The 56,149-nt window shown below is 60.0% G+C and carries 53 protein-coding genes (2 of these 53 cut by a window edge); 23 read left to right on the top strand and 30 right to left on the bottom strand.

The window, feature by feature from the left end; genetic code table 11:
• Positions 1 to 515, bottom strand: the 5' portion of a protein-coding gene (locus IEX36_RS04480) for a hypothetical protein (protein WP_188758094.1). Its footprint begins 271 nt before the window's first position; 515 of the gene's 786 nt are visible here — the first part of the coding sequence; the start codon lies at positions 513 to 515; the stop codon falls past the left edge of the window.
• 185 nt (positions 516 to 700) lie between these two features.
• Here IEX36_RS04480 and IEX36_RS04475 point away from each other — a divergent pair, with 185 nt between their 5' ends.
• From IEX36_RS04475 to IEX36_RS04465, 3 genes are all read left to right on the top strand, one after another.
• On the top strand, positions 701 to 4,006 hold the full coding sequence (locus IEX36_RS04475) for a TonB-dependent receptor (protein ID WP_229668707.1): 3,306 nt from the start codon (positions 701 to 703) through the stop codon (positions 4,004 to 4,006).
• A gap of 228 nt (positions 4,007 to 4,234) precedes the next feature.
• Complete coding sequence (locus IEX36_RS04470) at positions 4,235 to 7,054, top strand: protease pro-enzyme activation domain-containing protein (protein WP_188758093.1); 2,820 nt, start codon at positions 4,235 to 4,237, stop codon at positions 7,052 to 7,054.
• A 153-nt stretch (positions 7,055 to 7,207) separates the two neighbouring features.
• Positions 7,208 to 8,548, top strand: coding sequence for a sugar MFS transporter (locus IEX36_RS04465; protein ID WP_188758092.1), 1,341 nt, complete (start codon positions 7,208 to 7,210; stop codon positions 8,546 to 8,548).
• On the opposite strand, the gene IEX36_RS17455 is transcribed toward IEX36_RS04465, so the two are convergent.
• From IEX36_RS17455 to IEX36_RS04430, 8 genes are all read right to left on the bottom strand, one after another.
• Positions 8,545 to 8,823, bottom strand: a complete 279-nt coding sequence (locus IEX36_RS17455; RefSeq protein WP_229668706.1) for a hypothetical protein — start codon at positions 8,821 to 8,823, stop codon at positions 8,545 to 8,547. The genes IEX36_RS04465 and IEX36_RS17455 overlap by 4 nt on opposite strands.
• 13 nt (positions 8,824 to 8,836) lie before the next feature.
• Positions 8,837 to 9,823, bottom strand: coding sequence for a tetratricopeptide repeat protein (locus IEX36_RS04460; protein WP_188758091.1), 987 nt, complete (start codon positions 9,821 to 9,823; stop codon positions 8,837 to 8,839).
• A gap of 257 nt (positions 9,824 to 10,080) precedes the next feature.
• Complete coding sequence (pal, locus tag IEX36_RS04455) at positions 10,081 to 10,842, bottom strand: peptidoglycan-associated lipoprotein Pal (protein WP_188758090.1); 762 nt, start codon at positions 10,840 to 10,842, stop codon at positions 10,081 to 10,083.
• A gap of 89 nt (positions 10,843 to 10,931) precedes the next feature.
• Positions 10,932 to 12,299, bottom strand: a complete 1,368-nt coding sequence (gene tolB, locus IEX36_RS04450; protein WP_188758089.1) for a Tol-Pal system beta propeller repeat protein TolB — start codon at positions 12,297 to 12,299, stop codon at positions 10,932 to 10,934.
• 115 nt (positions 12,300 to 12,414) lie between these two features.
• Positions 12,415 to 13,026 (bottom strand): energy transducer TonB family protein, encoded by a 612-nt coding sequence (locus IEX36_RS04445; RefSeq protein ID WP_229668705.1) that lies wholly within the window; start codon positions 13,024 to 13,026, stop codon positions 12,415 to 12,417.
• A gap of 187 nt (positions 13,027 to 13,213) precedes the next feature.
• Positions 13,214 to 13,630, bottom strand: a complete 417-nt coding sequence (locus IEX36_RS04440) for an ExbD/TolR family protein (protein WP_188758088.1) — start codon at positions 13,628 to 13,630, stop codon at positions 13,214 to 13,216.
• A 3-nt stretch (positions 13,631 to 13,633) separates the two neighbouring features.
• Positions 13,634 to 14,419 (bottom strand): MotA/TolQ/ExbB proton channel family protein, encoded by a 786-nt coding sequence (locus IEX36_RS04435; RefSeq protein WP_188758087.1) that lies wholly within the window; start codon positions 14,417 to 14,419, stop codon positions 13,634 to 13,636.
• A 78-nt stretch (positions 14,420 to 14,497) separates the two neighbouring features.
• Entirely contained in the window at positions 14,498 to 15,460 is a 963-nt protein-coding gene (locus tag IEX36_RS04430; RefSeq protein WP_188758086.1) for an AraC family transcriptional regulator, read from the bottom strand.
• 165 nt (positions 15,461 to 15,625) lie between these two features.
• Between IEX36_RS04430 and IEX36_RS04425 the strand changes: the two genes are divergently transcribed.
• From IEX36_RS04425 to IEX36_RS04410, 4 genes are all read left to right on the top strand, one after another.
• On the top strand, positions 15,626 to 16,621 hold the full coding sequence (locus IEX36_RS04425) for an aldo/keto reductase (RefSeq protein ID WP_188758085.1): 996 nt from the start codon (positions 15,626 to 15,628) through the stop codon (positions 16,619 to 16,621).
• A 214-nt stretch (positions 16,622 to 16,835) separates the two neighbouring features.
• Entirely contained in the window at positions 16,836 to 17,894 is a 1,059-nt protein-coding gene (locus tag IEX36_RS04420; protein WP_188758084.1) for an NAD(P)-dependent alcohol dehydrogenase, read from the top strand.
• 9 nt (positions 17,895 to 17,903) lie between these two features.
• The gene (locus IEX36_RS04415) at positions 17,904 to 18,140 is read left to right on the top strand and encodes a tautomerase family protein (RefSeq protein WP_188758083.1); all 237 of its coding nucleotides are present in this window, start codon (positions 17,904 to 17,906) and stop codon (positions 18,138 to 18,140) included.
• 31 nt (positions 18,141 to 18,171) lie between these two features.
• On the top strand, positions 18,172 to 18,570 hold the full coding sequence (locus tag IEX36_RS04410) for a (R)-mandelonitrile lyase (RefSeq protein WP_188758082.1): 399 nt from the start codon (positions 18,172 to 18,174) through the stop codon (positions 18,568 to 18,570).
• Between the two features lie 197 nt (positions 18,571 to 18,767).
• On the opposite strand, the gene IEX36_RS04405 is transcribed toward IEX36_RS04410, so the two are convergent.
• The 5 genes from IEX36_RS04405 to lpxB all read right to left on the bottom strand — a co-directional run bounded on the left by IEX36_RS04405 (position 18,768) and on the right by lpxB (position 24,602).
• Positions 18,768 to 19,205 (bottom strand): CYCXC family (seleno)protein, encoded by a 438-nt coding sequence (locus tag IEX36_RS04405; RefSeq protein ID WP_188758081.1) that lies wholly within the window; start codon positions 19,203 to 19,205, stop codon positions 18,768 to 18,770.
• A 465-nt stretch (positions 19,206 to 19,670) separates the two neighbouring features.
• The gene (locus IEX36_RS04400) at positions 19,671 to 19,955 is read right to left on the bottom strand and encodes a 4a-hydroxytetrahydrobiopterin dehydratase (protein WP_188758080.1); all 285 of its coding nucleotides are present in this window, start codon (positions 19,953 to 19,955) and stop codon (positions 19,671 to 19,673) included.
• A 33-nt stretch (positions 19,956 to 19,988) separates the two neighbouring features.
• Positions 19,989 to 21,107 (bottom strand): HD domain-containing phosphohydrolase, encoded by a 1,119-nt coding sequence (locus tag IEX36_RS04395; protein ID WP_188758079.1) that lies wholly within the window; start codon positions 21,105 to 21,107, stop codon positions 19,989 to 19,991.
• A 180-nt stretch (positions 21,108 to 21,287) separates the two neighbouring features.
• The gene (locus IEX36_RS04390) at positions 21,288 to 23,276 is read right to left on the bottom strand and encodes a M1 family aminopeptidase (protein ID WP_188758078.1); all 1,989 of its coding nucleotides are present in this window, start codon (positions 23,274 to 23,276) and stop codon (positions 21,288 to 21,290) included.
• 63 nt (positions 23,277 to 23,339) lie between these two features.
• Positions 23,340 to 24,602: a lipid-A-disaccharide synthase gene (gene lpxB, locus IEX36_RS04385; RefSeq protein ID WP_188758077.1), complete on the bottom strand. Its 1,263-nt coding sequence runs from the start codon at positions 24,600 to 24,602 to the stop codon at positions 23,340 to 23,342.
• Here lpxB and IEX36_RS04380 point away from each other — a divergent pair.
• The 5 genes from IEX36_RS04380 (at position 24,601) to mdh (ending at position 29,201) form a co-directional block, all read left to right on the top strand.
• On the top strand, positions 24,601 to 25,266 hold the full coding sequence (locus IEX36_RS04380) for a YdeI/OmpD-associated family protein (RefSeq protein ID WP_188758076.1): 666 nt from the start codon (positions 24,601 to 24,603) through the stop codon (positions 25,264 to 25,266). The genes lpxB and IEX36_RS04380 overlap by 2 nt on opposite strands.
• Before the next feature lie 62 nt (positions 25,267 to 25,328).
• Positions 25,329 to 25,883: a hypothetical protein gene (locus tag IEX36_RS04375; protein ID WP_188758075.1), complete on the top strand. Its 555-nt coding sequence runs from the start codon at positions 25,329 to 25,331 to the stop codon at positions 25,881 to 25,883.
• Positions 25,884 to 25,926: 43 nt separating this feature from the next.
• The gene (locus IEX36_RS04370; protein ID WP_229668704.1) at positions 25,927 to 26,706 is read left to right on the top strand and encodes an SIMPL domain-containing protein; all 780 of its coding nucleotides are present in this window, start codon (positions 25,927 to 25,929) and stop codon (positions 26,704 to 26,706) included.
• Positions 26,707 to 26,800: 94 nt separating this feature from the next.
• A complete protein-coding gene (locus tag IEX36_RS04365; protein ID WP_188758074.1) occupies positions 26,801 to 28,204 on the top strand; it encodes an NADP-dependent isocitrate dehydrogenase in 1,404 nt (467 codons plus the stop codon).
• A 64-nt stretch (positions 28,205 to 28,268) separates the two neighbouring features.
• Positions 28,269 to 29,201 (top strand): malate dehydrogenase, encoded by a 933-nt coding sequence (gene mdh, locus IEX36_RS04360; protein ID WP_188758073.1) that lies wholly within the window; start codon positions 28,269 to 28,271, stop codon positions 29,199 to 29,201.
• An 83-nt stretch (positions 29,202 to 29,284) separates the two neighbouring features.
• On the opposite strand, the gene IEX36_RS04355 is transcribed toward mdh, so the two are convergent.
• From IEX36_RS04355 to IEX36_RS04340, 4 genes are all read right to left on the bottom strand, one after another.
• Positions 29,285 to 29,662 (bottom strand): type II toxin-antitoxin system VapC family toxin, encoded by a 378-nt coding sequence (locus tag IEX36_RS04355; protein ID WP_188758072.1) that lies wholly within the window; start codon positions 29,660 to 29,662, stop codon positions 29,285 to 29,287.
• Positions 29,663 to 30,027: 365 nt separating this feature from the next.
• A complete protein-coding gene (locus IEX36_RS04350; RefSeq protein WP_188758071.1) occupies positions 30,028 to 30,549 on the bottom strand; it encodes a peptidylprolyl isomerase in 522 nt (173 codons plus the stop codon).
• A 51-nt stretch (positions 30,550 to 30,600) separates the two neighbouring features.
• Complete coding sequence (locus IEX36_RS04345) at positions 30,601 to 31,371, bottom strand: peptidylprolyl isomerase (RefSeq protein WP_188758070.1); 771 nt, start codon at positions 31,369 to 31,371, stop codon at positions 30,601 to 30,603.
• 612 nt (positions 31,372 to 31,983) lie between these two features.
• Positions 31,984 to 33,240, bottom strand: coding sequence for a dipeptidase (locus IEX36_RS04340; protein WP_308422276.1), 1,257 nt, complete (start codon positions 33,238 to 33,240; stop codon positions 31,984 to 31,986).
• 221 nt (positions 33,241 to 33,461) lie between these two features.
• On the opposite strand from IEX36_RS04340, the gene IEX36_RS04335 reads away from it, so the two are divergent.
• Complete coding sequence (locus tag IEX36_RS04335; protein WP_188758069.1) at positions 33,462 to 33,662, top strand: hypothetical protein; 201 nt, start codon at positions 33,462 to 33,464, stop codon at positions 33,660 to 33,662.
• Positions 33,663 to 33,778: 116 nt separating this feature from the next.
• On the opposite strand, the gene sdhB is transcribed toward IEX36_RS04335, so the two are convergent.
• The 3 genes from sdhB to IEX36_RS04320 form a co-directional block, all read right to left on the bottom strand.
• A complete protein-coding gene (sdhB, locus tag IEX36_RS04330) occupies positions 33,779 to 34,540 on the bottom strand; it encodes a succinate dehydrogenase iron-sulfur subunit (RefSeq protein ID WP_188758068.1) in 762 nt (253 codons plus the stop codon).
• Between the two features lie 471 nt (positions 34,541 to 35,011).
• On the bottom strand, positions 35,012 to 36,787 hold the full coding sequence (gene sdhA, locus IEX36_RS04325; protein ID WP_188758067.1) for a succinate dehydrogenase flavoprotein subunit: 1,776 nt from the start codon (positions 36,785 to 36,787) through the stop codon (positions 35,012 to 35,014).
• A 322-nt stretch (positions 36,788 to 37,109) separates the two neighbouring features.
• Positions 37,110 to 37,919, bottom strand: a complete 810-nt coding sequence (locus IEX36_RS04320; protein ID WP_188758066.1) for a succinate dehydrogenase/fumarate reductase transmembrane subunit — start codon at positions 37,917 to 37,919, stop codon at positions 37,110 to 37,112.
• On the opposite strand from IEX36_RS04320, the gene IEX36_RS04315 reads away from it, so the two are divergent.
• Positions 37,912 to 38,130 carry a hypothetical protein gene (locus tag IEX36_RS04315; protein ID WP_229668703.1) on the top strand — a complete coding sequence of 73 codons (219 nt, stop codon included), beginning with the start codon at positions 37,912 to 37,914 and terminating at the stop codon, positions 38,128 to 38,130. The genes IEX36_RS04320 and IEX36_RS04315 overlap by 8 nt on opposite strands.
• Here IEX36_RS04315 and IEX36_RS17450 read toward each other — a convergent pair.
• From IEX36_RS17450 to IEX36_RS04290, 6 genes are all read right to left on the bottom strand, one after another.
• Entirely contained in the window at positions 38,116 to 38,517 is a 402-nt protein-coding gene (locus IEX36_RS17450) for a hypothetical protein (RefSeq protein ID WP_229668702.1), read from the bottom strand. The genes IEX36_RS04315 and IEX36_RS17450 overlap by 15 nt on opposite strands.
• Positions 38,518 to 38,567: 50 nt before the next feature.
• Positions 38,568 to 39,176 carry a non-canonical purine NTP pyrophosphatase gene (locus IEX36_RS04310; RefSeq protein WP_188758064.1) on the bottom strand — a complete coding sequence of 203 codons (609 nt, stop codon included), beginning with the start codon at positions 39,174 to 39,176 and terminating at the stop codon, positions 38,568 to 38,570.
• A gap of 104 nt (positions 39,177 to 39,280) precedes the next feature.
• Complete coding sequence (locus tag IEX36_RS04305) at positions 39,281 to 40,663, bottom strand: hypothetical protein (RefSeq protein WP_229668701.1); 1,383 nt, start codon at positions 40,661 to 40,663, stop codon at positions 39,281 to 39,283.
• Positions 40,664 to 41,220: 557 nt separating this feature from the next.
• Entirely contained in the window at positions 41,221 to 41,979 is a 759-nt protein-coding gene (locus IEX36_RS04300) for a flagellar motor protein MotB (protein WP_188758063.1), read from the bottom strand.
• Complete coding sequence (locus tag IEX36_RS04295) at positions 41,976 to 42,752, bottom strand: flagellar motor protein (protein ID WP_188758062.1); 777 nt, start codon at positions 42,750 to 42,752, stop codon at positions 41,976 to 41,978. The genes IEX36_RS04300 and IEX36_RS04295 overlap by 4 nt, the downstream gene beginning before the upstream one ends.
• A 27-nt stretch (positions 42,753 to 42,779) precedes the next feature.
• A complete protein-coding gene (locus tag IEX36_RS04290) occupies positions 42,780 to 43,058 on the bottom strand; it encodes a flagellar FlbD family protein (protein WP_188758061.1) in 279 nt (92 codons plus the stop codon).
• A gap of 255 nt (positions 43,059 to 43,313) precedes the next feature.
• Between IEX36_RS04290 and IEX36_RS04285 the strand changes: the two genes are divergently transcribed.
• The 3 genes from IEX36_RS04285 (at position 43,314) to fliS (ending at position 46,504) form a co-directional block, all read left to right on the top strand.
• Positions 43,314 to 44,519 carry a flagellin N-terminal helical domain-containing protein gene (locus tag IEX36_RS04285; RefSeq protein WP_188758060.1) on the top strand — a complete coding sequence of 402 codons (1,206 nt, stop codon included), beginning with the start codon at positions 43,314 to 43,316 and terminating at the stop codon, positions 44,517 to 44,519.
• Positions 44,520 to 44,669: 150 nt separating this feature from the next.
• Positions 44,670 to 46,028: a flagellar filament capping protein FliD gene (fliD, locus tag IEX36_RS04280; RefSeq protein WP_188758059.1), complete on the top strand. Its 1,359-nt coding sequence runs from the start codon at positions 44,670 to 44,672 to the stop codon at positions 46,026 to 46,028.
• 2 nt (positions 46,029 to 46,030) lie between these two features.
• Positions 46,031 to 46,504 carry a flagellar export chaperone FliS gene (fliS, locus tag IEX36_RS04275; RefSeq protein ID WP_188758058.1) on the top strand — a complete coding sequence of 158 codons (474 nt, stop codon included), beginning with the start codon at positions 46,031 to 46,033 and terminating at the stop codon, positions 46,502 to 46,504.
• Between the two features lie 18 nt (positions 46,505 to 46,522).
• On the opposite strand, the gene IEX36_RS04270 is transcribed toward fliS, so the two are convergent.
• From IEX36_RS04270 to IEX36_RS04260, 3 genes are all read right to left on the bottom strand, one after another.
• Positions 46,523 to 48,265 (bottom strand): ABC transporter ATP-binding protein, encoded by a 1,743-nt coding sequence (locus IEX36_RS04270; protein WP_188758057.1) that lies wholly within the window; start codon positions 48,263 to 48,265, stop codon positions 46,523 to 46,525.
• A gap of 48 nt (positions 48,266 to 48,313) precedes the next feature.
• Positions 48,314 to 48,952, bottom strand: a complete 639-nt coding sequence (locus tag IEX36_RS04265; RefSeq protein ID WP_188758056.1) for an FKBP-type peptidyl-prolyl cis-trans isomerase — start codon at positions 48,950 to 48,952, stop codon at positions 48,314 to 48,316.
• Positions 48,953 to 49,088: 136 nt separating this feature from the next.
• Positions 49,089 to 49,961: a hypothetical protein gene (locus IEX36_RS04260; protein WP_188758055.1), complete on the bottom strand. Its 873-nt coding sequence runs from the start codon at positions 49,959 to 49,961 to the stop codon at positions 49,089 to 49,091.
• 201 nt (positions 49,962 to 50,162) lie between these two features.
• Between IEX36_RS04260 and larC the strand changes: the two genes are divergently transcribed.
• The 6 genes from larC to IEX36_RS04230 all read left to right on the top strand — a co-directional run.
• Positions 50,163 to 51,377, top strand: coding sequence for a nickel pincer cofactor biosynthesis protein LarC (gene larC / locus IEX36_RS04255; RefSeq protein ID WP_188758054.1), 1,215 nt, complete (start codon positions 50,163 to 50,165; stop codon positions 51,375 to 51,377).
• Positions 51,374 to 52,138, top strand: coding sequence for a nickel pincer cofactor biosynthesis protein LarB (larB, locus tag IEX36_RS04250; protein ID WP_188758053.1), 765 nt, complete (start codon positions 51,374 to 51,376; stop codon positions 52,136 to 52,138). The genes larC and larB overlap by 4 nt, the downstream gene beginning before the upstream one ends.
• A gap of 76 nt (positions 52,139 to 52,214) precedes the next feature.
• Entirely contained in the window at positions 52,215 to 53,000 is a 786-nt protein-coding gene (locus tag IEX36_RS04245) for a dienelactone hydrolase family protein (protein ID WP_229668700.1), read from the top strand.
• Positions 53,001 to 53,177: 177 nt separating this feature from the next.
• Positions 53,178 to 54,263: a GDP-mannose 4,6-dehydratase gene (gmd, locus tag IEX36_RS04240; protein WP_188758051.1), complete on the top strand. Its 1,086-nt coding sequence runs from the start codon at positions 53,178 to 53,180 to the stop codon at positions 54,261 to 54,263.
• A 17-nt stretch (positions 54,264 to 54,280) separates the two neighbouring features.
• Positions 54,281 to 55,246: a GDP-L-fucose synthase family protein gene (locus tag IEX36_RS04235; RefSeq protein WP_188758050.1), complete on the top strand. Its 966-nt coding sequence runs from the start codon at positions 54,281 to 54,283 to the stop codon at positions 55,244 to 55,246.
• A 119-nt stretch (positions 55,247 to 55,365) separates the two neighbouring features.
• A protein-coding gene (locus IEX36_RS04230) for a CAP domain-containing protein (RefSeq protein WP_188758049.1) crosses the window boundary here: on the top strand, positions 55,366 to 56,149 show its 5' portion. It continues 77 nt past the right edge of the window; 784 of the gene's 861 nt are visible here — the first part of the coding sequence; it begins with the start codon at positions 55,366 to 55,368; its stop codon lies off the right edge, out of view.

Raw genomic sequence — 56,149 nt, 5'->3', positions numbered from 1 at the left:
TCGAGCGCGGCCGCTATGGCCTGCGCGATTTCAGGCTTCGATTTTCCTGCAAGCACGAGCCTGGTCTTCATCAGATAGATGAGCGCAAAGCTTCTGGCGGCTTGCGCGTTGAAGCAATGGGGCGCACGCATCTTCGCATTCCAGAACTCGGCCTCGTCGGTGCTCTGGCCCCACGATCTTTCGACGAGGCAGAGAAAGCCGTTGGTGCCCTTCACGGCGGTCTTGTATCCGTCGCTGCCGAGCACCATCACTTCGGCTGCGTCGGAGATGGAAGCGGGCGCGGCGCTGCGGGCCAGCGCGATCTCGGATTCGGCGGGCATCAAATATTGATTGAGGGGAGCCATTGCGGGATAGAGCGCAGTGGGCGTCTGCGCGAAGGACTGCGGGGTTGTGCCGGGGAAGACGATCAGCAGCGTGAATGCAAGAGCGAGGACCTTGACGTGATTCTTGCGCATCGAGGCTTCCAGTCCGCACATGTTTGTGCCGGGAAAGATGTCCTGAGTTCGATGCGCCATTGTAAATCGCGCGAAATGGGCGGCGTCAAGCCGGTGGGGTGCGGGAGGATGGGCTGTGGAGATGGTATGATAAGGCCGTTCCTCTTTTATCGATTCAAAGCGTATTGAATCGCATATCGCCAATCGCTCGTTCGACCTGCCGTGACGCAGCCCGCAGAAGAGCTGAATCCCCCTTGGAGGCTGTCTTGATTTCTAAGTTGTCGCGCCATCTTTGGATGGCATCGAAGATTTCTTTTGGCGTTGTTCTCGCTGTTGCTCTGATCTTTGGTTCGGCGCGTTCGGTTCGGGCGCAGGCTTCGTCGAGCTTGTCGGGTGTGGTGACCGATCCGTCGGGCGCTACGGTTAGCGGTGCGGAGATTACGGTTCACGATGCTCATACGGGTGTCGATCGCAGCACGGTCAGCGGTGATGATGGTCGATACCAGGTGCTGGCGCTGCCGGTTGGCGACTACTCGATTACGGTGCGCAAGGATGGTTTTACGGCGGAGATGCGTACAGGTGTTTTGCTGGCTGTGGGGCAGGGAGCGACGGCTAATATTCGTTTGCAGGTTGCCGGTATTCAGCAGCAGGTGACGGTGGATGCGGATGCGTCGATTCTGAATGCGAGCACGGCGGACATCTCGGGGCTGGTGGGCACGGAGCAGGTGCGGAACCTGCCGCTGAATGGCCGCAGCTATGACGAGTTGATGACGCTTGATCCGGGTGTGGTGAACTTTACGGCGGAGAAGACGGGCGGTGTTGGCGTTTCGAACTCGACGGTGGGGAATAACTTTTCGGTCTCGGGCAATCGTCCGCAACAGAATCTTTACCTGCTGAATGGGATTGAGTTCACGGGCGCGGCGGAGAACAATATGCAGCCGGGCGGAACGAGCCAGGAGCTGCTTGGCGTGGATGCAGTGCGCGAGTTCAATTTGCTGCGCGATAACTATGGCGCGGAGTATGGCAAGCGTCCGGGTGGGCAGGTGTTGATTGTGACGCAGAACGGCACGAATGAGCTGCATGGGTCGGCTTATGAATTTTTGCGCAACAGCGCGTTCGATGCGCGGAATTACTTCAATAAGAGCTCGGTGCCGCCGTTTCAGCGGAACCAGTTTGGCGGCTCGCTGGGTGGGCCGATTCAGAAGGACAAGACGTTTGCGTTTGGCAACTACGAAGGGTTTCGGCAGCATCTGCATCAGGCTGGGGTTGCGCTGGTGCCGGACCTGAATGCTCGTGCGGGATATCTGCCGTGCAAGCTGGTTTCGCCTGCGCCGAATCCTTGCCCGGGTTCGGGGCTGGTGAATGTGGGCGTGGCTCCGGCGGTTGTGCCGCTCTTGAATCTGTGGCCTGTGCCGGAGGCGAGCTCGCCTGACTTTGGCGGGATTGCGGAGGTGTTCAATAGTCCGCTGCAGATTATTCGTGATGACTTTGGAACGGTGCGGGTGGATCGCAACTTTGGGCGGAATGATTTGCTGACGGGTGTTTACACGATTGACGATAGCAACGATGTGACGCCGACGGCGGCTAATTTGTATAGCACGGACCTGGAGAGTCTGCGCGAGCAGGTGGTGAGTTTGGAAGAGACGCATGTGTTTTCGCCTGCGCTGCTGAACGTGGCGCGTGTGGGCTATTCGCGTGCGGCTTATTTCTTTACGGGTGAACCTACTCCGGGGACTCCGGCTGCGGGTGTGGGTGGATTTGTTGCGGGCAAGCCGGTGGGCGCGGTGGTTGTGGGTGGGAGCGCGGCGGCGAATCCTTCGGCGCAGGTGAGTCTTGCGGGAAGCAATGTGGGGAGTGATCTGCGCATTGCGCGCAATCTTTATACGTATGAGGACCGTGTGACTTTGACGCATGGGCATCACAACATCAGCGCGGGCGTGTGGATGCAGCCTTTGCAGGCGAATGAGGATTTGGCGCTGACTCAATTTGGTCAGTCGACGTTTACCGGGTTGCAGCAGTTTCTTCAGGGGACAGTGGGGAGCTTTCTCTACGACCCGACGCCGACGGAGATGAACTGGCGCTCGCTGATGGGCGCTTGGTATGTGCAGGATGTTGTGCACCTGTTTCCGGAGCTGACGCTGTCGGTGGGCTTTCGCGATGAGTTTACGAATGGATGGAACGAGGCCCATGGGCGGGCCGCTAATTTTGTGTTTGTGAACGGAGTGATTCAGACTGCGCCGCGTATTGGCGGGTCGGCATTTACGGAGAACAAGGCGAAGTTTCTGCCGCAGCCACGTGTGGGGCTGGCGTGGAACCCTTTGAGTGGGACGGTGGTTCATGCGGGCTTTGGCATGTACAACGACCTGCAGGATGCGCTGGGGTATCGCATGGACCAGAATGCGCCGTTCAATCCTTCGTACAGCATTGCGAATTTGCAGGTTGCGGATTTTCCGCTGCCGATCAGCCCTGTGCCTGCGAATGCGAAGGTTGCGCCGGCGGGTGTACAGCCGGATATGAATACGCCGACGCTGGTCTCGTGGTCGCTGCGCGTGGAGCAGAGGTTGACGCCGAATACGGAGTTCACGGTGGGGTATGTGGGCTCGCATGGTTATCACGAGATTGTGAGTCTGGATGACAATGAGCCGACTCCTACTGTTTGTCCTGGTTCGCCTTGCCCTGCTGTGTACCCGGCGAACTTTCCGGCACCGCTGTCGGGAGCGGCGGTGCCGGTGGGTTCTTATTACATTGCGAGCGGGACGCCGGTGGCGAATCCGGCGCTGGGCTCGGCGTGGGCGTGGTTTTCGCGGGGCGATAGCTCGTACAACGCGCTTCAGTTGGACCTGAATCATCGTCTGAGCCGCGGGCTGATGCTGCGTGCGACCTATACGTGGTCGAAGGCGCTGGATGATGGCGACTCGCTGAATGCGACGGCTGCGGGCAATGCTCCGGGGCTTGTCTCGAATCCGTTTGACCTGAGTGCGGACTGGGGCCCGGCGACTTATGATGTGCGGAATGTAGGGGTGATCTCGGCGGTTTATCATCTGCCGTTCGGGCACGATCAGAGCTTTCTCAATCGTGGGGGCGTGTTGAATGCGCTGGTTGGTGGATGGACGGCGAACTCGGTCGTGACGCTGCAATCGGGCTTTCCGTTCACGCCTCAGCTGAGCTATAACCCGTCGAATAATGGAGACACGAAGAACCCGGTGCGGCCGTTTGCCAATCCGAATTTTCATGGCAGCCCGATTGTCGGCAAGGTGACGGAGTGGTTCGATCCTTCTGCGTTTCTTGCGCCGCCGAACGGTAGCGGCTTCTACGGGAACCTGGGACGCAACACGCTGACGGGGCCGGGAGTGGAGGAGTGGGATTACTCGATGTTCAAGGACACTCCGCTGCATGAGCGTGCGCGGCTGGAGCTGCGGGCGGAGTTCTTCAATCTGCTGAACCACACGAACTTCAACACGCCGAACCTGGTGGTGTTCACGCCTTCGGGTGTGTCGCCGACGGCCGGGGTGATTACGAGCACTTCGACGACTTCGCGGCAGATTCAGCTTGCGGCGAAGGTGCTTTGGTGATTTGCGACTGAATATGACACTGTTGGGCTGCCAGGCCCTCCCGGACGACGACGACGAAGGGGTGGACGAAGGCGCGGTTCGTCCTATAAGGTATTTTCCGTAATCCATACTCCATCAGTGCATTAGCTTGATACCGCAAGATGCATGGCGCAGATTGAATGGCGCGGACTTTCTCAGAATTGTCCTGCTGATGGTGCGCGTCGAGTTTGGAAGAGTGAAGGGCCCGTGATGAAGCGGATTGGACGAATCGTTGTTTTGCTTTTTCTGCCTGTGACGTTGATAGCCGCGACTGCTTTGGCACAGAAACCGGAGCCGCGCATTCGCGGAACGATTATGGATGCGAACCGAGAGGTGCTTGCCGGGTCGCGCGCGCGGGTGGCGCAGCAAGGCACCGATGTAGGCGCGGTAGCTCCGGAGACGACCATCCCGGGCATTACGCTGGTCTTCAAGCGTTCTCCGGAGCAGGAGAGCGCGCTTGAGGCGCTGTTGGCGGCCCAGCAGAATGCGAGATCTCCGCTGTATCACCAATGGCTGTCGCCCGATGCGTTCCGGGCGCGCTTTGGGGTTGCCGATGAGGACATTGCGGCGACGGAAGCGTGGCTCCAGTCACATGGGTTCAGGATCGATGGAGCGGGTGCGGACCGCATTACTTTCTCCGGTACGGCGACCGAGGTGCAGGATGCCTTCGGCACGGAGTTGCGCTATTACCAGGTGGACGGCGAGAGGCATTTCGCCCCTGAAGCAGACCTGACGTTACCCGCGAAGGTTGCGGCGATGACGGCCGCGGTGCTTCACCTTTCTGACCTTCGCCCGAAGCCGGAGGTCAGAGTACAGACGCATCCGCGATCTGACTTTACTTCAGTCTCGACGCAGACCCATTACCTGACGCCGAAGGACCTCTTCACGATGTATGACTTTCCCGCTGCGCTGCAGCAGAAGTTTGGCGGTGCCGGGCAGGGGATTGCTGTGGTGGGGCAGTCGTACGTCAATACATCGAACTCGTCGAAGGTCGCGGTGTTCCAGGATAATCTGACCGAACTCGACGCGATCACGCCGGTGCTGGTGCCGGGTTCGGGGATTGAGGCCGTCTCGCCCGGCGCAGAGGAAGAGGCGAACGTTGACCTTGAATACACCTCCGGGATCGCGCCGAATGCGAACATCTTCTACGTTTTCGTAGGGAACAACCAGAACTATGACGTTCTGGATGCGTTGGCGTTTGCCATCACGCAGGACATCGCGCCGGTGGTGAGCGTCAGTTATGGCTTTTGCGAGACATCGATGAGCGCGACAGAACTGGACCAGGGGAATGCGCTGCTGGAGCAGGCCGCGGCGCAGGGCCAGACGGTTGTTGCAGCGGCGGGCGATGGGGGTTCTACAGGGTGCGGCTCTCCCGGGGCTGGGCAGTGGCCGCTTGCAGTTAGTTATCCGGCTTCGAGCCCGTATGTCACAGCGGTTGGCGGGACCCAAATGGCGGCAGGGACATTTGCCTCTGGAGCAAGCCAGTATTGGGCAGGGGCCGTGACCTTTGACACCAAAACTTCGTTGTTGTCCTACGCGCCCGAGGTGGTCTGGAATGAGGATTCCCAGTTGAACGGCCTTGCGGCGGGCGGTGGTGGTGTAAGCACACACTTTGCGCGTCCAGCGTGGCAGAGTGGGGTCCCGGGAATTGCGTCGGGAGCGTTTCGACTGCTACCCGATATTGCGCTTCAGGCTTCGATCGAAAGCCCGGGGTTTCTGGTGTGTCTGGATAATCCTTATCTGCTCGATTCGGCGGGGCAGCCTATCAGTTGTTCGAATGGATTGACGAGTGGAGGCAACAATTACACGACCAGTGGCGGCACCAGCTTTGCCGCTCCCGTCTTTGCGGGTTTCATAGCGGTGCTGAATCAGATGAAGCAGGCGAGCGGACAGGGGAACATCAATCCGGCGCTGTATCAACTGGCATCGACGCCGGCGTCTTACAGTTCGGTGTTTCATGACATCACGTCGGGAACGAATGCGTGCGTGACGGGAGTTGGAGGATGTGTGGCCCCTGGCAACTCGGCCTACGCGGCGGGGCTGGGGTATGACGAAGCGACCGGGCTGGGCAGTATCGATTTCGCGCATCTGGCCGGGGCGTGGCCACTGAGCGCGCCGGCGAACATGCTGGTCACGACAACACAGATTGTTTCGCCAGGATATACGGCTTTGCCGGGGGCGAGCATTCGACTGCAGATTAATGTGCAGACGTCCGACTGGACTGTCGATGACACGCCAGTGCCGACGGGCAGCGTTTCGATTGCCGTGGATGGAGCGGTAGTGGAACCGGCACTGACGTTCTCGCAAACGAGTTCATACAACTCGCTGGCAACGGCAAACTTCAGCTTCACCGCGCCGTCCAGCGCTGGTTCTCACCTGGTGAGGGTCGCTTACTCGGGAGACGCAATGCACTCGCCTTCGGTTGCGATCTACTCGGTGATGGTGGGCAACGTGACGGCGAGCGGGGGATTCACTTTGTCGGCCGGCAACGTGACGGTTGCGAACGGAGGGACGGGAAGCACACAGATTCTTGTGACGCCGAGCGGAGGATATACGGGGAGCATTCTCTGGTCGATCAGCGCGACGAGCAGTACGGGTGGTCCGGACTATTGCTATAACATCGGCTCCGAGCCGGTGAACGGTCCGACGACGATCAAACTCAGCCTGGGCGTAGGAACGGGATGCAACTCGAGCCTGCCGTCTCCGGATGCGCGCGCGTCGGTGGGCGCGGCTGGGAACGGCAGAGGACGTTCTGTGTGGGGCGGGACATCGAAGATTGCAATTTGCATGGGGCTTCTCCTGTTCGGGTTGGGCGGGAGGCGGAGGATGCGGCTGCGTGCTCGTCTGCTGGCTGTTGTGCTATTGGCGGTGATGGGCGTGGGACTGAATGGCTGCGGCGGCAATGGCGGAGGCGGTGATGGAGGAGGCGGTTCCAACTCGAAGTATCTCTACACCTTCACGGTGACGGGAGCGGATTCGGTGAACCAGTCGATCACAACTTCGACGACTTTCATGATGACGATTGATTAGCAATGTCAAGATACCGGAGGTCGTGCCTGATCGAGGTGAGGTGGTTAGGCCAATATAGCTGCGTCGGCGCGTGTGCGTTGCGTATAGGATGGGAGCGGCGGCAAAAGATAAAATACCCGTTCAATTCTCTTCTGGAAGGCTATTCAACCGATTATGGCGATTGGCGTCAGCGCACCCTCGGGCACGCAGCATAGCGGCTCGCAGCATACCGACTACAGGGCGATGAGCATTGCAACCACCCTGTTCTTCATGTGGGGGTTTCTGACATGTCTGAACGACATTCTGATTCCACACCTGAAGAGCATCTTTGACCTGAACTATGCGCAGGCGATGCTGGTGCAGTTCTGCTTCTTCTCGGCGTATTTTGTGTTTGCGCTTCCTTCGGGGAAGCTGGTGGAGTGGCGCGGGTATGCGCAGTCGATGGTGATTGGCGTGCTCGTGATGGCTGCGGGCGCGTTTCTGTTTCTGCCTGCTGCTGCTGCGGCTTCGTTCGGGCTGTTTCTGGCAGCGCTGGTGATTCTGGCGGCCGGGATTACGTTGTTGCAGGTGGCGGCGAATCCTTATGTGGCGCACCTGGGGCCTCCGGAGACGGCGTCGGCGCGGCTGAATTTGGCGCAGGCGTTTAATTCGTTTGGCACATTTATTGCGCCGTTCTTTGGGAGCGCGCTGATTTTGACGGCTACGCAGGTTTCGCCCCAGACGATGAAGTCGTTTTCGGCGGCGGCGCTTGAAACCTACCGCACGGCTCAGGCTTCGTCGGTGCGGCTGCCTTATCTGGGGATCGGGCTGGCGCTGGTGCTGCTGGCGATTGCGCTGGCCCTGGTGAAGCTGCCGCCGATGGACTTCACGCGCGACATTCGGCCGGGTGAGCTGGTGGAGAATGTTGCGCATGAGAGCATCTGGAAGCATCCGGTGCTGATTGCGGCGGCTGTTGGGATCTTTGTGTATGTGGGGGCGGAGGTTTCGATTGGAAGCTTCCTGGTGAATTACTTTGCGCTGCCGGATATTGCGAACTTTACGGAGAAGACTGCGGCGAAGTATGTGTCGTTGTACTGGGGCGGCGCGATGGTGGGTCGGTTTGTCGGGTCGTGGCTGTTGACGAAGGTGCGGACGAGCACGGTGCTGGCGCTGGCTGCGGTGGTGGCTGGGCTGCTGGTGGTGGTTTCGATCCTGACGCATGGACCGACGGCGATGTGGGCGATTCTGGCGGTGGGGCTGTTCAACTCGGTGATGTTTCCGAGCATCTTTACGGTTGGGCTGGCCGGGCTGGGGCCGCTGACCAGCAAGGGATCGAGCCTGATGGTGCAGGCGATTGTGGGTGGAGCGCTGATTCCGCTGGGCGAGGGGCATCTGGCGGACAAGATTGGCGTGCATCACGCGTTTGTGATTCCCGTCGTCTGCTACGTGTACATTGCGCTGTTTGGGTACTTCGGGGGGCGGCGTGCTGAGCGCGAGGTGGAAGAGATTGAGGCGGCTCAGGCTGCGGCGCATTAGGATTGCGGCGCTGTCCATGCGGTGGTTTGATCGCGGCGTGAGTGCACCTGAATCTGTGGCTGAAAGGGTGAAGCGATATCGGTAGCTGGTGCGGTCGCGGGGTCCTTCGACTCCGCCCCATTCGACTCGCCTGCGGCTCGCTCAGGGGCTTCGCTCAGGATGACGTGCGGTGGTAGAGGCTCTGGCCTGTAGGGAAGATGCGTGCTGACATCAGCAAGATACGGGGGTTCTTCGCTGCGCTCAGAATGACGCCATCGAGAGGGAAGCCGGAACAACGATGAATATGCTCTAGCGGCGGGCGGTGACGGTGACGCCCATGCCGCTGAGACGGCTGCGTGCCTGCATAGCTTCGGGTGAGTTGGGGAAGCGCTGGATGAGTGTGCGGAGCTCGCGGATGCCTGCGTCACGCTGCTTGAGCGCGAGCAGGGCCTGGCCCTTGTGCAGGCGCGAGACGGGGACCTTGTTGCTGGCGGGGTAGTTGTTGATGACGGCGTCGTAGCTTTTGACGGCGTCGGCGTAGTGGCCGGCGCGGTAGTCGATCTCGGCGCGGTAGTAGTAGGAGTTGCCGGAGAGCGGGTTGTCTGGGTAGCTCTTGATGACTTCGCTGAACTCGGAGGCGGCGAGCTTGTACTTGGCGGCCATGTAGTCGCCGAGCGCGGAGCGGTAGAGGTCGTCGGCCGGCGGGGCGGAGGGCGATGGGGCGGCGCTGGCAGTGTTGCCGGGCTGGCCCATGGGGGCGGCTGTCGAGGGCTGGCCGGAGGTCAACGGGCTTTCGGAGCCGGGAGGCAAGGCGGATTGGTTGCCGCCGCCTGCATCGGGCTGGCCTGCGCCTGCCGCGGGTGCGCTCTGCATGTTGGCGCTCATGGATTGCTGCTGGCTCTGGACGTCCTGGAGGGTCTTCTGGATCTTGTCGAGGCGGGCCTTGAGCTCGTCGAGCGAGTCGTTGAGGGACTGGATCTGGCCGGAGAGCTGGTCGATCTTGCCGTTCTCGGCGCCCTGCTCGTTCTTGATCTGGAGCTGGATGTCGCCGACGCTGGAGGACATCTTGTTGACGGAGTCGGCGCTCTGCTGGACGAGGTCTTTGAGGACGCCCATGCGCTCGTCGTTGGACTGCTGGAGGCGCGCGACGGCGTCCTGGAGCTGCTGGACCTGCACCTGGAGCTGGATGATCTCCTTGCTGACGGCGAAGGCGCGCGGCGTGGAGAGGGTGGCGGCGGCGAACAGGATGGCAGCGGCGATAGCGAGGGTCTTCGACGGTTTTGTGAATTGTGGCATAGTACGCTCGTTGTCTGGTGCGGGCTTTGGTGGCGGCCCGCTTATTTAATGGACGTAAAACAGGGTATCAGGTGTGCGGAAGCATTGTTTTGCTGCCTGTGGGTGAGAGTGCGGCGAAGAAGACAATACAGGGGTCTCTCCACTCCGCTTCGCTCCGGTCGAGATGACGTGCGTTGTTGTGGCATCAAGGAGTGGCGCCCAGAGGCGAGGCGGGACCGGAGTCCCGCCTCTGTTGGTGGTTGCTTGCGTCCGCCGGTTTAGCGGTCGAGGACGAACTGCGCGCGGCGGTTCTGCTGCCAGCAGCTCTCGGTCTCTTCGGTGCAGAACTGCTTCTCTTTGCCGTAGCTGACGACGCGCATGCGGTTCGCGGCGACGCCGGCGTTGACCAGCGCGGTACGGGCTGCGTTGGCGCGGTTTTCGCCGAGGGCCAGGTTGTACTCGGCTGAGCCGCGATCGTCGCAGTAGCCGCCGATGACGATCTTGATGGCGGGGTGCGCGTTCAGGTAGGACGCGGCCTGGGTGATGCCGTTCTGGGCGTCGGGCCGGATGGAGTAGCTGTCGTAGTCGAAGAAGACGTCAGGGACGTGGGCGTGGAACTCGGCGTCGGAGCCCATGTCGCTCTCGTTCGGGCCGGGCGCGGTGGGCGCAACGGCGACGCGGACGGTGACACGGACGTCGGCGGTGGTGCTGCCGCCATCGCCGGTGGCGGTGAGGTGGAAGTTGGTGGAGCTGGCGGGCGAGACGGTCTGGGTGCCGTTGGCCGGGACGTTGCCGATGCCGTCGATGGTGACGGAGTTGGCGTTGGTCGTGCGCCAGTTGAGGACGACGGACTGGCCCTGGTCAATGGCGGTGGGGTCGGCCGTGATGCTTGCGGTGGGAGCGGGCGCGGATTCAGTGGGCGCGAGGCTCGCGGGATTTACCGCTGCTTTCTTGTGGTGGCAACCGGTGACGGCCAGCATGGCGACGGCGCTGGCTGCCACAGCAACGCTCATGCGGAGACGGGATGGTAACGCAATCATTGAATGTTCTCCTACCAAGGATCATCTTATTCGTTCAGAACTGCACCAAGGGTTGACTGCGATTGAAAGCCCGCAGGGAAGACGAGAACCTATTTCCAACTCCAGTTGGGCATGTCAGCGCCGGAACCGGTGATCGGATGCATCTGGGTGCCGTCGGCGAGCATGGTCCAGATGCGCATGTGGGCCTGCCTTCCGTCGGGGGTGTTGGCAAAGACGATGTGACGGCCATCGGGCGACCAGGATGGGAAGTCGCATTGTCCCATGCCGTGCGTGACCTGAATCCAGCGCTTGGTGGCGATCTCCATCACATAGATGTCCTGGCCGCCGGGAGCGCCGGGACCGTACTTGCGGTTCCAGGCGAAGGCGACGAAGTGGCCGTCAGGAGACCAGGAGGGTGAGGAGACGTAGCCGCCGTCGGTGAGGCGGGTGACGTTGGATCCGTCGGCGCCCATGATGTAGAGCTGGGGCAGGCCAGTGCGTCCGCTGATCCATGCGATCTGGTCGCCGGTTTTGGGATTGAAGACGGGCGAGACGTCAGGACCGCGGAAGCTGGTGATGCGGCGGGCGAGCGAGCCGTTCGCGTCGGCGATCCATATCTCGGGGTCGCCGGTGCGCGAGGAGGAGTAGGCGATCTGGTTGCCGTCGGGCGACCATGCCGGGGAGAGATTGGTTCCGCCGGAGTTGGGGAAGCTGACCATGCGTCCGAGGAGCATCGAGTAGACGCGAATCTCGAAGCCGTATTTTCCGAGCGAGGAGAAGGCGAGACGGGAGTTGTCCGGCGAGATGCGCGGCGAGATGGAGATGGAGCCGAGGTGGGTGATGGGATGCTGGTTGGCACCGTCGTAGTCCATGGCCCAGATGTCTTTGGTCCCGCCGCTCTGCTTGACGTAGTAGATCTTGGTCTCAGCGATGCCGGGGAGTCCGCCGCCGAGGCGGAAGATAATCTCGTCGGCGAAGCGATGGGCTATCTGGCGGGGAGCGTCGTCGCTGACGGCTTCGGTGTACTGCTTGGCGAGGACCTGCGGGTACTGCGTGTTCTTGGCGTCGAAGAGATAGCCGTTGACGACGACGTTTGAGCCCTGGATGTTGAAGGCGCCGAAGGCGACCATGGCGGCAGAGGCCGGCGCTGCGGACCATTGCGAGAGATTGATCTCAGAAGGCGCGCCGGGCGTGGTCTGCGGCTGGAGGCTCTTCGATACGAGGTCGAAGATGCCGGCGTTGGCGAGGTCGCTATAGAGCGTGGTGTCGAAGGTGCGCTTGAGCTCGGCGGCGTGCGGGTCTGGGGAGAGCTGCTTGAAATCTGCTGCGGCGATGCGGATGTTGGGTGCGCCGGAGGATGTTTCGGTCTTGAACCAGTCCTGTGCGTGGATTGGGATGGTGGCGAGAAAGATAAGGAGGAAGACTCCGAGATAAAAGCGACCGCGTTGGATCGAATACTTATTTTCCTGGCTGTTCATTCTCACTCCTCATGGTAGACGCAAAAAGTTTGAGTTTGGTGGGTTTCTGAACAGCGCGGGCGGTATTCGCGCAGATACCCGGGATTTGGCCGAAAGATAGGTTTGATGCAGAAAGTCATGGAAGTTTGAGGTTGAAGGTGTATTCGACGGTGATGTGGTCGCCGGCGGGCAGGGGACCGAAGGTGTCGACGCGCTGCACGGCACGGAGCGCGGACTGATCGAGCGTCGGAGAGCCGCTGGGAACTTCGACGCGCGCGTTGGAGGGTTCGCCGTTGCGGTCGATGTCGAAGACGATGGTTACGGATTTGCCATTCGATGTGCGCGGGTCGGCTTCGCCGGTGTACCAGTTCTGCGCGGTGCGTGTGTTGACGATGCGGATGTAGTAGGCGAAGCGCGCGCCGAAGGTGCGGTCGGTGACGGAGACGCTGGCGGTGCCGTTCTTGAGCTGCGTGGTGGCTTCGGGGATGCGGACGCCGGAGGTCTCGCCGGTTTGCGCTTTGGTGGGCGGCGGCGGTGTGGGCTGAATGTGTTTGGGCGGCGTTGGCTCGGTGCGCTCGGCTACTTTAGGCTGCTTCTTAATTTTGTCGGGGATGGCGACTTCGTCGGGCTTGGGCGGCGGCTGGGTCTGCTCTTTTGTGGTGACGGGCGCGGGGCTTGGCGTCTGGGAGGTGAGGACGTTCTGGTCGTTCTCGGGCTGCTTGGGCGGGAGCGGCAGCGCGTTGACCATGGTGGCCTGGATGGCCCCGGCTTCCGAGGCGCTCTCGCCCCACTTGGTGCCGTGGTTGAAGACGAACGCGGAGGCGAGAAGGAGCCCGGCTACGGCTGCGTGCAGGATGAGCGAGCCGAAGAAGTTGGTGCGGAGGTTCTCTCCGTTGGAGCGTGCGTATTGGGGAGCAGTAGAGATGACGTGCTCCTTACTGCTTGATGGGGCGGGTGACGATGCTGATGTTGGTGATGCCGGCTTGCTTCACGGCATCCATGACGGAGGCGAATGCGCCGAAGGGAACGCGCTCGTCGGCGCGGAGATAGATGATGCGCTTGGCTGGGGTGGCGTTGGCGGTCGCGTTCTTCAGCAGATTGGGAAGGTCGTGGACGTTGACGGGCTTGTCCTGGAGGAAGACGTTCTGGTCTTTGTCGATGGTGACGACCATGCGGACTTCGGTGAGCTGGTTGACGGTGCGGGTACGCGGGATGGCCACGTCGACGCCGGATTGCAGCACAGGCGCGGTGAGCATGAAGATGAGCAGCAGCACGAGGACGACGTCGACCAGCGGCGTGATGTTGATCTCGGCCAGCGCTGTTTGTGTGCGGCCTTTGACGGAGAACGCCATGGATTAGAAGCCCCTCCTGCGCTGCTCCTCTGCCTGGGACTGCTGCTGTGATGGCGGTGTGAGCATGGCGGCGTTTTCGATGGCGTTGAGCAGCTCGCGGCCGAAGTCGTCCATGCGCGAGCCGAACTCGCGGAGGCGCGCGGTGAGCTGGTTGTAGCCGATGACGGCGGGGATGGCGACGACGAGGCCGGCGGCAGTGGTGATGAGGGCTTCGGAGATGCCGGGCGCGACGGCGCGGAGCGTGGCCGCACCTTCGGTGCCGAGGCCGTGGAAGGCGTCGATGATGCCCCAGACGGTACCGAAGAGCCCGATGAAGGGCGCGATGGCGGCGATGGTGGCGAGCCAGGTCATGTGGCTTTCCATCGTGGTGAGGGATTCGGATGAGGCGGTCTGCGCGGCGCGCTCGAGGGCGACGGGGTTGCGCGGGAGACCGCGGCCGCCGTTCTGGCGCTGGTACTCGTCGTGGATCTCGCTGAAGACCGAGACGAGCGGGCTGGGCTTGAACTGCTCGGCCACGGCGGCGATTTCGCTGAGGCGCGAGGATTTGCGGAAGGCGCGGATGAAGCGCTGGCCCTGCGTCTGCGCTCGGTTGAAGCTCTTCCACTTGGTGAGCATGATGGCCCAGGAGAAGATGCTCGCGATTAACAGGATGACGAGCACGGTGAAGGCTACGGGGCCGCTGTTGTGGACCATCTCGACGATTGCGCTCGAAGAGCTGGGCGGAGGAGTGGCGGCGGAGGTGTCCTGCTGGAAGAGAAAGAGTGCCAGAGAGAGCGTGGATGCCATCATGTCGTGTACCAGTTTAACTTTATAACGTTCATGACGGTTGGACGAGATGGGGCATCTTCCGTGGTGCGGGGTGGGAAACTATATCGTTAAGCTCTGCGTGAGTGGGTTTGCGATGGGTGTGAGGCGGCGGGATTTAATGTCGCGCATGGGTGGCTGTCCGAAGAAGCGGCTGTACTCGCGGTTGAACTGGCTGGCGCTTTCGTAGCCGACTTCGAAGGCTGCGCTGGATGCGTCGAGGCCTTCATTGAGCATGCGCTCGCGCGCGATGTGCAGGCGGAGATGCTTCTGATATTGCAGCGGGCTCATGGCGGTGAGTGAACGGAAGTGGTGATGCAGGGTCGAGACGCCCATCTGCGCCATGGAGGCGAGGTCTTCGATGCGGAGGGGTTTGGCGAAGTTGGTGCGGAGCCAGGCGACGGCTTTGGCGGTGCGGTGGCTCTGCTCGCCGAGTGTGGCGATGGCGCGGAGATGCGCGCCTTGCGGGCTGCGCAGGAGACGATAGATGATCTCGCGCTGGATGAGCGTGCTGAGGAAGGGGATGTCTTCGGGCGTGTCGAGCAGGTCGATGAGGCGCAGGCAGGCGTCGAGCAACTCGGGCGTGGTTTTGCCGATGGCCATGCCTTGCGTGCCGGAGGGCTGTGCCGCGGCGGGAAGCTCGTCGGAGCTGAGGAGGCTGCGGACTTCGGGCATCGAGAGGCTGAGCGCAAGGCCGAGGTTTGGCGACTCTTTGGTGGCGGCGACGACCTGGCTGACGACGGGAAGGTCGATCGAGGTGAGCAGGAATGTGGTGCTGTCGCAGAGGTAAGTTGAGCGGCCGACGTTGATGCGCTTTTTTCCCTGCACGAAGACGATCAGGCTGGGCTCGTAAGTGGCCGATGTGCAGGCTGAGGGCACGGAGCGGCGAAAGAGTCCCATGCCGGGGACTGCCGTGGGCTGCAGGCCTTCTGTGGTGCTGCGGATGGCGATTTGGCGCGCCAGCTCTGTGCGCAGCTCGGTGACTCTTGATGGCTGATACGACGTGGTTGCGACTGTCTTTTTCATCGGGATGGTTTCCTTGTCGTTAATGTCAGCGTACTGCGAAATTGGAGTGCGGGTGTGCAAAATCTCCGGCGGGCAAGAGAATCAGGCAAGAAATAGGAAGGATCGGGATACCGCATTGGGCGCGAGAGTTTGTAGTCTGTGACTGGCAGATCACGAGGTGAATGAATGCAGAAACGCAGGCTTGGGCAGAGCAATCTGCAGGTGTCGGCGCTGGGGTTGGGGTGCATGGGGATGAGCTTCAGCTATGGCGCTCCGAAGGACAAGGGCGAGATGATTGCGCTGATACGGGCGGCTGTGGAGCGCGGGGTTACGTTCTTCGATACGGCTGAGGTGTATGGGCCGTATACGAATGAGGAGCTTGTGGGTGAAGCGCTCGCTCCGCTGCGCGGCAAGGTGGCGATTGCGACCAAGTTCGGGTTCAGAATGAAGCCGGATGGGAGTCCGGGCTGGGCAGGCGTGGACAGCAGGCCGGAACACATTAAGCAGGTTGTGGAGGGTTCGCTGAAGCGGCTGAGGGTCGATGCGATTGATCTGTATTACCAGCATCGCGTGGATCCGGAGGTGCCGATTGAGGATGTTGCCGGTGCGGTGAAGGAGCTGATCGAGCAGGGCAAGGTGAAGCACTTCGGGCTTTCGGAGGCGGGTGCGCAGACGATTCGGCGTGCTCATGCGGTGCAGCCGGTGACGGCGTTGCAGAACGAGTATTCGCTTTGGTGGCGGCGGCCCGAGGCGGAGATTATCCCTCTGTTGGAGGAGTTGGGGATTGGGCTGGTGCCTTATAGCCCGCTGGGCAAGGGGTTTTTGACCGGGGCGATGAACGAAAACACGAAGCTCGCCAGCAATGACTTTCGCAGCACGCTGCCGCGCTTTCAGGCGGAGGCGATGAAGGCGAACCAGGCTGTCGTCGATCTGCTGAGTGCGATTGCAAAGCGCAAGAACGCGACGCCCGCGCAGGTGGCGCTGGCGTGGCTGCTGGCGCAGAAGCCGTGGATTGTGCCGATTCCGGGGACGACGAAGCTGGCGCGGCTGGAGGAGAATATCGGCGCGGCTGATGTGGAGTTGTCGGCTGCTGAGCTGAGCGAGATTGATAGCGCGGCGCGGAAGATTCAGGTGCAGGGTGATCGGTATCCGGAGAGTCTGGAGAAGATGACTGGGATTTGAGAGTGATTCGGAATGAAATGCAAAGCGGGTTCTCCGGCTGCTGATAGCTTTTCGACGCGCGGAGAAAATACAGGGGTCTCTCCACTTCGCTTCGCTTCGGTCGAGATGACGTGCGTTGTGGTTGGGGGCAAACATCAGATTCCTTCGCTGCACTGCGGAATGGAAATGCAAAAAGGGTGCGGGATGGAAATGCAAAAAGCTAAGGAGCAGGACTATGTATAACGCGAAGGCTTATTCGGCCGCTGGGGCGGCTTCACCGTTTGTTGCTTCGACGATTCAGCGACGCGATCCGGGGGAACGGGATGTGCAGATGGAGATTCTCTTCTGCGGCATCTGTCACTCGGACCTGCACTATGCGCGCAATGAGTGGGCCGATGTGATGCCGACGGTTTATCCGTGCGTGCCAGGGCACGAGATTGTTGGGCGGGTGACGAAGGTGGGCTCGGCGGTGAAGAAGTTGAAGGTGGGCGATCTGGCTGCGGTGGGATGCCTGGTGGATTCGGACCGCACCTGTCCGGAATGCCGTGCGGGGCTGGAGCAGTTCTGCCCGAACATGACGCTGACCTATGGCTCTGTAGACAAGCACACTGGCGGGCCTACATATGGCGGGTATTCGGACAGCATTGTTGTCGATGAGCACTTTGTGCTGCATGTTCCTGAAAATCTTGACCTGGCCGGGACTGCGCCGCTGCTGTGCGCGGGGATTACGACGTATTCGCCGATGCGCCACTGGAACGTGACGAAGGGCAAGAAGGTTGGTGTGGTCGGCCTGGGTGGGCTTGGACATATGGCCGTGAAGTTTGCTCATGCGTTTGGCGCGCACGTTGTCGTGTTTACGACTTCGCCGAGTAAGAAGGACGATGCGCTGCGGTTGGGCGCGGACGAGGTGGTGATCTCGCGCAATGCGGATGAGATGAAGGAGCATGTGGGCAGCTTCGACTTCATTCTCGATGCGGTGGCCGCGGACCATGACATCAATGCGTATATTCAACTGCTGCGGCGCGATGGAAACATTACGCTAGTTGGCGCGCCGGAGAAGCCGCTGCCTGTTTCTGCGTTCGGTTTGATCTTCGGGCGGCGGAGCTTGTCGGGTTCTCCGATTGGCGGGCTCGCGGAGACGCAGGAGATGCTTGATTTCTGCGGGAAGCACAACATCACGGCGGATGTGGAGGTGATTCCGATTCAGAAGGTGAATGAGGCTTATGAGCGGATGCTCAGGTCGGATGTGAAGTATCGGTTCTCGATCGATATGAGTTCTCTGAGAGATCGATAGGAGAGAAATATGCCTCATGTGATTGTGAAGTTGTGGCCGGGGAAATCGGAAGAGCAGAAGAAGCGCCTTGCGGCAGCCATTACGAAGGATGTGATGGATATTCTGCGCTATGGAGAAGAGTCGGTCTCAGTGGCCATGGAAGAAGTCGGTCCGAAGGATTGGCTGGAGAAGGTGTACAAGCCCGATATTCAAAACAAACGGGACAGTCTCTATCAGCGCCCCGGATACGATGAGAGTGATTTATGAGTGAGTCGCAATGTAGGAAGGAGTTCAGAAGATGGAGATAAGAAGAGTTGGCTCGCAGGCTTCGGCGGTGGGACCGTCGGATTGGTTTACCGGCACGGTGCGGATTGATCCGCTGGCGAGCGCGCCTGACCCGGCGCGGGTGGTTTGTGCCAGTGTGACGTTTGAGCCTGGGGCGCGGACGGCGTGGCATACGCATCCGCTGGGACAGACGCTGATTGTTACGGCGGGGTGCGGGTGGGTTCAGCGTGAGGGTGGGCCGGTTGAGGAGATTCGGCCGGGCGATGTCGTCTGGTTTTCACCTGGGGAGAAGCATTGGCATGGCGCTGCGCCGACTACGGCGATGACGCATCTTGCTGTTCAGGAGAAACTGAATGGCAAGACTGTGGACTGGATGGAGAAGGTGAGTGATGGGCAGTATAGGCGAGGGTGAGCGGTTGCTTTCTTTGGTCGTTGGTGACCGCGAAGGAAAATACAGGGGTCTCTCCACTCCGCGCTGCGCGCTCCGGTCGAGATGACGTGAATTTGTGGTGCGAGAAGCAGGGATAAGAACAACCGCAACTGCAAATGCGGGGGTTCTTCGCTTCGCTCAGAATGACGAGGATGAGACGTTTGACGGCAAGTACGCTTCTATAGCTTGGCGTTGAGCAGGTCGAGGGTTTGCCAGTCGCCACGCTCGATGCCGGCGCGGATCTGGGCGGGAGTCTGGCCCTTCCTGGTCTGCTCATAGGTGTACATGGCTTCCTTCATGCAGGTGGAGCAGGCGGCGCCGTGTGTGCCCTCGAAGCAGCTGTGCAGACTGTTGTGGCCGAGGACGCGGTCGCAGTGGCAGTAGCAGGGTTCCTGATAGAGGACGGAAGGAACTTTGGCTGCCATCTCATAGACGACCACCTGATAGTGATGCGTGAAGTAGAGGCCGGTGAGCTGGTTGCCGCTGAGGATGGGCGGCAGGGCTTTGCGCGGCGCGGCGGCGTTGTAGGCTGGAACGTCGTCGGAGGGATTCGTCCACTGGGCCGATGCCACGATGGTGATGAGACCCAATGCTAAACAGCCCAGAAATCGCTTCATAGCTGACCATCATAAATGGAGCAGGAACGGAACACCATGGATGTGCTGCGGGAGCTGGGCTGAGATTTTTTTGGGGGTAAGAAAAAAAGACGGCACGAACAGTTTCTGTCCGTGCCGGGAGGCCAGTGACGCAACTTGTGTCAGCCCTTGGTTCGGCTGAGAACCTTCTCGGGAGGAGCACTCACTCTCACCGATGAATTCAATATACCACAATGTGGAGAGATAACAAGAAAAATATGTTCTGTCATAGAAAATGTCACGAAAAGCTGGTTTTAAGTCATCGTTTGCCTGAAGCGCTTACTGGATATAATCTGCTTATTATCATAAATTTACAGTGACAAAATTGAAGGCAGATTGGTGATTGTGGAAGTGCTTCCGTCGGCAATTCTTTTTCTTGTAGAGGTCTATCCACGAGCGGTTTTGATGGCTGGCTGTGGAAAACTTTTGGTCGTAGCGGACTAGTTCTCAGGAGAATTCTTCGCTGATCTCGGCGGCCATGGAGGCGTCGCGTTCGGTGATGCCTCCAGCGTCATGCGAGACGAGGCTGAGGAGGACGCGGTTGTAGCGGATGTCGATGTCGGGGTGGTGACCGGCGGCTTCGGCGAGTGGTGCGATTTTGTTGACGAAGGCGATGGCTTCGACGAAGTTTTTGAAGGTCCATTCGCGGGTGAGTTTGCCGTCGTGGAGCGTCCAGCCAGGATGCAGTTTGAGGAGGGCGTTGATTTCGGCGGTGGTGAGGGTCTTCTTCATAGCATCTGCCTCGCGGCTTAATAAGATGGGATGCTAGACGGGTTGGTTGGCGAGCGCAACTGAGGGTTCGCGCAGAAGCTCGCGCAGAGCGGAGATGGAGAGGTCTCCGACGCGCGTGCGGAGCTCGATCCAGGACTCGTGCGGAATGGAGCGGAAGACGACGACGATCTCGGGATCGAACTGCGTGCCGGCATGGAGTGTGATCTCTTCGATTGCGGCGACGAAGGTGGTTGCGCGGCGGTAGGGACGGTCGGAGGTCATGGCGTCGAGCGTGTCGGCGATGGCGAAGATGCGTGCGCCGAGCGGGATGTCTTCGCCGCTGAGGCCGCGTGGGTAGCCTTTGCCGTCGAATTGTTCCTGGTGGGCGTAGACGATCTCGGCGGCCTCGCGGAGGAAGGGGATTTTGCGGACCATCTCGTAGCCGACCTGGCAGTGCTGGCGCATGATGGCGGTCTCTTCGGGGGTGAGGCGGCCGGGTTTGAGGAGGATGGCGTCGGGGGTGGCAATCTTGCCGATGTCGTGGAGGAAGGCTCCGCGGGCGATGGTGCGAACCTCGTCGGGGTCGATGCCCATGGCGCGGGCGATGGTGACGGTGTAGGCGGTGACGCGGCGGGAGTGGCCTTCGGTCTCCTGGTCGCGGAGGTCGAGTGCGTCGCCCATGGCTTCGAGGGTGATGTCGTAGCTGCGCTCGAGGTCCTGCATGGTGGAGCGGAGACGACCGGTGCGGGCCTGCACGATGGCTTCGAGGTTCTGGCGGTAGGTGGTGTTCTGGCGGCGGAGGCGATGGTGCTCGACGCCGCGGGAGACGACGTCTTCAAGCTGTGCGCGGTCGAAGGGCTTGAGGAGGTAGTCGAAGGCGCCGCGGCGAAAGGCCATGGTGGCGATATGGACATCGTTGATGGCTGAGCAGATGACGACGGGGATGGAGGGGTGGTCGGAGCCGATGCGGTCGAGCAGGGTGAGGCCGTCGGGGCCAGGCATCATGATGTCGGAGACGATGAGGTTGTAGTCGGGGTCTTGCTGGAGGCGGGCGATGGCTGTGTCGGCGTCGGACGCGACCGTGGTGTCGTAGCCGCTGTGGGTGAGCATGGCGGCGATGAGCTCGCACACTGACGGCTCGTCGTCGACGACGAGGATGCGTTCCTGCGGCATGGGATGAGCGCTCCTGTTGGGGACGCCGTCGCCCGTTCGGTACAACTGCGGCGGTATGCAGGATGTATCGGCTGGTGGAGGGAAGTCTTTATGCGGGTCGAGGTGTATGGATCGCGCTGCGCGCGATGCCCACCTTAGGCGCTTCGCGCCGAAGATGGGCACCCGGCATCTGTCGTGAATTTAGTTGTCGCCGTTCTCGCGTTTGTAGGGTTTTTGCATGAGGGCGCGGGCTTCGTTGATGGCGCCTTGCGTGTTGTCGTTGGTCTGGATGGCGAGGCGGTACTCGTTGACGGCGCGCTCGCGCTGGCCGGTCACATCGAAGATGCGGCCCAGCTCGATGTGGCTCCAGACTTCGACCCAGCGCGGGTCGAGGTCGCCACGGAGGGCGTCGCGGAAGCTGTTGGCGGCGGACTGGTAGTTGCGCTGCATGAAGAAGACTTCGCCGATGCGGTAGTTGGCCAGCGAGCTGTTCTTGTTGGCGTCGAGGGCCTTCTGGTACTCGATGAGCGCCTGGGTGAGGTCGCCTTGTGCGATCTGCTCCTGCCCGCGCAGCACGGCTACGCGGACGGCGAGGTCGGGCGTGCTCTTGAGGACCCAGTCTTCGGGGTCGATGCTGATCTTGCGCGGACGGCCGAAGGTTTCGACGGAGAAGGGCGAGTTGGTGCCTTGTACGTCGACGCGGCGGATCTCGGTCTTGCCGTCGGTGTCGATGCGCAGCTCGACGGGCATGTTGAAGAGGTCGAGGTCCTGCGAGATGGAACCGGTGGTGCGGAAGCCCTTGTTATTGCTGAGGCGGAAGACGGTGTAGTTGTTGTTGAAGCTGGGCGCGCCGGTGCCGTCGCACCACTGGGAAAAGAAGGGCACGAGGTTGAGGTTGGAGTCCTTGGCGGCGAGGTCTTCAAGCTGCGAGGAGCGGATGGATTTTCCGGAGTACTGGCTGAGGGTGTCGCGAAGAAATTTGTTGAAGACGTCGTCACCCATCTCCCAACGGAGCATGTGGAAGACCATGGCGCCTTTTTCGAGCGTCATGGACTGGAACTGAGGTGAGAAGGGATCGACCTGCGCGAGCGTGGTGAGGGGCTGGGTGTCGTAGGCGAGCGCGCCGGCGGAGCTGTCCTGTATGGCGGATTGGAAGGCATTTTTGCCGGCGGAGTCTTCGAGGTACATGAGCTCGGCGTAGCGGGACATGCCGTTGGTGATCCAGGCGTCGTTCATGGTTTGAGGCGAGACCATCTCTCCCCACCAGAGGTGCGCGATGGTGTTGGAGATGAGGCGCTGGGCGTTGCGGGCGGAGATGCGGCTGCCGCCGATGGCGACGATCTCGGGGGCCCAGGCGGCGGAGACGGCGTCGTCGGGCAGCTCGACGAGGTTGAGTGCGGAGGATTCAGGCTGGCCGAAGGTGCCGGACATGTAGAGGAGCTCGCGCTGGGCGGTGCGGGCGAAGTCAATGGCTGCGTCTTTGCGCTTGGAGGTGACGAAGACGCGGATGTTGCCGGTGGAGAGCGTGGCGGGGTCGAGGAACTGACCGGCGATGATGGTGCCGGGGAAGCCGGGCTTGGTCCAGTTGTAGGCGTACTCGGTGCGGTTTCCGGGCAGGCTGTGGGGCGCGGCGATGCCTCCGCCGGAGCCGACAACGCGCATGTCGCTGGGCACGGTGATGTGCATCTCGGCGGTGAAGCGGTCGGTGTAGAGGCCGGTCATGGGGAACCATGCTCCGGGGTAGAGGAGGATGGTGATGGGGTCGTCGATGGAGGCGAACTTGATGCCGGAGACGGGGCTGGTGTCGGAGCCTTCGAGCGTGCCTTCGTACTGAAAGGTGTAGGTGTTGGTTGCGCCCTTCGCCATGGGCGACGCGAGGTTGATGCGGACGGTACTGGTGGCGGCGAGACGGTCGGAGTCGAGCGCGGTGTTGGACGCGTCGGTGAGTTTGGTGATCTTGAGGCCGTTGTTCAGCTCGAAGGTGGGGCTGGTGACGTCTTCAAGTGCGGTGAAGGTGACGGCGGCGGTTGCGGTGAGGTGGTGTGTCGCGGGGTCAAGGTCGGCGTGGATGACGTAGCCGGTGATGTTGATCTGCGGACGAAGCGGTGCGGCCACGGCAGCGGCGGCGAGGAAGCAGACGGAGAAAAGGATCGCTGCTGAAGTGCGAAGACGTCGAACGAGAGAGTCCATGCAGGCTAAGGTCCTCAAAAGTGATGGTACAGCCGCAGGTGCGACCCTAGTGTAACCGCTGTATTAGACGCGCGAAGTGTGGATTTGGCCACTTGAGGTTGCAGGATGGCCGAGAAGCGATTCGATGGCGTCGGCTACGCGCTGGATGGGTGTGTGGGTGGTGTCGGGGATGAGGCGGGTGCGGACTTCGGTGAGGTCGGCGATCATGCGGGCGCGTTCGGGGGTGTCTTCGAGCAGTGGCTTGAGAGAAGCGGCTAGGTTGGCGGCGGTGAATTGGTGCTGGAGGAACTCGGGGATGATGGGGCGTCCGGCGATGAGGTTGACCATGCCGATGGGAAGGTTGCCGTGGGCGTCGGGCTGGCCGGACCAGATCTCGGGTGGGTAGTGGACGAGGCGTTTTGCGGCTGCGAAGGTGAGTGGGGAGACTTTGTAGACGACGACGAATGGGTTGCCGATGACCGCGGCCTGCACGGTCGCGGTTCCGCTGGCGACGATGCTGGCTCGTGCGTGGTGGAGGGCTTCGCGAGCGTCGGGGACGAGGTGGATGTTTGGGGTTCGCTGCGTGATGAGGCTTGTGAAGATGGATTGGTTGAGCGTGGAGGCTACGGGAATGAGGAATTCGTAGTTGTCGCCGAGCTTCGCTGCGGCTTCGAGCATCTCGGGCAGATTGGCTTCGACCTCTTTGCGGCGGCTGCCGGGGAGCAGGGCGATCCAGTGTTTGCCGGGGTCGAGGTTGTGTTGCAGTGTGTAATTTTCAAGCGAGATGGTCGGCATCGGCAGGTACGCGAGCGGGTGGCCTACGAATTCTGCCGCGACGTTGCGGTGTTGGTAGAACGGGGCCTCGAATGGGAAGATGACCATCATGCGGGTGACGCGTTGCTGCACCCAGCGGAGGCGCTTGCGCTTCCACGCCCAGAGCTGCGGGCTGACGAAGTAGACGACTGGGATGTTGAGCTTGCGGAGTTCGCGGGCGAGGCGGAGGTTGACGTCGGGGAAGTCGATGAGGATGGCGGCGTCGGGGCGGCGCTCTTTGATGCTGGCGACGAGGCGCCGGTAGGAGGCGTAGACGCGCGGTGCGTGGCGGAGGACTTCGGTGATGCCCATGTGGGCGACGTCTTCGGCGTGGACGATGCGGTGCTGGCCGGCGGCTTCCATCTCTTTGCCGCCGAGGCCGAAGGTGGTCAGGCCCGGTAGGCGGGTGCAGAGTTCGTCGATGAGCTGCGCGCCGTAGTGGTCGCCGCTGGCTTCTCCGGCAGAGAGAAAGATGCTCGGGTTGGATGTGGCTGCGATAGGAACCAGTGTAGATTTTTCTGGAGGGGATTGCATGGCTTCGAGAGTGAAGCGGTTTCGCGCGGCGCTGGAGCCGCTGAGCGGCGGGCTGGGCTGGGTGGTGGCGCGCGTTCCGTTCGACGTGAAGACGACGTGGAAGACGATGACGCGGCTGAGGGTGAAGGTTGAGGTTGCGGGCGAGGTCTTCAGGACTTCTTTGTTTCCGGATGCTGCTCATGGTGGGCACTTCGTTCTGGTGAACAAGCAGATGCAGAAGGCTGCGGGTGTGAAGCTGGGCGGGATGATCGACCTGGCTGTCGAGCCGGATATGGAGGAGCGCGAGGCTTGGGTTCCGGCGGAGCTTGAAAAACTGCTGAAGCCGGAGAAGGCGCTGGCGAAGTGGTACGCGAAGCTGAGCGAGTCGAGGCGGCGGGAGCTTGCGAAGTATATTGAGGGCGCTGCTGGTAGTGCGGGGAGAGTGAAGCGGGCTGAAGAGACGGTGGAGCGGTTGCTGTTGACAATGGAAGGCGAGAAGGAGTTGCCGCCGGTGTTGGAGGCGGCGTTTCTTCGCGTGCCTGCCGCGCGGAAGGGGTGGGAGAAGATGACCCTGACGCAGCGGCGGGGGCATCTGCTGGGCGTGTTTTATTACAAGAGCCCCGAGGCTCGACAGCGGCGGGTAGATAAGGTGGTGGAGGATGCGCTGCGTGTGGCGGGGGCTTGAGGCGGGCCTGCACGAGTGGGTGATTGATACCACACTGATGTGGGTTCAGTTACGATGGGCGGATGAATTTTCGACAGGTGTTGGCTTGGCTCATGTTCTGGCGCAGGGGCGAGCGGGACGCCAAGGATATGCCCTATTCGATTGTTCTTCTGACCAGAGTTCCCCAGATGTTTTCGAAGGCAGACCTTGAGATGGCGAGCGAAAGAGCTTGGGGAAAGCAGTTTGATGGGAAAGAGGACCCCATGTACTTCGTGTCTTGCTCGCATGGGGTTACTTTTTTGAAAGCAGGGAAGTACGTGGTGCAGCTCATTCACTCGGAACAGCCCTATTCAGATGATCTGGAGGCTGGTGCGAAAAGTTTGCCTCGTGCTGAACAGAAGAAGGCGTGGTTTGCGCACCAGGCCTGGTTTTCGCTGGATATTTGGAACAGTGCAGTTGCGGAGAGGGACAATATCTCCAGGAAAGAGGCCTATGCAGTGTTGGCGAGGTTCGCACGAACGCTTGGAGATGCGAATTGCTGTGCAGTCTACTTCCCCAAAGAAGGCTGGATGTTGCCTAATGATGGATCGGCAGAGGAAGGACTTCAGCGCCTGATTGGAAAGTTTCCTCTGAATTAGGGGTGCGGTATGCTGCTTCGTGCTGGTGGATGGAGGTTTTGCTGTGCCCATAGACGAACAGGTTCGGAATCGGCTGGTGCCTGCCGCTGTGCTGGGCGTTTGCCTGATGCTTGGTTTGATTCTTGGCGGGTGGCTGCTGGGGTCGCAGATTAAGGCGACGCGGCTGGCTGATCGGTATGTGGCGGTGAAGGGATTGGTGGAGCGGACGGTGAAGTCCGATGCGGCTATTTGGCCTGTGACGTTTAAGGAGGCAGGCAATGATCTGCCTTCGGTGTTTGCGAAGAGCGAGGCGGACAAGAATGCGGTGCTGAAGTTTTTTGCGGAGCAGGGAATTGCTTCGAACGAGATTACGATTGGGCAGATTCAGGTGACGGACAAACAGGCGAATGAGTTTGGTGGAAGCAGCAATGCCGGGCCGCGGTATATCGTGCAGCAGACGGTGACGGTGAGCTCGAAGGATGTGGACAAGATTGCCAGGGCCGGGCAGAAGACGGCAGAGCTGGTGCAGGCGGGGATTGTGGTCGGCGGCGGCTATGGGCAGGGGATTCGGTATGTGTTCAATGGACTGAATGCGCTGAAGCCGGACATGATTACGGAGGCGACGCGGAATGCTCGCGCGGCTGCGGACAGGTTCGCGGCGGACTCGGGGAGTCAGGTGGGAGAGATTCGATCGGCGAACCAGGGCGTGTTTTCGATCTCGTCGGCGGATGCGGGCAGCGCGACGGGTGGAGATGGTGGCGACACGAGTAATATTTCGCCGGATTCGAGCATCATGAAGAAGGTGCGCGTGGTTTCGACGGTGGATTACTACCTCGTTCGGTAAGCTGCGCCGGTGCGTTCGATAAGCGAACCCGCGTTGCAACTGGCGTTCGGCGGATGATAGCCTTCGGGTACATCTCTAGCGGAGCCAAAACCTCATGCAGACCAGCTACAACGGTATCGCCGTCCCGGCGGACGGCGCGGCAATTCAGTATGTCAACGGCAAATATACGGTGCCGGATAACCCGATTATTCCTTTCATCGAAGGCGATGGTACCGGGCGCGATATCTGGAAGGCTTCACAGCGTGTGTTCGACGCAGCGGTCGAGAAGGCTTACGGCGGCAAGCGCAAGGTGAAGTGGTTCGAGGTGCTCGCGGGCGAGAAGGCTTACAGGCAGACGCAGAACTGGCTGCCGGATGACACGGTGAAGGCTACTGTGGATTTTCGCGTGTCGATTAAGGGACCGCTGACGACGCCGGTGGGTGGCGGGATTCGTTCGCTGAATGTGGCGCTGCGGCAGTTGATGGATCTGTATCAGTGTGTGCGTCCGGTGAAGTACTACCAGGGTGTGCCCAGCCCGGTGAAGCATCCGGAGAAGCTGGATGTGGTGATCTTCCGCGAGAACACGGAGGACATTTATGCCGGTATCGAGTTTCGTGAGGGGACGCCTGAGGCAGCGAAGTTCATCTCGTTTGTGAATGACGAGATGCTGAAGGGCGGCAAGAAGAAGGTGCGTCTGGATTCGGGTGTGGGCGTGAAGCCGATCTCGATTACCGGGTCGAAGCGGCTGGTGCGGGCTGCGATCAAGTATGCGCTGGACAATGGCCGCAAGACGGTGACGCTGGTCCACAAGGGCAACATTCAGAAGTTCACCGAGGGCGCGTTCCGCGAGTGGGGATATGAGGTTGCTACGCAGGAGTTTCGCGACCAGACGGTGACGGAGCGCGAGAGCTGGATTCTGGGGAATCTGGAGGCGAACCCGAAGCTGACCGCGGAGGAGAATGCTGCGCTGATTGAGCCGGGGATTGAGTTTGCGCCGAAGGAGTTTGGGGACGGCATTGTTGCCGAGGTGAAGAGCGTGATCGCCGCGATTGGCGCTTCGCACGGTGGCGGCAAGTGGAAGCAGAAGATTCTGGTGAATGACCGGATTGCTGACTCGATCTTCCAGCAGATTATTCTGCGGCCCGATGACTACAGCGTGCTGGCGACGACGAATTTGAATGGCGACTATATTTCGGACGCTGCGGCGGCGCAGGTGGGCGGGCTGGGGATTGCTCCGGGCGCGAACATTGGCGATGGCTATGCGGTGTTCGAGGCGACGCACGGCACGGCCCCGAAGTATGCGGATAAAGATGTGATCAATCCGGGTTCGGTGATGCTGTCGGGCGTGATGCTGTTCGACTTCCTCGGCTGGACTGAGGCGGCGCGGCTGATTGAGTCGTCGATGGAGAAGACGATTGCGCAGAAGTATGTGACGTATGACTTCGAGCGTGGAATGCAGGGCGCGACGAAGGTGAAGACGAGTGAGTTTGCTACACGCATGATTGAGAACATGGGGTAGGGCAAGCAAGCAGGTCCTCCCGCTACGCGGAAGGATGACAATTTTGTGTAGATGAGGAGATGAGATGGGCAGGAAGAAGGTAACGATTGTTGGTTCGGGAAATGTTGGCGCGACGACGGCGCATTGGATTGCGGCCAAGGAGCTTGCCGATGTGGTGCTGCTCGATGTGATTGAAGGTGTGCCGCAGGGCAAGGGGCTGGACCTGCTGGAGGCGATGCCGATTGAGAAGCGCGATTGCAGCATCATCGGCACGAATGAGTACGCCGACACGAAGGATTCGGATGTGGTCGTGATTACGGCCGGCATTGCGCGCAAGCCCGGGATGAGCCGCGACGATCTGCTGAATACGAACTTCAAGATCATGAGCGATGTGGTCTCGAAGGTGGTGGCGCAGTCGCCGAATACAATTCTGGTGATCGTCTCGAATCCGCTGGACGCGATGGCGCAGACGGCGTTCAAGCAGGCAGGGCTGCCGCGCGAGCGCGTGATTGGGATGGCTGGTGTGCTGGATTCGGCGCGCTTCCGGACGTTTATTGCCGATGAGCTGAAGGTGTCGGTCGAGAACGTGACGGCGTTTGTGCTGGGCGGGCATGGTGACACGATGGTTCCGCTGTCGCGCTACTCGACGGTTGCGGGCATTCCGATTACGGAGCTGATTCCGGCGGACCGGCTGAAGGAACTGGAGACGCGCACGGCCAATGGCGGCGCGGAGATTGTGAAGCACCTGAAGACTGGCTCGGCTTACTATGCTCCTTCGGCTGCGGCGACCGAGATGGTCGAGGCGATCCTGAAGGACAAGAAGAAGATTCTGCCTTGCGCGGCTTATCTGCAGGGTGAGTATGGGATATCCGGACTGTATGTTGGAGTGCCGTGCAAGCTTGGCGCGAAGGGCCTGGAGCAGATCATCGAGATCAAGCTGACTGCTGATGAGCAGGCTGCGCTGAACCGGAGCGCCGATGCGGTGAAGGAGCTTTGCTCTGTGATTGGGATGGCGTAGTGGAAGGATTAACACCGATCTGCACCGATCGAACTGATAAGACGAAGGCCTGCTCAATGAGCGGGCCTTTGCTTTCAGATTGGCTATGGCAGAAGATGCAGACCGGCGACAGGGAAGTCTTTGCGGTTGTCGGTCATCAGAGTGAGGTCGTGCTCCAGTGCAGTGGCGGCGACGAGCATGTCGGCCAGGGTCAGCGTTCGGCCTTTCTGAGCCCACTTGCCTTTAAGCGAGCCTGCTCTACGGGCGATTGCGGCTGTGATGGGATAGCATTCCAATCCTGATAAGAATGCCTCTGTTTTGGCCTCTTCGCCTGGACGCATTCCAGCATAGACTTCGCCGATGTTGAGCGCGGTTGTGGCGAGGGTGTGGCCGCCCTCGACAAGTTCGGCCAACTGCGCACGGCGGTTTGCGCGAGCGCGGAGGACATCGATCAGCACCGTGGAAGCGAGCAGAACGATCAACTGGCTCTCTTCTGTTTGGGTTTTGCGGCTTTAGTGCGTGTGTCGCTCTGCTGCCGGAGTTCCCGCACCCAGGGCCCTGCGCCTCCGGAGAGTTCAGGATGGTTTTTTTCATGCCACGCGGGCTGGTCATTATGCAGGAAAGACAACAGGCGGCGGCGGCGCAACTCTGCCCGGGCAGTTTCGACTAGAAATGCACTGCGGCCACGAGGGCCGACCATAGCGTCGATCTCATGAACGAGTTCGTCGGGGAGGACGATATGTGCTCTCTGTGATCCCATATACAAAGCCCATTTATATGGTGACATAATTTTCCAGAAAAAGAAATGGCCCCAGTTGGGGCCATTTCTCAGCATGGACAATATGAATTACGCAACACGGTCGATGGTGACGGATTCAAGGACGACTGGGGTTTTGGGGCGGTCCATGCCGTCGCGGTTGACCTTGCTGATCTTCTCGACGACGTCGTAGCCTTCGACGACTTCGCCGAAGATGGTGTGCTTGCCGGTGAGCCAGCTTGTGTCGGCCACCGTGATGAAGAACTGGCTGCCGTTGGTGTTGGGGCCGGCGTTGGCCATGGCGAGCTTGCCGGGCTGCTGGAAGCCGTGTTTGGAGCCGCGGGTCTCGTCGGCGAAGCGGTAGCCGGGGCCGCCCATGCCGCTGCCTTCGGGGTCGCCGCCCTGGATCATGAACTGCGGAATGACGCGGTGGAAGACGGTGCCGTCGTAGAGCTTCGCGCCCTTCTTGCTCGGGCTGTTCCAATCTTTTGTGCCCTCGGCGAGGCCGATGAAGTTGGCGACGGTCTGGGGGGCGTCCTTCTCGAAGAGCTCGCAGACGATGGTGCCTTGCGAGGTCTTGAAGGTGGCGTAGGTGCCGGGCTTGGTTGGCATTTCGGTGTTCTCCTTACGGGGTTAGATGTGGATTGAGGTCGAGCGGCGGCTTTACTGTTGCGTGTCTGCTGCCGTGTGCCGGTGCAGTGTAGGTTCGGCTGGTGTGTTTGCCACAGGCTTGGGCTGCATGGGGTCGGGCGGGATGGGCTGGCCGTCGCGCACGATGGTGATGCGATTGATGACGACTGGGGTGATGGGCTTGTCGTTGGCGTCGCGCTCGACGCGTGCGATGGAGGAGACGAGGATCACGGAGTGGGCGTCGCACTGGCCGAAGATGGTGTGCTTGCCGTTCAGCTCAGGCACGGGGACTTCGGTGATGAAGAACTGCGAGCCGTTGGTGCCGCCGCCTGTCGGGCCGGGACCGGCGTTTGCCATGGCAAGGCGGCCGGGGACGTCGAAGGTGAGCGAGGGGTCGATCTCGTCCTGGAAGAAGTAGCCGGGGTCGCCTGAGCCGTCGCCGGCCGGGTCGCCGCCCTGGATCATGAAGTTGGGGATGACGCGGTGGAAGGTGGTGCCGTTGTAGAGCGGCACGCCGTGCATCTTCTTCGAGGTGCGCGGGTCGGTCCAGTCCTTGGTGCCTTCGGCGAGGCCGATGAAGTTGGCGACGGTGATGGGCGCCTGCTTGTCGTAGAGCTTGCAGGTGAGGCGGCCCATGGTGGTGTCGATGATGGCGGTGGGGCCGGTGGGGACGACGGGCGGCTGCGCCTGCGGGGTGGCGCTGGGTGCGTCGGGGAGTGCGTCGGTGCTTTGCGAAGACTGCGCGGTTTGCGCTGGCACGTAGGCGCAGATGGCCAGGGCAAGGGCGAGATGGTGAAGCTTCATGCGGTGTTGGACTCCATAGAACAGGCTATCGCAGGCGCAACTGCGGTGCAATCAAACCGCAGGTCCTTCGACTTCGTTTGACGCAAAAGCGCGCCAAACTCCGCTCAGGATGACACGGTGATTCGGCGCGAATGTATCTCGGCTCGCAATGTTTATTTGGGGCAACAAGAGTGAGCGTGAACCTCCCAAGCGGTGTTAATACATCGCAGCCGTTCATACCAGCGTTTGCAGAAAGGATAAGAACCAACAGCCAACGGCTATGAATACAACAAAGAATGCGGTCATTCGACGAGAATCAACAAACACTCCTACAAGGGCTATCATGATGGCCATTGGACCAAGCAATAGCACCGTCGCTGCGATTAGCTTTTTTAAAGCGAATGAATGAGCCGAATGAGACATAGGGTGGGTTGCGAACATCCGAATACATACAAGGATTGCAACCTCTAATATGCTCATCGCTAAAGATACGAAGGCTAACTTTCTTGCTTTCCATATTGGTGCGAATGTAGAAATCATGGGCAGAAAGTCCTTCCAGCAGGAATCGGATAGTGCCCAGTAAGATCGTAGATCTTATCAGGCAGCCAATCTAAAAACAGATTCTGCGGCTGGTTATTTTGCGCGGATGGTGACGTCTTCGGTGTGGTCGGCGTCGGCCTGGACTTCGCGGAAGACGCGCAGGATGTTGCCGCCGAGGACTTTGCGGACGTCTTCGGCGCTGTAGCCGCGCGCCATCAGGGCTGCGGTGATCTTGGGGAAGTCGGCGGCGGAGTCGATGCCTGCGGGTGGGACGGGGATGCCGTCGAAGTCGGTGCCGATGCCGACGTGGTCGATGCCCGCGACCTTGATGATGTGGTCGAAGTGGTCGATGAGCGAGTCGAATGGCGCGCGGCCGATCATGGCGGCGTACTTGCGGTCGACCTGGTCATCGACGAAGAAGGGAATTGGCAGTCCCTTGGCCTTGTAGGGCGCTTCAGCCACTTCGTAGTCTTTTTGGCGCTCGGCGCGGGAGGCGTTCCAGGCTTCGCGCCAGTGCTCGTCGATGAAGGCGGGGTAGAAGTTGACCATGACGACGCCGCCGTTTTTGGCTACGGCGCGGATCATGTCGTCGGTCATATTGCGGCCAGCGTGGGTGAGGGCGCGCGAGGAGGAGTGCGAGGCGATGACGGGGGCCTTCGTGGTGGCGATCGTGTCCCAGAAGGTCTTGTCGGAGACGTGGGAGATGTCGACCATCATGCCGAGGCGGTTCATCTCGAGCACGACCTGTTTGCCGAATGGGGTGAGGCCGTCGTGGTGGTGGACCTTGGGGTCGTCGATGTCGCCGGAGGAGTCGGCCCAGTCGTTGGTGTTGGACCAGGTGAGGGTCATGTAGCGGACGCCGAGGCGGTAGTAGTCGCGCAGGAGGCCGAGCGAGTCTTCGATGGAGTGGCCGCCTTCGATGCCCATGAGGACGGCGAACTTGCCGTCTTTGTGGGCCTGGAGGATGTCGTCGGCGGAGACGCAGAGGCGGAGCTTGTCGGGGTGCTTGCGGACCTGTTCGAGCGTGCCATCGATGAGTTCGAGCGTGCGGAAGGCGGCGCGGTCGCCGGGGTACTGTTCGGGATCGACCCAGATGGAGAAGAACTGCGCGTCGAGATTGCCCTTTTTGGCGGAGTCGTAGTTCAACATGCCGCCTTCGAGCGGGGAGGTGAAGTCCCAGTGCTGGTCGACGAAGCGCTGGGGTGTGTCGGCGTGGGTGTCGACGACAATGGCGGACTGGTGGACTTCTTCTGGGGTCATCTTCTTTCCTGATTGAGCGCTTTGGGCGGCGAGGGTTCCGGTGAGTGCGAGCAGGGCGAGCGAGTGGCTGAAGACGCGGGAACGGTTCATGGCACCTACTTTGGAACAAATGTTTCAGCAGGAAGAATTGTACCAAGCTGTTGGGCGATATCCAGATGAAGTATTTCGGCCAAATATCTGTAGCTTGACGGCATAATCTGCGGGAAATTTCTGATTACTCTGAATTTCGCTTTTGTCTGACGGAAAATTGTAGCAAGCGCGCAGGGGCAACCTCAGTTGCTGGCATTCCATCCCTTTAAGAGAGGTGGAATATGGCACAGGGCCTGAATTCGACAAAATCCGCGGCACGACCCTCACATGAGGCGGTTGAAGACGAGACTACAGCTACTGAGGCAGGCAAGAGCGCTCAGGAGAAGCTGGATCACGTTGCGATGCAGTCCGCAAAGCGGGCGCAGAATCGTATCCACGCGAACGAGGAGACGAATCCGAACGATACGATGTTCACGAAGTAGCGTGGAAGATAAACAAGGTTCAAGGTTAGGAAATTTTCGGGCTGAGAAGGCCTGGAGGTTTCCAAGGGAAAAGCCCCGGTGCATCGGGGCTTTTCTGTTGAACCGGGCTTTGTTTCTTAGCGGGCGAAGAGGTCTTTGACTTTTTGGACGAAGACGTCGCGGCCCATGTCGCTAATGGCTTCGGTGAGCGGGAGGCCCTTGGGGCAGGTCATGACGCAGTTCTGTGCGAAGCTGCATTCGCCGATGCCGCCGTCGCCGGCGAGTGCGCGGAGGCGGTCTTCTTTGAGGACCGCGCCTGCGGGGTCGAGGTTGAAGAGCTTGGTCTGGGCGATGGTGGCTGCGCCGACGAAATTGGTCACGTCGTTGAACTGCGGGCAGACCTCCATGCAGCAGCAGCAGCTGATGCAGTTCGAGAGCGGGTAGCGCTGCTCCTGAACTTGAGGAAATTGGCGCGGGCCGGAGCCGAGGTCGTAGGTGCCGTCGATGGGGACCCACGCCTTGACCGTCTTGAGGTTTTCAAACAGCACGCTGCGGTCGACCGAGAGGTCGCGCACGATAGGGAACTTCGAGAGCGGGGCCAGCGTGATGGTCTGGTCCTTGTTCGGGCCGGTGAGCTTGTCGACCAGCGCTGAGCAGGCCATCATCGCTTTGCCGTTGATGAGCATGGCGCAGCTACCGCAGATCTCTTCGAGGCAGTTCGAGTCGTAGGTGACGGGCGTGGTGGGCTTGCCGGTGACATCAACGGGGTTGAGCGCGATCTCGCCGAGCAGCGAGGTGATGTTCATGCCCGGGCGGTAGGGGACCTCGAACTTCTCGGTGGTGGCGGGTGCGTTCGGGTTGGCCTGGCGCTTGATCTCGACTTTGATGGTGCTTGGCATCTGCATTGCCCTCAGGGGCTACGGCCCCGGTCTTTCATCTACTCTTTTGCGGCGCGGCTTAAGCCACGCCCTTAACGAAACTCAACAGGGCTGAGTCTTCCAGTCAGTGCAATATCTGAGGTTGTACTTTAATTTGCTCTTTTTGCGAATTGAATCTGTGGTGGTTATACACGCGGAGATCGACTCCGCTCCACCCCGGCGGAGTGTCGCGCCATCGCCTTGCATGTTCGCTGCGCGGTTCAGTGGCGCGAGCAGTAGACGAACATGTAGCTGAGGACTGAGGCGTATATCAGCGCAAGTATCAGATAGAAGACGTGTATACCTGACATGTCCGGTTAGACGGCGGAAACCGTTGCTTAGGCGGTCTGGACTGATCAATTTTTGCCTCCTTTCCTTTACGTTCGTGGCGACCGAAGCAAACTGCGGGGTTTTCGCTTCACTTTGCTCAAGGTCAGAATGACGGCTACAAGGTTAGGTCGCGGCGTCGTAGCGGCGCGGGCGTGGGTTGATGTGGCTGATGTCCACGGCTTCGTACTCGAAGGCGGGGGCGTCATTTTTGAATGCTGCTTTGGTGGTCTTGAGGAACTTCTCGTCGTTGCGCTCGGGGAAGTCCGGCTTGTAGTGTGCGCCGCGGCTCTCGTCGCGGAGGCGCGCGCCCTGCACGATGACTCGGGCGAGCTGGAGCATGTTCCAGAGCTGGCGCGTGAAGGCGAAGCTGGTGTTGGCCCACTGGCTCTTGTCTGAGAGGTTGACGTTGCGGTAGCGACCGAGCAGTTCGACGATCTTCGCGTCCGCCTCTTCGAGGCCCTTGTTGTAGCGGATGATGGTCGCGTGCTTGGTCATGGTCTCGCCCAGCTCGCGCCAGATCCTGAAGGGGTTCTCGGTGCCGGGGTTGTTGAGGAGGAGCTGATTGAATTCGTTCTGGCGGGCAAGCTCGGCTGCCGCGCCTCCGTCGCCTTCCTGCGCGGGGAGCGACTTCGCATATTGCATCGCGGCGGGGCCGGCGACGAAGCCTCCATAGATGCAGGAGAGTAGCGAGTTTGCGCCGAGGCGGTTCGCGCCGTGGATGGAGCAGTCGGCCTCGCCCGCAGCGAAGACGCCGGGGATGTTGGTCTGCTGCTGGTTGTCCACCCAGAGGCCGCCCATGGTGTAGTGCATGCCGGGGAAGATCTTCATCGGCACCTTGCGCGGGTCGTCGCCGACGAACTTCTCGTAGATTTCGAGGATGCCTTCGAGCTTGTGCTGGCTAGCCGGGGGCAGGTGCGAGACGTCGAGGTAGACCATCGGCTGGCCGTCGATGCCCATGCCGTGTTCGTAGACGACCTTGAAGATGGCGCGGGTGGCCACGTCGCGCGGGACGAGGTTGCCGTACTTCGGATACCACTCTTCTAGGAAGTACCAGCGGTCGGATTCGGGGATGGACTGCGGGGCGCGCTTGTCGAGTTTGTCCTTTGGCACCCAGACGCGCCCGCCTTCGCCGCGAGCTGACTCGGACATGAGGCGCAGCTTGTCTTCGCCGGGGATGGCGGTGGGGTGGACCTGGATGAACTCGCCGTTGGCGTAGTACGCGCCCTGCTGGTAGAGCGCGGACTGCGCGCTGCCGGTGCAGACGACCGAGTTGGTGGATTTGCCGAAGATGGCTCCGTTGCCGCCGGTGCAGACGATGATGGCGTCGGCGGGGAAGGTGCGGACCTCCATCGTGCGCAGGTCCATCGCGCAGATGCCGCGGGCTACGCCGTGGTTGTCGAGCACGGCGGAGAGGAACTCCCAGCCTTCGTACTTCTGCACCTTGCCCTCGGACTCGAAGCGGCGCACCTGCTCGTCGAGCGCGTAGAGAAGCTGCTGGCCTGTGGTGGCTCCCGCGAAGGCGGTGCGGTGGAAGAGTGTGCCGCCGAAGCGCCGGAAGTCGAGCAGGCCCTCGGGGGTGCGGTTGAAGGGGACGCCCATGCGGTCGAGCAGGTCGATGATGGCCGGGCCCTGCTCGCACATCTGCTTGACGGGGGTCTGGTTGGCGAGGAAGTCGCCGCCGTAGATGGTGTCGTCGAAGTGCGCCCAGGGGGTGTCGCCTTCGCCCTTCAGGTTCTTGGCGGAGTTGATGCCGCCCTGCGCGCAGACGGAGTGCGAACGCTTGACCGGGACGATGGAGAAGAGATCGACCTTGCCGCCGGCTTCGGCGATCTTGATGACGGCGGAGAGTCCGGCGAGTCCGCCGCCTACGACGATGATTCTGGGAGTTGCTGCTGCCATATTTTTTACCTAGCCAAACTTGATGTAGTGACAATCGTCACGACTTAAACCCCAGCCGCGAGGCATAATCCAAAGAACAGTGTTGTGACGACAAAAGCGCAAATAGCAAAACCGAAGAGCTTCCTTAGCCGACTTGTTGGAAGTAGTCGGCGATGTGCTGCATAAACGCTGTTCGAGCTAAACGGAAGAAAATTCATATGGTCGACAGCATCTGTTCCGTTTCCTGCAACTCGCACATCATGACGTAGCCTTCCAAGGAAGAGAAAGCAACTCAAAAAACCTATCGTGAACCACGACATAACTGGCCCATATTTGAAATTCATCAAGTTTGCTCCGGCTCAATTGGATTCGTTGCGCCGGGCTTGACTGTAGTAGGCGCAGGCCTAGTAAGGCTCGATGTCTGCATGGGCATCACATCATCGGGCGCAGGCGGCGCGGTGACGACGGCATAGATGCTGGCCAGTCCCATCAGGCAGAGGATGATGCCGCCGAGGGCGCAGACGTAGCCGAACTTCTTGCGGGCCTTGTCGCCGGGGGTGATGCCCCACTTCGCGGCGAAGAGCCATGTGCCGTAGGCGAAGTGCCACGTGGTGGCGATCATGGCGATGACGTAGACGGCGAGAATCCACGGATTGGCGAGTTCGTGCTGGACCTTGGCGAAGGCCGCGCCGGGATGCTCCGGCAGGCTGACGCCCGAGAAGCGCTGCGTCCAGACGTGGTAGACGATATAGAGCAGCGCGATGATGCCGGTGACGCGCTGCGAGAGGTACATCCGGTTGCCCGCCCAGGGGTAGACGTTGACGTTGTTGCGTCCGCGCACCGCGATGTAGACGCCGTAGAGCGCGTGGTAGGCGAGCGGGATGAAGATGAGCGTCCACTCCAGCACACGGACCAGCGGCAGCGAGTTCAGGAAGAGCACCTGCTTGGCATAGGCGAGCGGGCCGTGGACGGTCTCGAAGTTCGAGATGATGTGCTCGATGAGGAAGGCGCCGATGGGCACGATGCCGGTGAGCGAGTGCAACTTGCGCCAGAAGTAGGAGTTTCCCTCGCCTGCGCGGAGCGGTTGCACGCCGCCCTTAATACCTTGGGGAGGCGGTGTCGCGGGAGAGGCTGGCGAGGCAGCGGTGGCCATAGGGACTCCTTGGTTCGGTATGGTTCGGGTGGTCGAGGAAAAAGTGCAGCAGGCTGATTATTCCGCGCTGTCTGGTCAGCGTCAAGAAAATGGACTGGTTTTGTGCGGTTATCGTAAAGATTGTGCGATTTTAAGGATCGCAGACATCGAGCAGGAGACCCCCAATTCTATAAGCGGCAATTTTCCTTCTTCAGTTTCAAGCGCTATTTAATGTCTTGATTGAGCGATCAGCGTGGCGCTCAATTAAGAACAGTACCACCCAGCAAATTATTCCGACGGCACCAAAAGGAATCATGAAGACAATAATGTATCCTTCATCGCCAGAGTTGTACTGAGGATGCACCCGAACATCATAGAGAGTCTGAAGACCCAGAACTAGCCACGCTATAGACACACATGCGCCAAGCAATGTCGCCCAACGATTTCGAAATATTTTGAAAAGCGAAAACCCTAGGACGATGGCCACGATTGCTAAACCGCAGATGAGGCCGTAAGGCCGTTTGCCAGTCCTGCTGGGAAATGCCACAACAATTAATAGACCGAGAGCCCCAAACTCTGAAAGAACAAGCGGCACAAGAGCGCCTACCCGAGCGAGCATGATTACAGCATCTCTCATCGCACTAACGCTACCAGCCGTGTTGTTGCTGATCAACTTGTAAATAATTTCGTTTCCAATGCTAGGAGAGCGCGTCCGCGATGGCTGAAAGCGAGTTTGGTTTGGGCGTCGAGCTCTGCCATGGTTTTGTTTTGTTCAGGGAGATAGAAGAGGGGGTCGTAGCCGAAGCCGAGTGTTCCACGTGGAGCATTTTGGATTTCGCCTTCGACAGTGCCGTGGGCTGTGGCGATGATTTCGCCGTCGCGGGCTGCCGCGAGGACGCAGTGGTATCGGGCAGGGTGCGGGTCGGGGATGTGGCTGAGGGCTTCGAGGAGGCAGAGGTTGTTGCGCTCGTCGGTCGATGTGTCCGGCGGGACGGGGAAGTTGAGGTCTTCGGCGTAGCGGGCGGAGCGGACTCCGGGTGCTCCCGCGAGCGCGTCGACTTCGAGGCCGGAGTCATCGGCGAGGATGATCTTGCCTGGAGCGTGCTGGGAATAATAGACGGCCTTCGCACGGGCGTTGCCTTCGAAGGTTGGTTCGTCTTCGGGTGGGGCGGGGATTTCTTTTAGACCGGGGAGCGGCTCGATTGTTACGCTGCTGTTTGCTGCGGCAGCGAAGTCGCGCAGTTTGCCTGGGTTGGTTGTGGCGACGTAGAGAGTCATTGGTATTGGCTTCATTGTGACATTTCGGCTCGGAGAGGGAACAGCAGATTCCTCCGCTGCGCTGCGGAATGGAAATGCAAAGAAGGCAACAGCAGTACGAAAGCTTATTGTGCGATGCGGAAGCGGACGAAGAGTGCGACTCCGTATGGATGTCGTCCGTAGGTTGTGACGAGCGCGCTGGGCGTCGAGTAGGTCGTGAACTGTCCTCCGGGAGCGGCGACGAGGTGTGGGGCGATGCGGAAGTCGCGGCCGTAGCCGAAGCTGTAGGCTGCTACGTGGCCGATGGGGGATTCTTCGAAGTGGGGCGGCAGTGGCTCGCCCGGTGTGAGCAGGAGTTCGTTGGAGCGGCCTGCGTTTTCGATGCGCGTCCAGAGGTAGTTGCGAGTGTGGAACTGGAGGAGCGATTCGAGCAGGTAGCTGTTTTCTTTGCTGCCGTCGGTGAGCGATTTGGTGCGGCCCCAGAGGAGCGTGGTGGACCAGTTGCCGGTGGCTGGAGTGGTCATGTCCATATTCATGTTCATGCCGGGCATGGAGGTGGTGTTGTGGTGCGCGCCGATGGGGCGGTTGTACATGATGGATGCGGTTTGGCGCTGCTGGTCTTCGCCGGGGTAGAGGGCTTCGGGACTGGTGATGTGGGCGATGGAGTATTGGCTGGTGAGATTTTGCGTGGGAGAAAAGGTGATGCGTGAGGAGTAACTGTCGATGGCGTGGCCGTTGGACGATGGCTGGAAGCCCCAGCGCTGCTCGGAGGGTTCGCCGCCGTGGAAGCCGGATTCTTCAAAGCGGAGCCAGCGCCAGGTGACGCCAGCGGTGAGGACGTTGAAGGCGATGTGGGTGGAGTCTTCCTGATGGTGACCGAGTGCGGCAAGTGGATCTTCTGATGCGGAGATGCGGTGTGGATAGGCGATGGGGCCGATGGCTGGGTCTCCTACGGGTCCGGCGTAGAAGCTGATGAGTGTGTGCTCGGTTGGCTTGATGTCGTAGAGTGCGCCGAGTTCCATGAAGAAGTCGTGCGGGTGCTGGCCGTCGATGATGGGCTTGCCGAAGGCGGTCTCGCCCTGCTGGAAGAGCTCGGGGAATTGGCGGCTGGTGACGGTGGCGGGTTCGAGCGAGAACATGGCGCGCAGGGTGAGTTGGCCATATTCTCCATTTGGCCCTAGCTGGCGTTGGGCCATGGGCATGATCCAGTTGGTGGAGAAGAGTTTGTCTTCGCCGCGAGGGGATTTTGCTTGTTGCTGCGTGTCGGTGATGAAGGCCGTGCCGTGGAGCATGAGCGTCCAGGCGCCGTGCTGCGACATGAGCATCGGCGTTGGTGTTGAGGCAGGCTCGATGCTGGTGCCGGACGTAGTGTGCTGGAGCTCTGCTTCGATGAGGGTTTTGGGTGTGGCCATGCCGCTCATCTGCATGGATGATTGGGTTTGCGCTTGTGCAGAGGTGGGCGAGACGAGTGCGAGTGCGAGCAGGGTCGCAGAGGCAGCGCGGAGCATGAGGTGGTTCTCCTGAGGTGCAGTGAAGGATGTGCGCGGGCGCGCAGGGCTGCGGTCAGGAGTGGTATCAGATGCGGAGAGCTATGAGTGGAGGACGTGGTGGGGTTTCGGATGCCTGAGGTGAAACTGGCGTGGTCCTGAGTAGAACCGCAGAAGGGATTGCAATGGCCGTTGCGAGTTGCGCAGGCTGATGCAGATCGGCGCAGACGAAGGTTGCCGGAGGATGATGTGTCGCGTTGCAGCAGGGCGGGGTGCTCTGATCGTCTGGACTATTGTGCGTGCAATGGCTGCATGTGGCTTGTGCGTGCGCGACTGTGTGAAGGCAGGAGGCAGATGTTGCAAAGAGCGCAAGCAGGCAGATGGCAGCGACGATGCTTCGGCCGAGGGCTTGAAGAGGATTGAAGTGCTTCGCGTTGTCGCTGCGGCCCATGCGGTCAGTATAAATGGAGCATGGATTCTTCCCCGAAGGCTCATGGCTCCGCAGGCAAAATGCGGGGGTTCTTCGCTGCGCTCAGAATGACATCCTAAGGATTTAGTAGGGCAGTTGAAGAAGCGCGTTATGGTGAAGATGCTGGGTGTCGTAAAAGGATGATGTCGACGCGGCGGTTTTGTGCGCGGCCTGCTTCGGTGGCGTTCGACGCGATGGGGTGGTATTCGGCGTAGCCGGCGGCGGCAACGTTGGCTGGGTCGATGTGGCCGGTGGAGAGCAGCAGGCGCGCGATGGAGGTGGCGCGTGCGGTGGAGAGCTCCCAGTTGGTGGCGTACTGCGAGTTGTGGATGGGGATGTTGTCGGTGTGGCCTTCGATGCGGAGCGGGCCTGCGGGTAGTTGTTCGGCGAGGCGCTGAAGCGTGGGGATGGATTGTGTGCGGACCTCGGCTGAACCTGAGGCGAAGAAGCCTGCTTCGTGCAGCGAGATGACAAGGCCTTCGGCGGTCATCTGCATGGTGACACTACCGGGCGGGATGCCTCCGGAGGAGATTTGCTGGGCGAGGAATTTGCTGAGACGCCTTTGTGTCTCCTCCAGCGTCTCGTGCTGGTTGCCTCGTCCGACGGGGACGGGAAGCGCGAGTGGCGCGGCGTTGGTTGCTGCTCCGCCGGGAATGAGCGGCGGCGTCTTCGAGTGCGCTTCGAAGACGCCGAGCGGCTGGAAGGCGGATTGCATGGCTGAGGATAGCTGTTGCTGCTTGTGCTTGTCGGACTGGCTGGAGGCGAAGAGTACGACGAAGAATGCGAAGAGCAGGGTGATGAAGTCGGCGTAGGAGACCAGCCAGCGCTCGTGGTTGACGTGCTCGTGCTGCTTCTTTTTGCGGCTCATGCGTGGACTTCCTCGTGAGCTGAGCTGGTGCTTTCAGAGAGATAGGTGCGCAGCTTGGTCTCGATCATGCGCGGGTTCATGCCTTCGAGGATGGAGATGACGCCTTCGAGCATCATCTCTTTAATGAGGTGCTCGTGATGCGCGCGGATTTTGAGCTTGCCCGCGACGGGAAGAAAGATGAGGTTGGCGAATGCAACGCCGTAGATGGTGGCGACGAATGCGACGGCGATGCCTCGGCCGACTTCGGTAATGTTATCGAGGTGCTGCATCACCTGGATGAGTCCGAGTACGGCGCCGATGATACCGACGGTGGGCGAGTAGCCTCCGGCAGCCTCGAAGACCTGCGGAATTTTTTCTTCCAGATCGGATTTGTTGTCGAGCTCCATCTCCATGATTTTGCGGACCTCGTTGGGCTCGGTGCCGTCGATGGCGAGCATGAGGGCTTGCTTGAGGAATGGGTCTTCGACGGTGGCGAGGTCCTGGTCGAGCGAGACGATGCCGCTTTTGCGGGCTTTGTTGGCGAAGGTGACGATCTGTTTGAGGACTTCTTCGCCGCTGGACTTGCCGGGCATGAAGACGTGTGCGACCTGTTTGAGCGCGGCGAGGAAGATGTTGAGAGGGAACTGAAGCATGACGGCGCCCATCGTTCCGCCGATAACGATGAGGGCTGCGGTGGGCTGGGTGATCTGCGAGATCTTGCCGCCCTCCATCATCATGCCGGAGAGAATGCCGAGGAGTGCGACGATGATGCCGCCGATGCTGGCGATGTCCATGACGGGTCCTTCTTAGGAGAATGCTGGTTACTGCTGTTGTGAACCTTGTTTACGCGCACTGAGACATTTGTCTGCTTCGTTGACCGACTGTGCGGTGAGTGCGGGTGAGGCTTCGGGCCATGCCTTGCGCAGCACTGCGGCGCGATAGTCGAGGGTGCGCTGGGAGACTTCGCTGCAGGGCTCGAGCACGACGAGCTTCTCGCCGGTGATGAGTGTGAGCACGGTGTCGGGCGCGGCTTCGGCGTACTTAATAAGGTCGCAGTTGACGGCGAGACGGCTGCCGTTCAGTCGGGTGAGTTGAATCATCTGCCGGGTTCCTCCCGTGTCTCTCATCGGCGGGAACGCGGGTATCTATAGATGGAGGCCGAATGCGCCCCGCTGCGCTCAATGTGGGAGCGTGGCGCTAAAGTCCTTTTGGGAAGGGCCGATGAGGTGGGAGAACGCGGAGTCTTCCGCAAGGTGAGCCGGAATCTCTCTTCTGGAATAGAGGGAGGACGGGTTCGACACCCGGGGACAGGCACGCGCGGTAGTTCAAATCGAGCAATACAGGAGTGTTCCTACATGTCCTTGGGTGTGTTGAACAATATCGCAGCAATCTATGCGCAGAACAATCTGAACCAGACGCAGTCCAGTCTGCAGAATGTTTTGCAGCAGCTCTCTTCGGGTTCGCGCATCAATAGCGGCGCGGACGACGCCGCCGGCCTTGCGCTGGCCGATGGCCTTCAGGCAAACGAAGCGGCGCTGAACCAGTCGTCGCAGAATGCTTCTTCCGGCGTTGGTCTATTGCAGACTGCCGATGGCGCGCTCGCGCAGGTGACCAACCTGCTCAACCGCGCTGTTACGCTCTCGACCGAGGCCTCGAACGGTACGCTGAACGCCAACCAGATCAGCTCGGCGAACCAGGAGTATCAGAACATCCTGACCGAAATCGGGAACATCGGTTCAACGACGAACTTCAACGGCAATAGCGTTTTCACCAACACGGCGACGTCGGTGTTTGTCAGCGATGGCACGGCTTCGGGCGCGACAACTTTCAACGAGCTGATTGGCTCGCTGAGTGATGCCAGCGTGGGCACGACGACCGCAACGACAACCGCGGGCACAGGTACTGCGCTGACCAATCCGACACCGACGACTCCGACATCAACGACAAGCGCGACAGCAACGTTCACCTTTGGCTCAGCGGCGGATACCGTCTCCGGCACGCTGAAGGTAGCGGTTGGCGCAGGTGGCGCAGTCACTGAGAACTTTGGCGCGGGCACTACGCTTGCTGAGGCAGTGGGCCAGATGAATGACGATTCGGCCTTCCGCACATCAGGACTGGTTGCAAGCCAAAGCACGACTTCGCCCAATGAGCTGATCATTACTGGCCCGACTGGAACGGCGAACACTCTGACCCTTACAGGTACGGCCCTCACCGATACGACCCCGACCGTGACGACGCCAGGCGCGGGAACAAACCTGGCCGGTTCGACACTGACGGCTGCCACCGCGCAGACGGTGCTGACGAACGTGACCTCCGCAATTCAGGACATTGCGTATCAGCGCGGCAACATCGGCGCCAGCATCAACGAGTTGAATGCTGCCTCCAACGTTGCCAGCGCCGAGTCGGTGAACCTGACCGCGGCACAGGACAGCGTGCAGGCGACCAACTATGGTCAGGCGACAAGCGACATGGCAAAGTATCAGGTGCTCAGCCAGACCGGTATCAGCGCTCTTGCGCAGGCGAACAGCGTGCAGCAGGAGATTCTGAAACTGATGCAGTAGTCGTTCAGAGGGTGGACGGCGATCCGGTTGTGAGGGACGCCGTCCGCTCTGTTTTCCAGTGCGACATTAGTTGTGCCTAATGCAATGAGCTCTGCATTGGCCTTGTGCTTGCTGTTGATGTGCAGCACAAATCGACGATCGGGCGGGACGATGGGAACAGTTGGCATCAACTTCGGAGCGGCGACGAGCGGGCAAGGCTTTGATGTTGCCTCTACCGTGACGGCGATTCTTGCGTCGCAACAGGCTATTGAGACGCCGTGGCAGAACCAGCTTACGTCGTTGCAGGCCCAGGACACGGTGCTTTCGACGCTGGGCTCGGACCTTTCGAGCCTGACGACTTCGCTGCAATCGTTGACAGACTTCAGTGGTGTGATGTCGCAGATGCAGGGATCGAGCTCGAATAACAATGTGTTGGAGCTGACTTCGGCATCTTCTTCCGCAATTGCAGGCAGCCATACGATCGTGGTCAATTCGTTGGCGCAGACTTCGTCGGAGTACTCGGACGCGATTGCTAATGCGTCGGACACACTCTCGGGAAGCCTGACGATCAACGGCAATACGATTACCGTGGGCAGCAGCAGCAACACGCTTTCTACGTTGGCGAGCGCAATTAATCAGGCCTCGATTGGCGTGACAGCGAATGTGATTACAGACGCGAGCGGGTCACGGCTCTCGCTGGTGAGCACATCGAGCGGCGCGGCCGGGCAGATCTCGCTTTCGAGCAGCCTGACTGATTCGACGACTAGTTCGGCGGTCAATTTTTATACGGGGCAGGCAGGGCAGGATGCGAGCCTGTCGGTGGATGGCGTCGCCGTAACGAGCGCCTCCAACACGGTGACCAATGCTATCCCTGGCGTGACAGTTCAACTGCTTTCGGCCTCGGCATCGTCGCCGGTGCAGGTTGAGATTACGAACGATGATTCCGCTGTTACGACGGCGATGCAGAGTTTTGTGACTGCGTATAACGCGGTCGTGACGACGATCAATGGCCAGGAGAAGAACGATTCGAGTGGCAATGCCGAGCCTTTGTTTGGCAGCCCAACGCTGGCTACTTTGCAGAACCAGCTTACGAGCGCGCTGCTTGGAGGGGCTGCGAGCGGTTCAATTTCGAGCATCAACCAGCTTGGTGTTGAGTTCAACCAGGATGGAACGTTGACGTTGAATACGGACACGCTGAATAGCGTTCTGACGAGCAACTATTCGGATGTCGTGGGATTTCTGCAGAACTCGAAGAGCTTCGGCCAGACATTTTCCACCACGCTGAACAATCTTGGCACCGCGAGCAATACCAGTTTGATCTATCTGGCGCAGCAGCAGAACAGCTCGGAAGAAGCGACGCTGAACCAGAACATCAGTAATGAGCAGGCGTTATTGGCGACAGAACAGACCAACCTTACGACTGAGCTGAATACGGCAAACCAGGTCATGCAGTCGATTCCGAGCCAGCTCAACGAGGTGAACGAGATGTATAGCGCCGTGACCGGCTACAACACAGGTAATGGAGGATAAAGGTGAACGGAAAGAGCTATCAGGAGCAGTCGCTGGCGGGAGCGACAGGGGTGGAACTTGTCGTGGCACTTTACGATGCTGGGCTCCGATTTTTGTATCGGGCGATGCAGTGTGCTGAAGAGAATGATGTGCATGGGCGGCGTGTTGCGGTTAAGAAGGTGTTGGATATTTTGATGTACTTGCAGGCGCGGTTGCGTCCGGATGTTGGGGGAAGCGCGGCGACGGCGTTGTCTGATTTTTATGCTGCGATGTTTACGATGACGCTTGAGGCCTCGCATGTTGAGTCGGTGGAGCAGTTCCGCGAGGTGATTGCGTGTGTGCGCAATGTTCGCGATGCGTGGGTTGTGGTGGCGCGTGATCCTGAGGCTGGGCGTGTTCTGCCGAGGGAGTTGCGGACGCGCGAGGAGAAGTTTTTGCCGGCGGTGGTGTCGCAGGAGATGTCTGAGGCCAGCAATGGATCGCGTTGGCTGGCGTAAGACAGGCGCCGGGGAATTTCAGGCGGTGACGGAGATCTCTTCTTCGAGGCGCTGCTTTTCAAAGAGGCTGGTGTAGTAACCGTTGCGGCTTAGCAGCTCTTCGTGCGTGCCCAGTTCGGCGATGCGGCCGTTGACCAATACGGCGATGCGGTCTGCGTTACGAGCGGTTGAGATGCGGTGGGAGATGAAGATCGTGGTGCGGCCCTGCATCTGTTCGCGCAGGCCGCCGAGGATGCGTTCTTCGGTGTAGGTGTCCACGCTGGCGAGGGCGTCGTCGAGGATGAGGATGCGCGGGTCGCGGATGATGGCGCGGGCGATAGCTGTGCGTTGCTTCTGGCCGCCGGAGAGCGTGACGCCGCGTTCGCCGACCATGGTGTCGAAGCCGCGCGGAAATTCAAGGATTTCATTGGCGATGTGTGCGGTGGCGGCGGCATCTTCGACCTGTCCGTCCGTCACGCCTAGTGTGCCGAATGCGATGTTCTGCCGGATGGTTTCGGAGAAGAGAAATGTCTCCTGGGGAACGAAGCCGATGTTTCTGCGCAACTCGTCGAGGGTGAAGTTGCGGATGGGTTGGCCGTCGATCAGGACTTCTCCGGGAGCGGCGTCCTGCAGGCGTGGGATGAGATTGACGAGGGTCGATTTGCCAGAGCCTGTGGGGCCAACGATGGCGAGGCTGGAGCCGGCTGGAATTTTGAGATTGATGTCTTTGAGTACGGGCTTTGCGCCGGGGTACGCGAATGTAAGGTTGCGGAATTCAATCTCGCCGTTGATGGGCGTTGCTGCGGCGCTGGGAGCGTCGGCGATGTCCGGTTTCTGCTTGAGTATTTCGTCGATACGGGCGACGGAGGCAGTGCCACGCTGGAATAAGTTGACGACCCAGCCGATGGCGATCATTGGCCACGTGAGTTGGACCATGTAGACGTTGTAGGCCGTGAACTGGCCGACAGTGATGTGGTGCTGGATGACCTCGCGACCGCCGACAAAGAGCGTAATCATCAGCGAGAGCCCAAGGACGAACTCAAGCGTGGGCCAGAGCATTGCCATGAGCCGGACGAGCAGCAGGCTGCGGCGAATGTACTCGTGGTTCGCGGTCTCGAAGGAGGCGATCTCGGCTTCTTCCTGGGCGAAAGCGCGGATAAGACGTGCTCCGGAGAAGTTCTCCTGCGCCTTGGCGGAGATGTCGGAGAACATGGCCTGGATGCGCTCGAAGCGACGGTGAATTCGTGCGCCAAAGTATTGCACGAGTACAGAGGCTATGGGCAATGGCACAAACGCCCAGAGCGTGAGCTTTGGGCTGATGCGGATCATGAAGGGCAGCGCGGCGGCAGTGAAGATGAGGGTGTTCGCGCTGTACATGATGGCCGGGCCGAGGAGTTGGCGGACGGCGTTGAGGTCGTTGGTGGTGCGGGCCATGATGTCGCCGGTGCGGTGCGTGTTGTAGTAGGCGGCGGACTGGCGTTCGAGGTTTTGGAAGAGGTCGTTGCGGATGTCGTATTCGATCTCGCGCGAGGCACCGATGATGATCCAGCGCGTGAGGTAGAGAAAGACTGCGCAGGCGGCGGCGATGGCTAGCAGCAACAGTGCGTGATGCAGGATTTTGCCGCGGGTGAGGCCGTGCTGCATATCGTCGATAGCGTGGCCGATGACGAGCGGGATGAGGATCTTGAGTGTGTTGTAGAGCAGCACGGACACTCCGCCCCAGGCGAGGCTCTTCCAATATCGCCTGAGGTACGGAGTGAGCGGCTTTAGTTTTTCAAACATGCGTAAGGTGCGATTCCTACTATTTCCTGAGTTTAGACGCGGTTGCTGTCACTGAGGATTCGCGGTTTTTGGCTGAGTGTCAGGCGTAGCGGGTTTTGCTTCTGGAGCGGGTTGTGCGCCGTTGTTTGCCGGCGTTGCTGGAGCTGTCTGTGACTGTGGTTGGGGCTGTGGGGCTGGAGGCCTTGGGGCTTCGGGAGGCGTGTCGGACTGGGCGAGAAGCTCCACGTCGAAGATCAGTTCGCTCTTCGCGGGGATTTTGGGAGGGCGGCCCTCTGCTCCGTAGGCGAGCTGATAGGGGACGAAGAGGCGGCGCTTGCCGCCGATGTGCATGCCTTCGAAGCCTGTGTCCCATCCATAGATGACGCGGTGCGCGCCGTAGGGGAAGGTGATGGGCTGTTTGCCGGGGTGGTCGTAGGAGGAGTCGAATTTCGTGCCGTCGGGGAGCCATCCGGTGTAGTGGACGGTGTACCACTTCTGCGGCTCGGCGAGCGGGCCCTTGCCGATGGAGATGTCGATGTACTTGAGGGCGTAGAGGGTTTTGGGAATGCCCGGGACGTGGGGGATTTTTGAGGCGGTGGCTGCCGTGTGATGTGTGGCTGCGGTGTGGTGTGTGACGGGTTTGGAGGTGGTTTGAGCGCTGGCGGCTGTGGCCGCGATGAGTGCAAGGGAACAGAGCCTGAAGTTCATCGTGGTCTCAGTTTATAGCGGTCCTGCGTGGTTGTCTGTTGGTGTGGGAGTTACTCCTGGGCCTTCATTCGGTCTGTTCGCGAAGATAAAGATGCCCACCCGCACGTGAGGCAGGTGGGCGCTGACGCAGGATTGTTTACTGCTTTGGTTTGGCGGCTTCTTTCTTTGCTGAAGCCTCGGCTTTCTGCTTCCAGAGGCCGGGGTTCTCTTCAGCCCAGGCGGCGGGCGGGTAGCTCATCTTCGGCGCCATCTCGAAGAGCTGTGAGTCGGAGCTCTTGATGCAGGCTGCTGAGAGCTCTGACAGACGCTTCATTCCATCCGCGCCAAGGGCCTGTCTGAATTTACTCTGGTCGGCGAACATCTGATCTACTTCGGAGAGCGATCGCATGGGAATCGCTATGAGATAGACATCGCTATCGGCGCTTCCGTAGGCAAGGCTCCATATGGCCCAGTGCGCGTCGGGAATGTCGGCATAGCCTTTTTTATAGAGATTCGCCAGTTCGAACCAATCATGATGATGGCCAGGCTTGACCGTTATCGAATCCAGTTCGAAGTAGCGCATCTGCTCGATTTTGACCGGGCCGCGGAGACTCATATCGTCTTCATAGGTCCAGATGCTTGAGTCATATTTGGAGAGCAGATCGCCGTCGGCAATGGCTGCGCGGTCGAATGCGGCGGAGAGCGTTTTGTCATGCATCATCCCGTCGTTGTCCTTTTCCAAAGCGGCGAAGGAGTCGTAGCCGATGATGAACAGCGCTCGCGATGGGCCGGACATGGAGTTCATGGCGAAGTAATGCTCCGGCCACTTGGCCGCTTCCATTGCGCGGACAAAGGCGCTTTCGCTCTTTTCGTGCAAGCTCCCTTGTTTGCCTGGCTTCAAAAACTCGCGTTGAATCAGGAGAACCTTCGGCGGATTCGTCGTGCCATCGGGATTCATCTGCGCCAGCATCGCGCCTGAACCCGCACTCAAAAGAAATATTCCCAGTGACAGCCCTATCATCTTTCTCATAAAGCTTGCCCTCCAAGGCGCATAAACGGGTTGGGAAACATCGTTGAACGTTGCCGGCAGAACGCACTACGACCATTTCATTGCGAGCGAATGGCCTGGGTACGGGGGCCGGTGTTTCGATGGGGAGGGGAACGGCGGGAAGTCTATACGCCTTTCTCTTTTCTTTGCAACAACTTTCTTTGTGCGTGAAACAATGTCGCCATGCGGATTGCTTATCTTGACTGCTTTGCCGGTGTCAGCGGCGACATGTTTCTGGGCGCGCTTGTCGATGCCGGGGTTTCGCCGGAAGTTCTCCATGAGGCTGTTGGAGCGCTGAATATTGGGGCTTCGCTCAGGATTGAGAAGGCTGATCGGAGTGGAATCTCGGCCACCAAGGTTCATGTTCTTGATGGAACTGAGGTAGCGGAGACGGCTCATCACCATGACGAGCACGGCCATCATCACCATCATGGGCGGCACTTGAGTTCTATTAAGAAGATCATCCGTGACGCGAACTTGCCGGAGGAGGTCAAAGAAAAGGCTGTACTTGCCTTTGAGTTGCTTGGGGCAAGCGAGGCGAAGATTCACAATGTTCCGGTTGAGAAGATCCACTTTCATGAGGTGGGTGCGGTGGACGCGATTGCCGATATTGTGGCGGCGGTGGCTGGGATTCATGCCCTCAGGGTTGACCAGTGGTTTTGCTCGCCGCTGAACGTTGGTGGAGGTATGGTGGACTGCGCTCATGGACGGTTTCCCGTTCCGGCGCCAGCTACGGCTGACCTATTGCGTGATTGTCCTACGTATTCGGCGCATGTCGAGAACGAGTTGGTTACGCCGACGGGAGCGGCTCTGATTCGCATGCTTGCACCGACGTTTGGGTCGCAACCGGCGATGCGCGTTCAGCAGATCGGCTACGGTGCCGGCACGCGCAACCCGAAGGATTTTCCGAATGTTTTGCGGCTTTCGATTGGTGAGAGCGCAGGTGCGACGCACAGTGCGGTGGCTGTACTTGAGACGGCGATTGACGATCTCAGTCCGCAGGTGCTGGCGCATGTTACTGAGAAGGCGCTGGCGCTGGGAGCGCTGGATGTGATGTCCACGGCGGTCCATATGAAGAAGAACCGGCTGGGGACGCTGATTACCATTCTTGCTGATGATGCGCAGGTGGCCGCGTTGGAAGACCTGCTGCTGCGCGAGACGAGTACGCTTGGAGTGCGGATTCATCATGAACGGCGGTCGTGCCTGGACCGCGCGCATTTGACCGTTACGACGGCATATGGCGAGGTGCGGATGAAGTTGGGTTCGCGCGGTGGAGTGGTGCTGAATGCCGCGCCGGAGTTTGAGGATTGTCGGGCTGCTGCTGAGCGAAATGGTGTTCCGGTGAAGCAGGTGATGCAGGCTGCAGTGGCGGCCTATGCGGGCGGGCAGGCGAAATGACGAAGGCTTCGCTGCTGGAGATTCTCGCGCAGGTGCAGGCGGGTGAGATAAGTCCTCAGAACGCGACGGATCGTCTGGCGACGCTGCCGTATGAGGACATCGGGCATACGCGCATCGATCATCATCGCGCGCTGCGTACAGGGTTGCCTGAGGTGATCTACGCTCAGGGGAAATCTTCGGCGCAGACGGCGGAGATATTTGCGCGCATGGCTGCTGCCGGTACAGATGTGCTTGCCACCCGAGCCAGCGAAGAGATAGCTGAGGCAGTGCTGGCGGCGGTGCCTGCGGCTGTGTATCATCCGCAGGCGCGCGCCGTTACGTTGAAGCAATCTGCGGATAAGGCGCGTGAGGGGCATGTTGCAGTTGTCTGCGCTGGAACCAGCGATCTGACGGCGGCTGAAGAGGCTGCGGTGACGGCCGAGCTCTTCCATGCGCAGGTTACACGTCTCTACGACGTGGGTGTGGCCGGGCTGCACAGGCTGTTGGCTGTGCGCGAGCAGCTTGCGGACGCTGATGTTGTCATTGTCTGTGCGGGCATGGAGGGTGCGCTGCCTAGTGTGGTCGGTGGATTGGTTGGCGTGCCGGTGATTGCAGTCCCCACGTCGGTGGGCTATGGCGCGAGCTTCGATGGGGCGGCTGCGCTGCTGGGAATGCTGAATTCGTGCTCGCCGAATGTAGTGGTCGTGAATATCGACAATGGCTTCGGTGCGGCTTACACGGCTACGATGATCGCCAGGATGGCGCATCGTAAGCGTGAGTGATTGCCTGGTTTTGTCGCCGATGATCTTGTTATCGGCGTGGCGCAGGACTAGACTTCCCCACATGCGAAGCCACCTGTTGAAGCTGCTTACCCTTGCTCTGCTCGTTCCATTTGCTGCGCCAGTTCATGCACAGGATTGGGCGAAGTCGCGGCTGGATGCGTCTCCTCGCCACCATGAGTACGTCACATTGCACGCCAATGGGCGCAACGTGCAGGCGTTTGTGGTTTATCCCGAGGTCAAACAGAAGACGCCTGTCGTCATTATGATTCATGAGATCTTTGGCCAGACTGACTGGGCAAAGGAGATGGCCGATGAGGTCGCGGCGGAGGGATTCATCGTGGTTGAACCCGACCTGCTCTCAGGGCACGGGCCGAATGGCGGTGGCTCCAGTGCGTTTCCTTCACAGGAGGCGAGGGTCCAGGCTGTCTCAGGCCTTGACCCGAACGAGGTGAATGCAGATCTCGATGCTGCTGCAGATTACGCAAAGACGATTCCGGCTGCTAACGGCAAGCTTGTTGTTGCAGGGTTCTGTTGGGGTGGCGGCAAGTCGTTTGCCTTTGCTACTCATCGGCACGATCTCTCGGCAGCGTTTGTTTTTTATGGGCCTCCACCGTCGGACCTGGCTGCGATTACCGCTCCTGTCTATGGGTTCTATGCGGGCAACGATGCGCGTATTTCAGCGACTGTGCCGGATACGACGAAGGCCATGAAGGCGGCGCACAAGGTTTATGAGCCAGTTATCTATGATGGGGCGGGGCATGGCTTCATGCGTGCGGGTGAGGCTCCTGATGCAAACGAAGCGAATAAGAAGGCGCGCGAGGAAGGCTTCAGCAGGCTGATTGCGTTGCTGCGAAAGATATAAGTTTGCCGCCGGGACTTTTGCTGCGGGCTCCTGTCCTTTTTCGCTGATGCCAACAGAGGTGGGTATCTTGCTGCTTACCTGTGAGGTGCTTCTGGCAGGCGTGGGGTACCTGTGCGCAGGGTATGATTCAGATTGCCGCTCGATTAAACTGGCACAGAGACGAAGGAGAACCAGGCTTTGAAGAAGGCCCTGATTACAGGAGTGACCGGCCAGGACGGCGCGTATCTTGCCGAGTTTCTCCTTGCCAAAGGTTATGAAGTGCACGGCATCAAGCGCCGTGCTTCACTCTTCAACACAGCGCGCATCGATCATATTTATGAAGATCCGCACAATCCTTCGCCGCACTTCATTCTGCATTATGGCGATCTGACCGACTCGTCATCGCTGATCCATATTGTTCAGAAGGTGCAGCCGGACGAGATTTATAACCTGGGTGCGCAGTCGCACGTGCAGGTGTCGTTTGAGCAGCCGGAGTACACCGCTGACGCTGACGCCCTGGGGCCGTTGCGACTGCTGGAAGCGATTCGCATTCTGGGGCTCGAGAAGAAGACGCGCTTCTACCAGGCGAGCACGAGCGAACTCTATGGGCTGGTGCGAGAGACTCCGCAGCGGGAGACGACGCCGTTTTATCCGCGCAGCCCTTATGCTGTCGCCAAGCTCTACGCCTATTGGATATGCGTGAACTATCGTGAGGCGTACGGGATTTATGCGTGCAACGGTATTTTGTTCAACCACGAATCGCCGTTGCGCGGTGAGACTTTTGTCACGCGGAAGATTACGCGTGGACTGGCGCGCATCAAAGCAGGTTTGCAGCAGCAGCTTTTCATGGGGAACCTGTCGGCTAAGCGTGACTGGGGACATGCGCGTGATTACGTGGAGATGCAGTGGCTGATGCTCCAGCAGGACAAGCCGCAGGACTATGTCATCGCCACCGGAGAGCAGCATTCGGTGCGCGAGTTTATCGATCGTTGCGCGAAGCTGCTGGATCTGGAATTGCGCTGGCAGGGAAGCGGCGTCGATGAAAAGGCCGTGGACAAGCACGGAAAGACGGTGGTTGCGGTAGACCCGCGCTACTTCAGGCCCACGGAGGTCGAGACGCTGCTGGGCGATCCGGGCAAAGCGGAGCGGGAGCTTGGCTGGAAGCCGCGTACCTCGTTCGATGAGATGGTCCGCGAGATGATTGATGCAGATTACAAGGCTGCGCAGCGCGATGCCCTGGCACTTGCTCACGGCTTCGACGCCTATAACGTTCGAGAGAGCTAGTAGATTCGATAAGACACATGATGAAACGTGACTCCCGCATTTTTATTGCTGGTCATCGCGGCCTTGTAGGCTCGGCTATTTTGCGCGAACTTACGCGGCAGGGCTATTCCAATCTGCTGACCCGGACGCGCCAGAAACTCGACCTGCTCGATGGCGGCGCAGTCAGCCGTTTTTTTTCCGAAGAAAAGCCGGAGTATGTGGTGATGGCCGCAGCGAAGGTGGGTGGCATTCTTGCTAACAATACCTACCCGGCCGATTTTATCCGCGATAATCTGGTGCTCCAGAGCAATATCATCGAAGCCTGCCGCGCGAATCAGGTGGATCGGCTCTTGTTTCTGGGGTCGAGTTGTATCTATCCGAAGCTCGCGCCTCAACCGATCTCTGAGTCAGCTTTGCTGACGGGGCTGCTTGAGCCGACGAATCGTCCTTACGCGCTTGCCAAGATTGCGGGTATCGAGATGTGCTGGAGCTACAACCGGCAGTATGGGACGAAGTATCTTGCTGCGATGCCAACAAATCTTTACGGGCCGAACGACAACTTCGACCTCAACACCTCGCATGTGCTGCCTGCGCTCATGCGCAAGACGGCAGAGGCGATTCGCGCGGGCGCGAAGACCGTGACAGTCTGGGGAACGGGCACACCGCGAAGAGAACTGCTCTATTCGGAAGACCTGGCGCAGGCTTGTGTCTTTTTGTTGAACCTGGATGATGCGCGCTATGAAGCTTTACTGACAGATGATGCTCCGCCGCTCATTAATATCGGCACGGGCGAAGATGTCACGATCCGTGAACTGGCGGAGACGGTTGCGCGAGTTCTGGGATTTGACGGGGAGCTTGTCTTTGACCATTCCAAACCGGATGGCACACCGCGCAAGCTGCTCGATGTCAGCCGTTTGCACGAGCTGGGCTGGCGACATACGACGGGTTTGGAGCAGGGAATTCGCCTGACCTGGGACTCTGTCAAAGATAAGCTCACGGACTAGCCACTTCACAAAAGCCTCATCTTTCGATTGGCCTTTGCCGATAGGTAGGCCAAAGGCGCTAGTGTGCTCCCCCATAAGTGGTATCCACTCAACCCTGGGGCGAAACCTAGAATCACTGAATGCGATTCGCCTCATCCATACGCGTGAAGTGGTGGCAGCATGGAAGGTTCGGCTGCGCCGTTGTGGCGTGTGCGCTGCTTGCGACGCCGTTTTCGCTCGCTCAGTTCAATACTGATTTGATTAATGTTGATGCGCATATTTCTGGCGCAGAGCCTGTCCCAAACATGGAGGCAGACATCACCGTGGCTGAGCAGTATTTGCTTGCCGCAGCCAATCAGGAGCGTGTCTCCCGAGGATTAACTCCGTTGCGCCTGGATGCGTCGCTGCTGCAGGCTTCGGCTCAACATGCAGAGCAAATGGCAGAGCGCGATGATATTTCACATCAGTTTGCAGGAGAGCCTGATCTTGAAGACCGCGGAGCAGATGCAGGCGCTCGATTCAGTCTGATCGCCGAAAATGTTGGAGAAGCACCGACTTCGGTGATTTTGCAAAACCTTTGGATGAATTCTCCGGCGCACCGCGCAAACCTGCTCGACCCGGAAGTAAATGCGGTAGGCATCTCGATCGTCCAGCGCGGAGATGAACTTTATGCGGTTGAGGATTTTGCCAACACCGTCGCTCCGCTGACACTGGATCAGCAGGAAGGCGCGATCGCAAAGGTCATCGCCCAAAAAGGGTTGTCCGTAGGAGATACCTCGGCACTGGCGCGGATTACCTGCGCGATGCCCAGCGGCTATGTTGGCTGGCGCAGGCCGCAGGTCATCATGCGGTATACGGCATCGACGCTGTCGGACCTGCCGGTGGAGCTTAAGGCACAGCTTAACTCAGGTAAGTACCACCAGG

It is taken from the genome of Edaphobacter acidisoli (assembly GCF_014642855.1).
In the GTDB taxonomy this organism is placed as follows: Bacteria; Acidobacteriota; Terriglobia; order Terriglobales; family Acidobacteriaceae; genus Edaphobacter; species Edaphobacter acidisoli.
This window is presented reverse-complemented; position numbering and strand designations above follow the sequence as displayed.

Bases quoted from the DNA above. Each gene is read 5' to 3' on its own strand.
- IEX36_RS04470 (WP_188758093.1), top strand. From the start codon at position 4,235: ATGAAGCGGATTGGACGAATCGTTGTTTTGCTTTTTCTGCCTGTGACG.
- IEX36_RS04465 (WP_188758092.1), top strand. From the start codon at position 7,208: ATGGCGATTGGCGTCAGCGCACCCTCGGGCACGCAGCATAGCGGCTCG.
- IEX36_RS04460 (WP_188758091.1), bottom strand. From the start codon at position 9,823: ATGCCACAATTCACAAAACCGTCGAAGACCCTCGCTATCGCCGCTGCC.
- pal (WP_188758090.1), bottom strand. From the start codon at position 10,842: ATGATTGCGTTACCATCCCGTCTCCGCATGAGCGTTGCTGTGGCAGCC.
- tolB (WP_188758089.1), bottom strand. From the start codon at position 12,299: ATGAACAGCCAGGAAAATAAGTATTCGATCCAACGCGGTCGCTTTTAT.
- IEX36_RS04445 (WP_229668705.1), bottom strand. From the start codon at position 13,026: ATGGTCAACGCGCTGCCGCTCCCGCCCAAGCAGCCCGAGAACGACCAG.
- IEX36_RS04440 (WP_188758088.1), bottom strand. From the start codon at position 13,630: ATGGCGTTCTCCGTCAAAGGCCGCACACAAACAGCGCTGGCCGAGATC.
- IEX36_RS04435 (WP_188758087.1), bottom strand. From the start codon at position 14,419: ATGATGGCATCCACGCTCTCTCTGGCACTCTTTCTCTTCCAGCAGGAC.
- IEX36_RS04430 (WP_188758086.1), bottom strand. From the start codon at position 15,460: ATGAAAAAGACAGTCGCAACCACGTCGTATCAGCCATCAAGAGTCACC.
- IEX36_RS04425 (WP_188758085.1), top strand. From the start codon at position 15,626: ATGCAGAAACGCAGGCTTGGGCAGAGCAATCTGCAGGTGTCGGCGCTG.
- IEX36_RS04420 (WP_188758084.1), top strand. From the start codon at position 16,836: ATGTATAACGCGAAGGCTTATTCGGCCGCTGGGGCGGCTTCACCGTTT.
- IEX36_RS04415 (WP_188758083.1), top strand. From the start codon at position 17,904: ATGCCTCATGTGATTGTGAAGTTGTGGCCGGGGAAATCGGAAGAGCAG.
- IEX36_RS04410 (WP_188758082.1), top strand. From the start codon at position 18,172: ATGGAGATAAGAAGAGTTGGCTCGCAGGCTTCGGCGGTGGGACCGTCG.
- IEX36_RS04405 (WP_188758081.1), bottom strand. From the start codon at position 19,205: ATGAAGCGATTTCTGGGCTGTTTAGCATTGGGTCTCATCACCATCGTG.
- IEX36_RS04400 (WP_188758080.1), bottom strand. From the start codon at position 19,955: ATGAAGAAGACCCTCACCACCGCCGAAATCAACGCCCTCCTCAAACTG.
- IEX36_RS04395 (WP_188758079.1), bottom strand. From the start codon at position 21,107: ATGCCGCAGGAACGCATCCTCGTCGTCGACGACGAGCCGTCAGTGTGC.
- IEX36_RS04390 (WP_188758078.1), bottom strand. From the start codon at position 23,276: ATGGACTCTCTCGTTCGACGTCTTCGCACTTCAGCAGCGATCCTTTTC.
- IEX36_RS04380 (WP_188758076.1), top strand. From the start codon at position 24,601: ATGGCTTCGAGAGTGAAGCGGTTTCGCGCGGCGCTGGAGCCGCTGAGC.
- lpxB (WP_188758077.1), bottom strand. From the start codon at position 24,602: ATGCAATCCCCTCCAGAAAAATCTACACTGGTTCCTATCGCAGCCACA.
- IEX36_RS04375 (WP_188758075.1), top strand. From the start codon at position 25,329: ATGAATTTTCGACAGGTGTTGGCTTGGCTCATGTTCTGGCGCAGGGGC.
- IEX36_RS04365 (WP_188758074.1), top strand. From the start codon at position 26,801: ATGCAGACCAGCTACAACGGTATCGCCGTCCCGGCGGACGGCGCGGCA.
- mdh (WP_188758073.1), top strand. From the start codon at position 28,269: ATGGGCAGGAAGAAGGTAACGATTGTTGGTTCGGGAAATGTTGGCGCG.
- IEX36_RS04350 (WP_188758071.1), bottom strand. From the start codon at position 30,549: ATGCCAACCAAGCCCGGCACCTACGCCACCTTCAAGACCTCGCAAGGC.
- IEX36_RS04345 (WP_188758070.1), bottom strand. From the start codon at position 31,371: ATGAAGCTTCACCATCTCGCCCTTGCCCTGGCCATCTGCGCCTACGTG.
- IEX36_RS04340 (WP_308422276.1), bottom strand. From the start codon at position 33,240: ATGAACCGTTCCCGCGTCTTCAGCCACTCGCTCGCCCTGCTCGCACTC.
- IEX36_RS04335 (WP_188758069.1), top strand. From the start codon at position 33,462: ATGGCACAGGGCCTGAATTCGACAAAATCCGCGGCACGACCCTCACAT.
- sdhB (WP_188758068.1), bottom strand. From the start codon at position 34,540: ATGCCAAGCACCATCAAAGTCGAGATCAAGCGCCAGGCCAACCCGAAC.
- sdhA (WP_188758067.1), bottom strand. From the start codon at position 36,787: ATGGCAGCAGCAACTCCCAGAATCATCGTCGTAGGCGGCGGACTCGCC.
- IEX36_RS04320 (WP_188758066.1), bottom strand. From the start codon at position 37,919: ATGGCCACCGCTGCCTCGCCAGCCTCTCCCGCGACACCGCCTCCCCAA.
- IEX36_RS17450 (WP_229668702.1), bottom strand. From the start codon at position 38,517: ATGCTCGCTCGGGTAGGCGCTCTTGTGCCGCTTGTTCTTTCAGAGTTT.
- IEX36_RS04310 (WP_188758064.1), bottom strand. From the start codon at position 39,176: ATGACTCTCTACGTCGCCACAACCAACCCAGGCAAACTGCGCGACTTC.
- IEX36_RS04305 (WP_229668701.1), bottom strand. From the start codon at position 40,663: ATGCTCCGCGCTGCCTCTGCGACCCTGCTCGCACTCGCACTCGTCTCG.
- IEX36_RS04300 (WP_188758063.1), bottom strand. From the start codon at position 41,979: ATGAGCCGCAAAAAGAAGCAGCACGAGCACGTCAACCACGAGCGCTGG.
- IEX36_RS04295 (WP_188758062.1), bottom strand. From the start codon at position 42,752: ATGGACATCGCCAGCATCGGCGGCATCATCGTCGCACTCCTCGGCATT.
- IEX36_RS04290 (WP_188758061.1), bottom strand. From the start codon at position 43,058: ATGATTCAACTCACCCGACTGAACGGCAGCCGTCTCGCCGTCAACTGC.
- IEX36_RS04285 (WP_188758060.1), top strand. From the start codon at position 43,314: ATGTCCTTGGGTGTGTTGAACAATATCGCAGCAATCTATGCGCAGAAC.
- fliD (WP_188758059.1), top strand. From the start codon at position 44,670: ATGGGAACAGTTGGCATCAACTTCGGAGCGGCGACGAGCGGGCAAGGC.
- IEX36_RS04270 (WP_188758057.1), bottom strand. From the start codon at position 48,265: ATGTTTGAAAAACTAAAGCCGCTCACTCCGTACCTCAGGCGATATTGG.
- IEX36_RS04265 (WP_188758056.1), bottom strand. From the start codon at position 48,952: ATGAACTTCAGGCTCTGTTCCCTTGCACTCATCGCGGCCACAGCCGCC.
- IEX36_RS04260 (WP_188758055.1), bottom strand. From the start codon at position 49,961: ATGAGAAAGATGATAGGGCTGTCACTGGGAATATTTCTTTTGAGTGCG.
- larC (WP_188758054.1), top strand. From the start codon at position 50,163: ATGCGGATTGCTTATCTTGACTGCTTTGCCGGTGTCAGCGGCGACATG.
- larB (WP_188758053.1), top strand. From the start codon at position 51,374: ATGACGAAGGCTTCGCTGCTGGAGATTCTCGCGCAGGTGCAGGCGGGT.
- IEX36_RS04235 (WP_188758050.1), top strand. From the start codon at position 54,281: ATGATGAAACGTGACTCCCGCATTTTTATTGCTGGTCATCGCGGCCTT.